A 57,187-nucleotide genomic window follows, 5' to 3' on the forward strand; every position below is an offset into this window, starting at 1 on the left:
GTCCACTTCGGACACCAGACCCGTCGCTGGAACCCGAAGATGAAGCGCTTCATCTTCACCGACCGCTCGGGCATCTACATCCTTGACCTTCAGCAGTCGCTTGTTTTCATTGACAAGGCCTATGACTTCGTCAAGGAAACCGTTTCGCACGGTGGCACCATCCTCTTTGTTGGCACCAAGAAGCAGGCTCAGGAAGCAATTTCTGAGCAGGCAACCCGTGTCAACCAGCCTTACGTGAACCAGCGTTGGCTCGGTGGTCTGCTCACGAACTTCCAGACCGTGCAGAAGCGACTCAACCGCCTGAAGGAACTTGACATGGTGGACTTCGAGGACACCTCGAAGGGCTACACCAAGAAGGAACTCCTCATTCAGCGTCGCGAGCGCGACAAGCTGGAGAAGACCCTTGGTGGTATCCGCAACATGACCCGTACGCCTTCGGCGCTGTGGATTGTTGACACCAACAAGGAGCACCTCGCTGTTGACGAGGCGAAGAAGCTGGGCATCCCGGTCGTCGCAATCCTCGACACCAACTGTGACCCCGACGACGTTGACTTCCCGATTCCGGGTAACGACGACGCGATTCGCTCGGTAGCACTGCTTACCCGCATCGTTGCTGACGCTGCTGCTGAGGGTCTCATGACCCGTCACCAGAAGCCCAGCGAAACCGAAGAAGCAGCAGAACCACTCGCTGAGTGGGAACTCGAACTGCTCAAGCAGGGCGAAAACAAGGAAGCTGCTGCGGAAGCAGAGACCCCGGCTGAGGCTCAGGCTGCCCAGGATGCACCTGCCGAAGCTGAAGCTACTCAGGAATCGGCAACCGAAACCGCCGAAACTGCAACTGAGGCCGCTGCGGCCGAAGAGACCAAGTAACCAAAGGGAGAGCTAATTACATGGCAAACTTCACCATTGCTGACGTGAAGGCGCTGCGCGAGCAGCTCGGTACCGGCATGACTGACACCAAGAAGGCACTCGACGAGGCCGATGGTGACATGGACAAGGCCATTGAACTGCTGCGTCTGAAGGGTGCGAAGGGTAACGCCAAGCGCGCAGACCGTTCCGCAGCCGAGGGCCTCGTCGTTGCAAAGGTCAACGACAACGGCACCGCAACTATCCTCGAGCTCAACTGCGAGACTGACTTCGTTGCCAAGGGTGACAAGTTCATCGCGCTTGCTAATGAGGTTCTCGACGCAGCTGCCGCTGCCGGCGCAAGCAACGCTCAAGAAGCGCTCGCTGCCGCCGCTGGCGACAAGACTGTTGCCGAACTCATCAGCGAGACCGCAGCGGTGCTCGGCGAAAAGTTTGAGCTCCGCAACGTGCGCGAGGTCAAGGGCGAGAAGTTCGACATCTACCTCCACCTCACCTCCAAGGACCTCCCGCCGCAGGTTGGCGTGGTTGTTGGCTACGAGGGCGACGACGAGGACACCGCTCACGGCATCGCGCAGCACATCGCATTCGCGAACCCGTCGGTACTCGACCGTGAAGATGTTTCGGAAGAGGACATTGCGCGTGAGCGCAAGGTTGTCGAAGACCTCACCCGTGCAGAAGGCAAGCCGGAAGCAGCGCTTCCGAAGATCGTTGAAGGCCGCCTCGGTGCATACTTCAAGCAGATCGTGCTGAACGAGCAGGAATACGCTCGTGACCCGAAGCACAACGTTGGCGAGATCGCCAAGAACGCAGGCATCAAGGTTGTCGACTTCGCTCGCCTCAAGGTGGGCGTCGGCGTAGAAGCGGCCTCGGACGAGTAGTCCACGCGCTTCCTTGAGCACCACAGCACCGGGGCGGTCAGCGACAAGCTGGCCGCCCCGGCGCATTTGCTGCCGTTTCACCGACACCGCCGAGTAGGCTTGCTAGCGCTCGTGCACACCAAAGATTCTAGGAGCGCAATTGTCACCTTCGGCCAATAAACCGCGTCGCGTAATGCTCAAACTTTCCGGCGAAGCGTTCGGCGGTGGACGGCTCGGCGTTGACCCACAAACACTGACTGAAATCTCGCGTGAGATTGCCCGTGCTGCTGAGCAGGTGCAGATCGCAATCGTGGTCGGCGGTGGAAACTTCTTCCGTGGTGCGCAGCTCGCCAATTCCGGGATGGACCGCGGCCGAGCCGACTACATGGGCATGCTCGGAACCGTCATGAACGCACTGGCCCTGCAAGACTTCCTTGAACAAGCAGGCGCAACGGCGCGCGTGCAGTCAGCCATCGAGATGCGCCAGGTCGCAGAGCCCTATATTCCGCTTCGTGCCGAACGGCACATGGAAAAGGGCCGCGTCGTGGTCTTTGGCGCCGGAGCCGGGCTTCCGTATTTCTCCACCGACACCGTTGCCGCACAGCGGGCGCTGGAAATTCGGGCCGACGCATTGCTCGTCGCAAAAAACGGTGTCGACGGCGTCTACACCTCGGATCCGCGATCGAACCCGGATGCCAAACTCATCACGCAAACTTCATATCAGGATGCGCTGCAAACCGGTCTCAAAGTCGTTGACTCGACCGCGTTCAGCCTTTGCATGGATAACAGCATGGACATGCGCGTATTCGGCATGCATCCGGAGGGCAATATCGAACGTGCCCTGCTGGGCGACACGATCGGCACGCTGGTATCCAATAGCGTGACCGGAACCGTCACTGCCCAGTAGATAAGTAGGATGGGGTGACCCAGCAGCGAAAGGATAGAACGTGATCTCTGAGGTACTTGCCGAGACAAAAGAAAAAATGGAGAAGGCGGTTGAACACGCCCACGAACAGTTTGGGAACATCCGCACCGGCCGTGCGAACCCAGCCCTGTTCGACAAGCTGCCGGTGGAGTACTACGGCACCCCGACCCCGATGGGCCAGCTCGCATCCTTCCAGCAGCCAGAGGCTCGGATGCTTGTGATCACGCCCTACGACAAGTCGGCACTGAAGGAAATCGAGAAGGCGATTGCCAACCAGCCGAACCTCGGTGTGAACCCAATGAATGACGGCACCATTGTCCGCGTGGTGATGCCGGAGCTCACCAAGGAACGCCGCCAGGAATACGTGAAGCTCGCACGCGACAAGGCTGAAGAGGCTCGCGTTGCGGTACGGAACATTCGCCGCAAGTCGAAGTCCGATCTGGATGCGCTTGAGGGCGAGGTCGGCGAGGACGAGATCACTCGTGCCGAAAAGGAACTTGAGCAGGTCACGAAGTCCTATGTCGATCGCGTCGACGAAGCATTCAAGGCAAAGGAAGCTGACCTCCTCGAGGTCTAATCGTGAGTGCGGCCGATCGCGAGCGGGCGAAGCGGGACGGCGATGGTATCGACGACCCGCCCCGCAGCGACGCCGCACGACCTCGAACCGATGGGGTGAACGCGTTCGAAGCTGAAGCGGTTCGCATCCGCAATCGCGTGCGATCGATCAACGCACAGGTTAACGAACGCAGCGGCCGCAACCTCGCTAGTGCCATCGCCATCGCGGTGGTACTTATCGTTGCGGTGGTCGCGAGCCTGCTCATTGATAAGCGCTGGTTCATTGTCCTCGGGATCGCCATGGTGGCGGTCGTGGTGGTTGAACTTTCCACCGCAATGCGCAAGGTTGGCCTGCGCGTTCCCCGACTACCGTCGGCGCTCGCGGTCTTCGCTGTGGTGCCCGCAGCGTTTTATCTCGGGCCAGCTTGGCAATGGGCCGCGCTGATCGTGAGCACCGGCTTCGTGCTCATCTGGCGGCTCGTGGAAGTCCTCTTCGAAAAGCCGAGACCGAGCCGCAGACAACTCGGCATTGACGCATCCTCGATTATCTTTGTCCAGCTTTACGCGACTTTCCTCGGATCCTTCTCCGCACTCTTGGTCGCACAGCCTCGCGGCGAATACTGGGCCCTCTCGTTCATCATTATTGTCGTGTGCGTCGACACCGGCGCCTACGCTACCGGGCTCAAATTCGGCCGCACCAAGATGGCACCAAAGATCAGTCCCGGTAAGACCTGGGAAGGGACTATCGGCGGGGCACTTACCGCCATCGCTGCCGCGATCCTCTTGTGTGTATTCCTGCTCGACGTGCCCTGGTGGTTTGGGCTGGTGATGGGACCGGCCTTGACGCTCACCGCAGCGGCGGGGGATCTCACCGAATCGATGGTGAAGCGCTCGCTCGGAATCAAGGACATGTCCAACTGGCTCCCCGGACACGGCGGTTTTTTCGACCGACTTGACTCTATGTTGCCCTCCGGTGCGATGGCCTTTGCCCTGTATTTCTGGGCCGCACCGCTCATGTAACACGACATCTTTCGGGTTTGGGCTCGCGTTCGGCCAGTCATGGGGCAGAATGGACGGGTGACACCTGCAGCCCCATTCCCCACAGCGCCCCGCGGCGAGTTCGGTTACGACCAAGACGAGGTCGAGCGCGCCCTCGCCGTTGCTCGAGAGCGTTACGAGAATTTTGACAATGCCTCCGGCGGCAAGCGCCTCACCGCGAAGAGCATCCGCCACACGGCGTTTACGATGCGTAAGCGCGGGTACTCCGCTCCGCACGTGGACGCCGCGCTCGAACGACTCGAGGATGCGGTCGCGGTACGGGAGCAGGAAGAGCGCGTGTCACAGATCGGCAAGGAAGAGTACCTTGCTGAGACCAAGGACGCCGCTCGGGCAATCCTGAAGCGACTTGAACGCGGCCCAGGCAAGCGGTTTGATCGAGTCTCAGCATTTCAGCGCGGCTATGCAGTTGGGGAAGTGGACGCGTTCGCGGAGCGTATCGATGATTTCTTGCGTGGTAAAGCACCGATGACGCTCCGGGAAGCACGCGGTGTGGCCTTCACCTCTCGTCGACGCGGCTACAGCGAAGGTCAGGTCGACCTGCTGATTGACGCCGTCGTGGACGTTATGCTCGCGATTCGCTAGACTCGAGCGTTGGTGCGCTGCCATAGCTGCACCACCGCTATGAACCTGAGAGTTCATAACAGCACCGTTGCCTGTTCGTGATCATTCCGTTATCGTTGGATCTGTTCTTGATTCAATGAGAGGCTTTTTCTGAATGACTGACACGATGCGCACGGGGTCGACTCGGGCACTCAAGCCAGCAGCGCTCGGTAACGGACGACGTAACCGAGCTTTCATCGCAATCGGTGCGACTTGCGCGATTGCGGGTATTGCGGCTGTCGGTATCTTCCAGCCGGGTGCCACTTCTTCGGTTGCCGACGCTTCGGTTGCGACCCCCTCACTCGAGGAGATCACGCAGGCGCAGGCACAGAACTACCAGGCCAGCCTGCTCGCCGGAACTGAGGAGAACGCTGGCGAGGGTGCTGGCTTCGACCGTGGTGAATCGGTACAGGCCGAGCTTGAACCGGAGCCAGAACCGGAGCCGGAGCCCGCTCCAGAGCCTTCCGAGACCACCGAGCCCACTGAAGACTCGGGCAACTCCGGTAGCGCCAACAACTCCGGCAGCTCTTCCAACGATTCTGAAGAGTCGAGCAGCTCGAATAGCTCGAGCAACTCCGGCGGCTCTGACTACCCAACCGGCGGTTCTTACTCCGGTGAGTCACCGCAGGCGATTGCCCAGCAGATGCTGAACGACCGCGGCATGGGCGGACAGTGGGGCTGCTTCGAAGCAATCATCGGTCAGGAGTCCGGATGGGACCCCTACGCCACGAACCCATCCTCGGGTGCATACGGCATCCCGCAGGCACTGCCCGGCAGCAGGATGTCGACGCACGGTTCGGACTGGCGGACGAACCCGGCAACGCAGATTGCCTGGGCGATTGACTACATGAACGATCGCTACGGTTCGCCCTGTGGCGCGTACGACTTCAAATTCACGCAGGGTAACGGCTGGTACTAAGCCTCCCAAGCCGCCTCTCGCGAGAATCAAGATGAACGACCCAGCACTCGGCTGGGTCGTTCGTCGTTTCCGGTGTGGAGCATCCGACTTGCGTGCTCCGATAAGGTTGATCTCGACATCGGACGCCCAGTGACCACGCTGGAACGCTGCACTGCTGGAGGGAGCATTGGATGCAATTCACGCTGCCAGGCGCCACAGGATGCTGTCAGACGCGCCAATCCGGCAACCTCCGCCATGCATCCGTCTTCGTCACTGCACAGGCGATGGGGGAACGCTAGCGATGGGTCGTTCCAATAAGCCCCGCAGACAACACCCGCGCGGAAGAAGCGGCAAGCGTGACGGCGAGTGGCAACCACTCGACCTGGATCGCATCCAGGGAGGGTTTCGCCGCACCGAGCACAAACGCGGTCGCGAATACACGGTGCAACCCATTCGTGCCGAGCGCGCGCTCAAAGCGTATCTGTGCCCGGGATGCGGCGTAGACATACCCCCGGGTACGGCTCACGTGGCCGTGTGGCAGGCGGATAGCATCATGGGCGATGATTCGGCACTTGCCGATCGACGCCATTGGCATTCTCACTGCTGGAAGATTGCCTAAGACAAGCGTCGTCCGCTATTTCGCATTCTGGTGCGGGATGATCACTTCGCGCACGATAATGATCAGGCTCGCTGCCACCGGAATCGCGATGAGCGCGCCGAGCAGCCCCAGCAGCGTACCCCCGGTCAGCGCGGCGATCACGACCACCGAGCCGGGCACTTTCACTGCGGAGGACATGATCCGCGGGCTAATGACGTAGGCCTCGACCTGCATGTACACGAGGTAGTAGATCGCAGCGATCCACCAGATTGGCGATGAGGGTTCCGCAAGCAGCAACTGCGCGAGCACAATAATGGTCGACGCGCTGATGGTCCCCACCATCGGGATGAGCGATCCCAAGAACGCGATCACGGCGAACACCATCGGCATGCTCGCGTTGATGATCGACAGGAAGATGAACGTCAGCACGCCGTTAATGAGTCCCAGAGCGATTTGGCCGACCACGTATTTGCCGACGGAACCGGTGATCTCCTCGGTGATCTCTTCGGTCCGCTCGCGGTTCGAAGCCGGAGTCAGCTGGTAGAAGACGCGCTTGATCGAGTTCATGCTGGTGACGAAATAGATCATCAGGATGAACACAATGAGCACGCCGAAGAGCCCGTTTACGATTCCGACACCGACCTGCAACACACCTCCGGTGATGGAGGCCGCGTTCTGCTGCAGCCATGACGTTGCCTGAGCAATGGCGGCTTGAACGTCGAGGGCGGGGAAATTAAGCGCAAGCCATTCCACGATATTCGAGTTGAGCAGGTCGCCAATGATCGCGCCGTATCGAATCGATAGCTCGTTCACTTGCGCCGTGATCGAGGGCACGATCGCCCATACCACGAGCACGATCAGCCCGAGCACCCCGAGAATCGTCACCAGCATAGCCACCGGCCGCGGCCAGCCCTTGCGCTCGAGCCACGCGATCATTGGTTCAAAGCCGAGCGCGAGGAAAAGCGCAGCGCCAATGTAGGTCAGCACCGTGGAAAGCGAGCCGATCATTCCCGCGAGTAGGATCGCGAGCAACGCCCCGAGGGCGCCGACAAATCCGACTCTAAACGGATTCTCGAACGTCAATGGAGTGACTCCTGTTAGGAGTTATTGGTGTTCTGGGACACCTGCTGTGCGGCGTCAGCGGCAGCGGGGTTCTCTTCGGGGCTGTCGTCAATCACGTCGTGGTCGGAAGTGCTGTCGGCCTCGATTATCTCCTCGACGGGGGCGGTGTCGGTGCCGGTGCTCTCCGGTGCGGAGCTCTGCGCGTCCGTGGCCTGAGCGGTGGCACCCTGGCTCATTGCCGGGATGGCTGGCAGGTTCAACTGCGCAAAGACTCCGCGCATTTGCTCGAGGTAATCGGCGATCTGATCGCGTTCGTCACGAATCTCCGCGAGTCGACGCTCCGCCTGCTCTTGCTCGCTGCGGGTGCGGTTTTCAAGTTCACGGGCGCGCTCGCGAGCCTGTCGGTTGGAGTTCTCGAGCAGGTTGGCTGCCTGGTTCTCGGCAGCCTGCACGGTCTCCTGTGCACGCTTGCGGGCATCGGCGGTAATCTTGCCCGCCTCGCGACGCACCATCTCGCTCCGCTGATTGAGATCAGCTAGCTGTTCCGTTGCGTCGTCAATGAGTTTCTTCGCGGCAGCCTCGGCATTGCGACCCGCGACCACGAGTTGCTGCTCAAACTCATTGCGCTTGGCGGCGAGCTCAACTTCCTGCTCACTGCGCAACTCGGTGAGCTCCCGCAGCGTATTCTCACGAATTTCAGCGAGCTCGGTGGTGACCCGGTGGCGCTCATCCTCGAGTTCGCGCGTCTGACGGCTGCGTAGCTCATTCACTTCGAGGTCGGTCTTCGCACGCAGATCGGCAAGGTCGGACTCAAGCAGTTCGCGTTCAGTGGCGACCTCGCGGTCGTGCTGATTGCGTCCGTTCGTGAGCTCGTGTTCCAGCTGGGCCCTGGCCTGTGCGATCTCGGCGTTCAACTGTTCGCGCTGTGCCGTCTGCTGGCTGGTGAACGTCGCCTGCGCTTCACTGAGCTCCTGCTCTTGGGTGCGACGAATTTCGGCAAGCGTTCGTTCCATCTCGGTGCGGCGCTCCACCATCTCGCGTTCGAACGCTTCGCGAGCCTGTTCGAGTTCGTGACGCGTGCTTGACTCATAGGCACTGAAATCACGCTGCTGCTTGGTCAGCGACGCAAGCGCATTCGCGATGTCATCCTCGTGCTGCTGGCGCTGACGGGCAATCTCTTCATTCGCGCTCGCCCGCGCGGCTTCATTGTCTCGATCCGTCGAGTGGCGCAATTCGCGAAGCTCGGCAGTGACCTGATCCTTCACAGAATCAATTTCGCGCTCTTGATTGAGCTTGGTGAGTTCGGCTTCCTGACGCGCGTTCTCCACGAGCTGATCTGCGGTTGACTGTGCTTCGCGAGCGACTCGTCGTGCCGACTGATCGGCGTCGCTGGTGACCCGCTCGGCGTAGTCATTGGCGTCCTCGTGGATCTTCACGGCCTCGCGCTGCGCAGCTTCGCGAATGCGGTCAGCATCTCGGTTGGCGTCAGAGACAAGTCGGGATGCTTGGTCCTCAGCGGTGGCGAGGGTGCCAGCGAGCTTGGTGCCCAGACCCGCATAACTGGGGGAGTCGGCCTCGCGGAGGTCTTCGCTGAGTTTGCCGACTTGATTCTGGAGCGAGGTAACTTCGTTCGCTGCGCGTTCCTGAGCGACCTGAGTTTCGTGAAGCTGACGCTGCAGTTCACCGATGACCTGGTCAACCTCCTCGCGGTTGTATCCGCGCATGGTGGTGGTGAAGTTGAAGCCGTCCACAGACCGTCCTTCCAGATGGAGCTATTGAAGTGCGAAATAGTGCACTAAGAGGGGTTGGTTGCAGTGTAGTTGGCCGTTGGTTTGGAATCCGCTCGAATGTCCTGCAACCTCGCAGTTGATCATCACGACTACGTCTCAATGAATATACGAACGGCAGCACAGCCACGGCTCAAACAGATCACGATAAGATCACAAAACCATCGGTACGGTAAGATTTAACGCTTGATGTAGTTCGTCCAAGCCTAAATATAAAGGAGAACGCGTGCGATTCATCCTGGCAGCCGTGGCGTTCGTGGCCAGTGTGGTACTGCTCGCTATCGGCGGAGTGCAGTACGCGCAAGCGTCAAACGTGAGTGAGGTTACTGCGATTGGCGAAAGCGAATCTGCCGCCCCGCTCACGGTCATCAGTCATGACACTCTCGCGTCCAGGGCTGGTACGCAGTCCGTTGAGATTTCCGGCGAAGGCGAGATTTTTGTCGCCGTGGGCCGCACCGACGATGTTCAGGCATGGGTCGGCGACACGCTACACAATACGGTCACTCTCAATGAAGCTGTAGAGACCGAGAACGAGCACACACTCGCACTTGATTTCGCCGAGGCAGGGACTGAACCGACTGCACCCTCCCCAGCGGGGAATGATCTCTGGTTTGAAGAACACACGGGTGAGGGCACGCTCTCACTCGACCTCGTCGTCTCGCCCGGATACTCCCTCCTGATCGCTTCGGATGGCACGCAGCCCGCCCCACAGAACATTGAGGTGAGCTGGCCATTCGGCGGCTACGCGCCAATGGTTGGGCCGATGCTGAGCGCCGGCGGACTGCTTCTCGCGATCGCAATTGGCTTGCTCGTGTGGGCAATCATCCACCGACGCAATCGAAAGCGTGCACAGGCACTCGCTGAGAAACGTGCCGCTGAGAAGAGTAAGAAGACGGCAGTTGCTGGTGGACAGGCAGCCGACGAAGAAACAGCTCACGAAGTAGTGGACTCAGATGCCGAATGGTCACCAGTGGCTTGGGACACTTCTGAAGCGGAAGAGCAGCAACCAACGGTGAAGATCACGACCGTACCGCCGCCCGTTGCAGGAGTCCAAGAAGACACCGTCCAAGAAGACACTGGGCGCGCCGACCTCGGGGAGCAAGCAGCAGCTGATGCACCCGCGCAAGATGAACCAATGCAGGCCGATCCTACGCCGGATGAACACTCTCCCTTTGCGCCGCAACCCGCATCCGTACCGGCCGAGCACACCCCCGCCGAACACGAAGCACAGCCTGAAGCCGCTGTACCAGTAGCCGCGCAGGCTGGGACCACAACGGATGCTGGCGAAGATGTCGACTCGGGCTCCATGCCTGTCGCGGATTCTGTATCCGACACCAATGCAGCATCCGATACCGCTGCCGAATCCGACACTGATGCTGACTCCGATCGCGGACCTGGCCCAAGCTCCGGCTCGACCACCGGCACTTCCGGTACCGGCGCATCCGCCGCCGACGAATCGAAGTGGCGGCGTCCGCGCGGGCGCGACCGGACGAATGCGCCCAAGCGACAGTTCTTCTTGGCGCCGTTAATGGCCGTGACCGTGCTCACGCTCGCCGGGTGTGCACCGCAGTACTGGCCGGCTGAATGGACCGACACGGAGATTGCTCCAACAGGTACGCCGACGTCCTCAGTCGAGGCCGCGCTGATCGAAGAAGGCGCAATGCCGCCCACAGTCAACGAAGCGCAGCTGACGGAGATCGTCACCAACGCCGGAGAACTCGCGGCGGAAGCCGACGCCGCCCAGGACGCGAGCATCTTGGAACCTCGTTTTACCGCAGACGCACTGCAGCATCGCACCGCAATCTATGAGGCGCAGCAACTGGACTCGGAGATTGCGGGCCCTGAACCTTTCCCGAGCGGTGACATTGCCTACGCGATTCCGGAAGCGACCGACAGCTGGCCACGCGTGGTGTTCGTCGTCGTAAGCCCCGCTGAAGACGCCCCCGAGGGCTCGACACCAGCCGCGCTCATGCTCGTGCAGGAATCAGCCCGCGATAACTTCAAGATCGGTTCGCTGACCGAACTCGCTGCCGGGGTAACGCTGCCAGAAGCCGCGCCGGTGAGTGTCGGCGCTCCGAGCCTGGCGAACCACGAGGAACCACTCGTGATGCCCGCGGAAGAGATCGCCGCGGCCTACGCGGATGTCATCGCCAACGGTGACAGTTCCGAATTTGCCGCGATGTTCAACCCCGAAAATGACACGCTTCGCTCGCAGGTGAATGACGCCTACCGTGAGAGCCTGGCGGAAGAACTTGATCCCGAGGTCGTCACGATCGACTTTGCGTATGCGGGTACGGACACCGCTCCCGTTGGGATTACGTCCATCGACGGTGGTGCGATCGTCTCGGTGTCGATTACCGAGACCGAGACGCTGGAAGCCGCGAATGACCGCGCACTCATCACCGTGTCAGGACGCACCGCGGTACTATCCGGAGTGGAGACCAGCGAGACTGGTTTTGTTCGCACCTACACCGACCAGCTGCTGTTCTACGTACCCAGCGAAGCAACGGGTGGTCCGATCCAGTTCCTCGGTGTTTCGCAGGCGATGACAGACGCACAAGAACTTACTGAAGAGGAGTCCTAACCACGATGACTGATCCGAACTTGCCAATGTCGGCCATGGGCGGCGGCGTCGACCTCAGCGGTCTTGCCCAAGCTCATCAGCAGGGACAGCAGCAGGGGCAGGCACCGCAGCCCGGTCAGCAGGCCCAATCCGGTGAGGCCTTCATGGCGCTGCCCGATGCCGTGGTGAACGGCGGCGCGGCAGAACTCGAGCAGTTTTCACAGCACTCAACTCAGCTGCCGGTGCTCGTGCAGGTCTACTCGACCAACGACCCCGATTCGGTCGCGCTCACTCCTGTGCTTGAAGAACTCGTACGTTCGGCCGACGGCCGGCTTGTATTGCTCCGTATCGATGCACAGGCTCACCCTGAGCTTGGCGGTCAACCTTCGGTACTTGCCTTGGTTGGTGGTCGGCCTATTCCACTGTTCCAGGGCAACCCGCCGCGGGAACAGATCGTGCAGGTCGTCAATGAGCTGATTCAGGTGGCAGCGCAGCAGGGGATCACCGGCAGCGTCAAGATCACGGGCGACCAGGATGCCGCGGCGAGTGAACCGGCTCCGAAACCGCTGCCGCCACTGCACCAAGAAGCGCAGGACGCACTGCAGCGCGGCGATGTCGACGCTGCCAAGGATGCGTATGAGCGGGCATTGCGGGAATCACCGGCTGACGAAGACGCCAAGATCGGGCTCGCCCAGGTGAGCTTGCTCGTGCGACTGCGCGGGAAGACGCTCGCCGAGATTCGTGAGCGTGCGGCCAATGATCCGTCGAGCATTGACGCGCAGTTTGATGTCGCTGATTTGGATATCTCGGGTGGTCACGTTGACGACGCCTTCAACCGGCTGTTGGACCTATTTGCCAAAACGGATGCGGACAACAAGACGCGAGTACGCGAACGCATCCTGGAGCTCTTCGATGTCGTCGGTAGCACCGACGCTCGTGTAAACCGCGCCCGGCAACAGCTCACCAATCTGCTGTTTTCCTAAGCGCTAGCTCACAGGACAAAGCCCGTGTCCGCATCCCCGTTCGGGAATTGCGGACACGGGCTTTTTCGTGCCTTGCCCGGCTCGAACTAGCGGCGGCGCAAGAACACGGCGCCGAGCGGCGGGATTCGCAGCGCAGCAGACTGGCCGTGGCCGTTCGCGGGCTCGCCACTGGCGATCACCGTGTCATTGACCACGCCGGCGCCACCGAACTCGAACGCATCCGAGTTGAGCACCTCGTCCCAGGCACCAGCCGACGGCAACCCGAGGCGGTAGCCCTCGAGGGCCTGGTTCGAGAAGTTGAAGACGCAGGCCAGCGCCCCTCCGGAGCGGTCGCGACGGACAAAGGCAAGCAGGCTGTTCTCGGAGTCGTCACCGGCAATCCATTGCAACCCCGCCGGGTCGTGATCGAGCTCCCACAGCGCGGGAGTCTCGCGGTAGAGCCGGTTGAGCGCGGCGACATAGCGCTGGATGCCGCTAAAGGTGTTGTTCTCGAGCAGCCACCAGTCGAGCCCCTTGTCCTCTGACCACTCGCTCGGCTGTCCAAATTCTTGCCCCATGAACAGCAGTTGCTTGCCGGGGTGACCCCACTGGTACGAGTAGAACAACCGCATATTCGCGGCCTTCTGCCAATCGTCGCCGGGCATCTTCGAGAACATTGAGCCCTTGCCGTGCACGACCTCGTCGTGCGAGATCGGCAGCACGTACTGCTCACTCCATGCGTAGACGAATGAGAAGGTGAGGTCCCCGTGGTGCCACTTGCGGTAGATCGGATCTTTCGCGATATAGCGCAGGTTGTCGTTCATCCACCCCATATTCCACTTGAGGCCGAAACCGAGGCCGCCCCAGTCGGTGGGACGCGTGACACCGGCGAAGCTCGTCGACTCCTCGGCGATCATCATGATGCCGGGGTGCAGCTTGTAGGAGGTCGCGTTGACTTCCTTGAGGAACTCAATCGCCTCGTAGTATTCGCGACCCCCGTCGGCATTGGGAATCCAATCCGTGCGCGAGTAGTCACGATAGATGATTGAGGCGACCGCATCCACCCGCAGCCCGTCAATGTGGAACTCTTCGAACCAATACAGCGCATTCGCCACGAGGAAGTTGCGCACCTGGGAGTGACCAAAGTTGAACACGAAGGTGCCCCAGTCGGATTGGTGACCGAGCCGCGGGTCCGGGTGCTCGTAGACGGCCTGGCCATCAAACTCCGCGAGCGCGAACGCATCCTTCGGAAAGTGGCCGGGGACCCAGTCCATGATCACGCCATAGCCAGCCTGGTGCAGTCGGTCAATGAGGTAGCGCAGGTCGTCGGGAGAGCCGAGCCGCGAGGTCGGTGCGTAATAGCCCGTGACCTGGTAGCCCCAGGACCCACCAAATGGGTGTTCGGCTAACGGCATGAACTCGACGTGGGTGAAGCCCATTTCATCGAGGTAGGGAATCAGCTCATCGGCAAGTTCGCGGTAGCCGAGCCCGGGCCGCCAAGACATGGCGTGCAGCTCGTATACGCTGAGCGGCTGGTTGTGCGGGTCATGGGATGCGCGGTTTGCCATCCAGTCGCCGTCGCCCCAGGTGTGCTGGGTCGGTTGCGAGATCACAGAAGCGGTGTGCGGCGGCTTTTCCGCGTGCAGTGCCATTGGGTCGGCCTTGTCGATCCAGTTACCGTTTTGCGCAAGGATCTGGAATTTATAGGTTTCGTGCGGACCAATACCCGGCACAAAGAGCTCCCAAATCCCGAGCTCGTTGAGGCGGCGCATCGCGTGCTGCGCACCGTCCCAGCTGTTGAACGAACCGACTACCCGCACGGCTTGCGCGTGCGGAGCCCAAACAGCGAACGAAGTGCCCGAGGTGAAGGTGTGCGTGCCGTAGTGCTCACGAGCGTGCGCACCGAGGACCTTCCACAACTGCTCGTGGCGCCCCTCGCCAAAGAGATACACATCCGTATCGCCAACGGTGGGCATGAACCGGTACGGGTCATCGGCAGTGTAGCTTTCGCCGCCCTCATATGTGGTTTCGATGGCATAGTCATCGAGCCCGTGCAGGTGCGTGCCGACCCAAATCCCGTGCGCTGCGTGCTCGAGTTCGACGCTCGCGCCACTGGTCGCGAGGTTGATGCGCACCGACTTTGCGAGGGGGCGACGGACACGAACCACAACGGAGCCATCCTCGCCGTGAGGATGCTGGCCGAGGACACCGTGGGGTCCCGAGTGACGTCCCTCGGCGAGCGCGAGCAGCTCGGCGTCGGGAATCTCAGGCGTATCGGGCTGGGTGGAGATCGTGGTGTTCATTGACCTAACCGTGTTTCTCTTAGTGATGCCGTACGTGGAGCACGTGTGCCTGGCCGGGAGCCAGTCGGACGTAGTTGTGAGTGGACCAGTCCCAAATTGATCCGGTGAGAAGATCCTCAACCTGGAAGCCGGAGCCGACGGGGATATCGAATTTCTCGCTGTCCACCGTGAGGGTGGCCTCGTGCGTGTTGAATGCATCGAGGTTCACCACGGTCAAGATCGTGTCGGCGATGCCATGATCCGTGTATTGCGCGGCCAGGTGCTTGGAGAACGAGAGTACCTGCGGATTGTTCGCATCCTGAATCTCGAAATTGCGCAGTTGCCAGAGCGCCGGGTGGGCACGACGAATGTGATTGAGCTTCGTAATGAGCGGTGCAAGCGAGCGTCCCGCGGCCTCTTCCGCTGCCCAGTTGCGGTTTTTGAACTCGTATTTCTCATTGTCGATGTTCTCTTCGGAACCCGGTCGCGCGACGTTCTCAATGAGTTCGAAGCCCGAGTACATGCCCCAGTTTGAGCCGCCCATTGCGGCGATCACCGCACGCGCCTCATAGGCTGGCCGACCGCCACGCTGAAGGTACTCGGTGAGAATATCCGGCGTGTTCACGAACAGGTTCGGGCGCATGAAATCACTTGTGTCGTGCGAAGTTTCGTAGAGGAACTCCTCGAGTTCCTCACGGGTGTTCCGCCACGTGAAATACGAGTAGGACTGCTGGAAACCGGCCTTCGCGAGTGACTGCATGACTGCCGGTCGAGTAAAGGCCTCGGCGAGGAACAACACCTCGGGATGCTCGGCGTTAACGTCGTGAATGAGCCACTCCCAAAACTGCAGCGGCTTCGTGTGTGGGTTATCGACCCGGAAGATCTTCACCCCGAGTGACACCCAGTGGCGCACGATATCGAGCACCTCAAGGTAAATCCCGGTTGGATCATTATCGAAGTTGATCGGGTAGATGTCCTGGTACTTCTTTGGCGGATTCTCGGCGTAGGCGATGCTGCCGTCATTGAGCGTGGTGAACCATTCGGGGTGCTCCTTGACCCACGGGTGGTCGGGCGTGGCCTGGAGCGCGAGGTCGAGCGCAATTTCCATACCGAGCGACTCGGCGCGCTCGCGGAAGGAAACAAAATCCGCCTCGGTCCCGAGCTCAGGATGCACATCCTTGTGGCCGCCGGTCTCGGCACCGATTGCCCACGGTGAGCCCGGGTCATTGGCACCGGCCACGAGGGAATTGTTGGGGCCCTTGCGGTTCGTCGAGCCAATCGGGTGGATCGGTGGGAGATACACCACGTCGAAGCCCATAGCGGCGACACCCTCGAGTCGCTCTTTCGCACTCTGGAAGGTACCGCTTTGCCAGGAACCGTCGGCCTTCGGCACGGCGCCCTCGGAGCGGGGGAAGAATTCGTACCACGCACCGAACCCGGCCCGCTGACGTTCCACGCGAATGATCCGCTCATCCGACTTCGTCACGAGGGAGCGCACCGGTGCTGCGGTCAGCTGCGCGATGACTTCATCGTCGAGCAGGGCGCGCAGTCGCTCCAGGGGGCCGGATGCGGTGTCCCGCGCGGCTGCGGCTGCGGCGGTCAGGGCGGGGCTGGGCTGGGCGCGATCGAGCACGCGGGCACCCTCTTCGAGCATGACCTCAACGTCAATGCCCGCGGGGACCTTGATCTCGGCATTGTGTCGCCAGGTCGCAAAGTCATCCCCAAATGACTCCATGTGCCAGCGCCACTCGCCTTCGCGGTCGAGCTGGGCCGTGGTGAGCCACTCGTCGAGCCCGGCGCGACCGCGGTCGAGTCGGATGCGCTGAGCGGCCCCGTCTGGTGCGGTCAGGACAAGGTCGACGCCGATCTTGTCATGTCCTTCACGGAAGGACACACAGGAGAACGGGACGACCTCACCGACGTAGGCCTTGGAAGAAAAGAGTGAATCTTCGATCTGCGGGCGAAGCTGCATGATCGGAATTCGTCCGTACACCGGTTCGTATCCCGAACCGGGGAAATTGGTTGATCGAGCGGAAGCCGAGTTATTCAATCCAGATGTCGTAGCCACGTCTGCGAACTTAGCAAGTTTGGTTGGCGGGGAACCTGGTCGAAACCGAAAGAACTAGTCGTCTTGATCAATCACTGCGTAGATACGCATCGATGGGCCGACCAAACGCATCCGCTGTTGCGGAATGGCAACCGACATCGCATCCGTATCAATTTCGGAAACGCGATAGGCAGCCGAGTCCCAGAGGAGCCGGTACCCCTTGATCCCATCGAGTTCGGGAAGCCGGAACGGTGCCGGATCCGTGACGCCGTGAATGATCACAAGCAACTGATCCGTCCGACCGTCCTCGAGGAGTGAGGAGGCGACGAACTGTACGGAACGACTCGCGGGGGTGGTCCACTGCCAATCAGCCATGTGCCGACCGAAGGCATCAAACCAGGTGAATCGCGTCGCATCCTCGAGTGTCTCGGTGGAGTGGTTGTAGCGGCCCGGGCGAAGTACTGGATGATCGCGCCGAATCTCGATGAGTCGTCGCGTGTGCAGGATGGTTTCTTCTTGGGACTCGTCGAGGTCCCAGTTGATCCAGCTGAACTCGTCGTTGTCCTGGTTATAGGGATTGTTATTGCCGTGCTGCGTCCGCGCGAGCTCGTCACCGGCGGTGAGCATCGGAATGCCTGCCGAAATGAGCAGCGTACCGATGAGGTTTCGGACCGTGAGGCGGCGGTCTTCCTGGATCTTGTCGTTATCGGTGGGGCCCTCGATACCGAAGTTATAGGAGTGATTGTTATCGGTTCCGTCGCGGCCGAGCTCATGATTCATGAGGTTGTGCTTGACGTTGTAGGAGACCAGGTCGCGGAGGGTGAAGCCGTCGTGCGCGGTGACAAAGTTCACCGTCGCCAGCGGCCCGCGATCATCGCTGAATCGATTCGATGATCCGGCGATTGCGGTGGCCAGCTTGCCAATTGCCTCGCGGTGCTGACCCGTTTGTCGGGCGTGGGAAAACGACTCGACCCAAAATCGACGCAGTCGATCGCGGTATTCGTCGTTCCATTCCGACCAGCCGCGCGGGAAGTGGCCCGTCTGCCAGCCGCCAACGCCCACATCCCAGGGCTCGGCGATGATCTTCTTGTCGGCAAATACCGGATCATTCACAATCGCGTGGAGCAGCGGATGGTCGGAGGTGAAGGCGTGGCCGTGGTCGCGACCGAGCGTCACTGCGAGGTCGAAGCGGTAGCCGTCGATGCCGAATTCGGTGGTCCAGTAGCGCAGCGAGTCGAGCACCAGCTGCTGAGCGATCGGGTGCGAGGTGTCGAGCGAATTGCCGCAACCGGTCACATCCACGAGGTTGCCCGCGGGATCGTGCCGGTAATAGACCGCGCTATCGAGACCCCGGAAGAGAATGTGGTCGCCGTGGTGGCCTTCGTCTGCCGTGTGGTTGTAGACCACATCGAGGAGGACTTCGATACCCGCTTCGTGCAGGGTTCGCACCGTCTGCTTGAATTCGCGCGCGATGGCTGCGGGCCCTTCGGCACGTGCGGCCTCGGTGGCGTAGGCGGCGTGGGGTGCGAAGAACCCGAGCGTGTTGTAGCCCCAGTAATTCGTGAGCTCATCGCGACGAAGGTGCTTTTCGCTCGTGAAAGCCTGGATGGGGAGCAGCTCAATCGCGGTGATACCGAGATTGGTGAGGTGCGCGACCACATTCGGATGCGCGAGACCCGCATAGGTGCCGCGCTGTTCCTCGGGGACAAAATGCGCGAGCTTTGTGAGTCCCTTGAGATGCGCCTCATAAATCACGGTGTCGCGCATGGGCGTTCCCAGGTGGTGGTACTCGCCCCAATCGAATTCCTCAGTCGCGACGACTTGGGCTACCCAATACTGGTCCTGTTCGTCGCCGAGGTTCTCGACGTGTTTCGCATAGGGGTCGAGCACGAGCTGCGTTGGATCAAAACGGTGGACATGCCCCTCGGGGCCGTCGAGCCGCAACGCGTATCGGGTGCCCGGGGCAAGGACGCTATTGGAGACTTCCCACACATTGCCCTTGCGGGTCAGCGGCAACTCTTGCAACACCATCCGCGACTGCGACAGGACCACCACGGACACTGCCGTCGCGTGCTCGGACCACACCCGTAGCCGGGGGAGTCCCTTGAACGTGGTGATTCCGAGAGCAGAAGTGTCTGAAGTATCCATGCTGTGTGTTCGATCGATCTTGCGTAAACGCGGTGGGAAGGAAGTTGCGATCCGACTTCTCGGTCAGCTTCCAGAGTCTACTGACTGTGCGCCGCCTTCGGTGGAACAATAGAGAACATGTCCGTTTACCTTGATCATGCTGCGACCACGCCACTGCACCCCGCGGCGCGTGAAGCGTGGCTTCGGGCCACTGAGGTGGTCGGCAATCCCGCATCCATCCACGGACATGGTCAGCGGTCTCGCGGCGAGCTTGAAGAGGCCCGCGAGCGGATTGCGCGCACCCTGGGTGCGCAGGCAATCGAAACGGTATTTACCTCGGGCGGTACCGAATCCAACAACCTCGCGATTAAAGGGCTCTGGTGGGCCCGCAATCGCGAAGCAACGCGACCGGTGATCGTCACCACCCGGACCGAACATCACGCGACCCTTGACGCGGTCGAGTGGCTCGTCAAAAACGAGGGCGCCGAAGTCGAATGGCTCGAGGTGGATGCGCGGGGGCTAATTGATCTCGCGGCAGCAGCCGAGGTGATTGCTCGCGTTGCGGACCGCGCGGCGGTCCTGACGATCTTGCACGGGAACAACGAGATCGGCACCGTACAGCCAGTGCGCGAGCTCGCCGAGCTGTGTAGAGCCGCGGGGATTCCCATGCATGTCGACGCCGTCGCATCCTATGGTCAGTTGCCGGTCTCACTGCGCGAGTGGGGCGTGGATGCGGTGAGCGTTTCCGCACACAAGATCGGCGGGCCGGTGGGCGTCGGAGCGCTCGCGGTCGCGCGCCACGCGAATCCGGAGGCGCTCGTGCACGGTGGCGGTCAACAGCGCGGGCTGCGTTCCGGTACTCAGGATGTTGGTGGGGTGCTCGCCTTTGCCGCGGTCGCCGACACCTTCGTGGATGGGGTGATGCCCGATACCGAAGCGCTTGCGCAGCTGCGCGACCGACTCATCCGCGAGATTCGAGTCGCAATTCCGGAGGCCGAACTCCGTGGCGCAGAACCCGGCGAGGGACGGCTGCCGCTCAACGCCCACTTCACTTTCCCCGGTTGTCAGGGTGACTCACTCCTCTTCCTTTTGGATATGGCGGGTATCTCGGTATCGACCGGTTCGGCTTGCCAAGCAGGTATCCCCGAACCGAGCCATGTCCTGCTCGGCTGCGGCTTCGATGAGGCGACGGCCCGCGGTGCCCTGCGCTTCACACTGGGTCACACGACCACCGCCGAGGATATTGATCAGCTCCTCGCGGCGCTTCCGGAAGCGGTTGCCCAAGCGCAGAAGGCTGGCCTGTCGAATAGAACGGCGCCGCGGCACTAATATTTCTCTTCGGGTGAGCGACTGCTTGCTGGCCAACGAAGGAGCGCAATGTTCAGCTGGAAACTGCACGGCAACGGTCGAACCGTCAAGCCGGGCGAAGTCGTCGCTCCGGGAGAGCGACTTTCGTGGCCGATCACGATCGGCATCGGCGCGCAGCACGTCATCGCGATGTTCGGTGCGACCTTTCTGGTGCCGCTGCTGACCGGTTTTCCGCCGTCCACCACGCTGCTGTTTTCGGGCATTGGGACGCTGCTGTTCCTCGTCATTACCCAAAATAAGGTTCCGAGCTACCTCGGTTCGAGCTTTGCGTTCATCGCACCCATCATTGCCTCGACCCAGGCACACGACATGGGTGTCGCGCTCGGTGGTGTCCTGATCACGGGGCTGCTGCTCGCACTGGTGGGCATTTTCGTGCAGTTCATCGGTACGCGCTGGATCTCGGTGCTCATGCCACCGGTAGTGATGGGCTCGATTGTTGCGCTCATCGGGTTCAATCTGGCGCCGACCGCATACGACAACTTTCAGCAGTCAACGCCAACTGCGCTGGTGACGCTCTTCGCGGTGGTGTTGTGTACCGCGCTCTTCCGCGGAATCCTCGGCCGAATCTCGGTGCTGCTCGGCGTCGCGGTTGGCTACGGCTTCGCAGCAATCCTCGGCGAAGTGGACCTCACCGCGTTCAATGAGGCGGCGTGGTTCGGGCTGCCTGAGTTCCACGCGCCGGAATTCAACCTCGCGGTGCTGCCGATGTTCCTGCCGGTGATTTTTGTACTCATCGCCGAGAACGTCGGTCACGTCACCTCGGTGGCACAGATGACCGGTAAGAACCTGGACCACATGGTCGGCCGCACTCTCGCATCCGATGGCCTCGCGACCGCGTTGTCGGCGACCTTTGGCGGATCTCCAACGACGACGTATGGCGAGAACATTGGCGTCATGAGTGCCACGCGGGTGTACTCGACTGCCGCGTATTGGATCGCCGGCATTGCGGCAATCGCCCTCGCAATGAGCCCCAAGATTGGCGCGCTCATTTTCTCGATCCCACCGGGTGTCCTCGGTGGCGTGACGTTCGTGCTGTACGGGCTCATCGGAATTGTCGGCATCCGAATGTGGGTAGAAACGAAGGTAGATTTTGCAAGTGCCAAGAACCAGATGACCGCAGGTGTTGCCCTCGTCGTTGGCATCGCGAATGTCACTTGGGACTTTGGCGGCATCATTTTCAATGGCATCGCACTCGGTACGGTCGCCGCGCTCGTGATCTATCACCTGATGAACCAACTCGGAAGGCTGACCGGCACTGAAAGGCGCGAGTTTCCGCCTGCTACCGCACCGATCGATCGCGTGGTCTGATTGTTGATGGGAAAGTTCGCAGGATTCTTTTGACAGTCTTGTCGGCGGCCCGGCACCGAACCTCGCGAGACGGCGACGGTTGCGGTGCCGGTGCAGAACAACCGAGACAGCGTTAGCGAGTAGCCGCGACGCCGAGGGCTGAGTCGAGTTCTTCGAAGGCCTCAAGCCAACCGTCGTATACGTTGTGTTCTTCTTCCCGATTGTCTTCGATACCGAGGACATGGAAGGTCATTTCGCAACGGTCGCCCTCGAGTTCGCGCAGGTCGATCGTGATGATGGGTGATTCCTCGACGGCTGAATCCGGCTCAGCCCAGGTGAATTTCAACCGGTCTGGCTCCCGAACTTCGAGATAAATGCCGGCGGTCGGCCACGACTGCCCAGTGTCCTCCAGGACCATGTTGTATTCATAAGTGCCGCCTTCTCGCAGGTCGATCTTCACCGATTCCGGTGGAGTGATAAGCCCGTGCGGGTGCCACCATTTGGCGGCCAGCGATGGGTCTACCCAGGCGCGCCAGATGGTCTCTCGCGGGGCGTCGAATTCTCGAACGATAGTGAATTGTTTGTCGGTCATGATTCCTCCTCATTTGTGCCGACATCGGTGTCGGGCATCTTGCTGCCAACTGGGGTGTTGGCATCGCCGGGCGACTTCGGTGCCCGGTCGTTGAGCTCGCGCAGGACGTCGTCGAGCTGGTCAAAGCGCGACTGCCAACGAGAGCGATGCTGTTCGATCCACTGTTCCGCATCCGTCAACCCTTCGGGCCGGAGCACACACGGGCGAAATTGTCCCGTTCTGGTGCGCTCGATGAGTCCAGCCTCTTCAAGGACGCGGAGGTGCTGGGAAATCGCGGGACGGCTCATTGCGAAGGGTTTCGCGATGTCATTGACCGAGGCGGGTCCCGTCGAGAGCTGGTCGAGGACCGCTCGTCGAGTTGGGTCGGCGAGCGCGAAGAAGATGCGGCTGAGTGGATCCGTTGCGATTGGCATTGCGCTTCTCCGTTCTCGGGACAATTCTCTGGTCGTGGACGTACAGAGCTTCCGGCGTCCGAGGCAGAACTGGGCGTCAAATCTCAATTAGATGCGTAAGTAACTACCTACATAATTTCACTCCAGTGGCGAGGCGTCAACCACAAGTCCTCTCCAGCTGGGCGATGGCTGGGTCTTTTGGGCTGCGGCACGATGTCCGTTAGCTTGCCCGCTCGATTCGTGCGGGCCAGTGGGTAGCGACGGTCAAGGTTTCGGCTCGTTGCCCGCGGCTTGCCGACGGACGGCGGCAACGTCGGTGGGTCGTTTTACGGTGATGACTGGGGTTGGAAGGTGTTTGAATCCGCCTCAGTATTCGATAAATATTTCGAATAATAATGCTGGACATATCGACCAGATGTTCGCTATACTTTTCAGTAGGAAATCGAACACGGGTTCGAATCCAAGAGCTTCTTTGCGAGGGGGTGGCGCCACATGTCCAACAGGTATGACACTGGCGATGCCGCCAGCCCGCGCAAGCCGCGAGCGAATCGGGGGCGCCGCACCGAGGCGGACTCGCTCCGCGCGGCCGAGCTAAAGTCGGCATTGGCGGACTATGGGGTCGCCTACACCGCCCGCAGCGCCGGGGATGCGCACATGATTCGCGCACTCAGTGCCGCGTACGCGATCGCGTCAGATCGCGCCCAGGCCGCCCTCGCCGCGCCCGGACAGGTGCGTGGGACTGAGGACCAGGTGTTCGCGTGGCACTTCACCACCGTGCTTGGTGAGTTCGCATTCGCCTCCCACGACTCGGACAAAGCGCTTCGCAACCGCGCATACGATGCACACCTCCTTGTCACGAAGTTTGCGTCCTGGGTGGAAGCACTCGAAGCTGGGCGAGTCGACATGCGCCACATTATGGCGCTGCTGAAATACGGTCGCATGCTCGAGGACCGCCACCTCGCCGACTACGGGGCGCAGGTGCTCGAATACGCCAAAGGTCACACCGCGAGCAAGACCGCGCCGTTCGCAGAACGCATTGCGAGCACTATCGCTGCCGATGACTTCGAAACCACGCATCAGCAAGCCCGCGTGCAGCGATACGTGCGGATCACCCACGACGGGTTTGGGATGGCCTACCTCAACGCTTATTTGCCGAGCGAGGTCGCTGCCCCGATCGGGCAGCTGCTCGACAAGCGGGCCCGCGAGCAACGTGTGCTCGAGGCGGCCGCAGCAGAAGACCACAAGGTTTCGGTCCGCGCAGCCCGCGCTGCGGGCACCGATGCGCCGGCCGAGTTCGTGGCGGACACCCGCACCACCGCGCAGGTTCGCGCGGACATTCTCGCGGAAACCCTGCTGTGCGCGACCCCGGGTGCCTCGAACGTGAAAGCGTCCGTCAGTATCGTCGTACCTGCACTGACCCTGCTCCAGGGACGTGTCGACGGTAGTGCGCCGGCAATGCTGGATGGTGTGACGCCAATGAGTTTCGCCGAGGCCCGCCAGTTTGCGGGCGAGGCCACCGCGTTCGACCGGGTCCTCACCGACCCGGTCACTGGCCACGTGCTCTGCGTAGACACGTACCTGCCGAACCGTGCCCTGCGTCGTTTCCTGCAGATCCGGGACCGTACCTGCAGGTTCCCGGGCTGCGCCCGCCCCGCCGCAGTGTCCGAGGTGGACCACACCACGCCGTACAGCGAGGGTGGCAAGACCAGCAGCGACAACCTCGCTTACTTGTGTCGCGGGCACCACGTGCAAAAGCACGAAAAGCCCTGGACCGTCACCAACCTCGGCGGTGGAACCCTGCTGTGGCAGTCACCACTCGGTCAAATCGTGGTCTCCGAACCTGAACCTGTTGGTCCGCGGTTCCGACCCAAGGGCGATGCCGGTGTTCGTCGCGCGTTCGCCCCAAGCCCGACGGATGAGGGTGCGACCGCGCAATTTGGCGTCAGAGAAAATTCTGCCAGTGTGTCTGCTGCCGGAAAATGGGCAGCTGAAAGCAGCATCCCACCACATTCCGACGATCCGCCGCCGTTCTGATGCGGAGCGCGGGGTAGGAGAGCGGACTCGATGGAGCGTGCAACGTAATCGGAGTCATTCGCTTCAATGTAAAGACGCTTGAGTTCGACATTGTCAAGGGTGATGACGATGGCACTCGTCGGATTTGCCACATCCTGAAAGACACGGTCACCGTCTTGCACATAGGCTCCATCGAGTCCGCGAAAACTGCAAGGGCTGTGGTTGCTCAGATATAGAAACCACTGCTGGGACCGTGCATCCAGGTTTGCTTCTGACCGAGTGCCCTAGAAATCCCAGTCGTCGTCGGTTGTGTCCTCTCCCATCCCAATGACATAGGAGGATCCGGAGCCGGAGAAGAAATCGTGGTTCTCATCACTCCCAGGGGAGAGCGCGGCGAGAATTTCTGGATTCACTTCGGTTTCTTCGGGTGTGAATCTCGCCGGATAGCCGAGGTTCATGAGCGCCTTGTTGGCGTTGTAGCGAACGAACACAGCGACATCGTCCATAAGACCGAGCGGTTCGTACAGTTCACCCGAATATGCGAGTTCGAGTTCGTAGAGCTCTTCGAGCAGTTCTAACGTGAAGTCACTCATGTGTTGCTGGTCGGCTGCGCTCTGGGTTTCGAGCCCGCGCTGGTACTTGTATCCCGAGTAGTATCCGTGCACTGCTTTGTCTCGCAGAATCAGGCGGATCATGTCTGCGGTATTCGTGAGTGTCGCACGGACCGAAAAATGCAGCGGCAGGTAGAAGCCGGCGTATAGCAAGAGTGAGGACAGCAGTGTCGACGACACTTTGCGTTTGAGTGGGTCATTCCCGTAATAGTGCTCGAGCACTTTCTTGCAGCGTGTTTGCAAGAGGTCATTGTTAACTGCCCACCGATACGCGTCGTCAATCTCTGGCGTCGATGAGAGCGTCGAAAACACCGAGGAGTACGACCTCGCATGCACTGCCTGCATGAACGCAATGTTCGTATAGACCGCCTCTTCGTGCTCGGTTCGGGCATCTTGGATCTGACAGATCTCGCCCACGGTGGCCTGCACGGTGTCAAGCATCGTGAGTCCCGTGAACACACGCATTGTGAGCGTGCGATCCTGCTGGGTCATGCCCTGCCATGACGCAAGGTCATTCGATAGCGGCACTTTTTCTGGGAGCCAAAAGTTTGCCGTCAAGCGGTTCCAGACTTCAAGGTCCTTGTCGTCGCTGACACGATTCCAATTGATTGGTCGCAGTCTCGCGTTCGGATCGTGCCGGTATCCGGGAGGGGTGACGGATGCGCTCAACAACGAGAGATTCGTTTCGGTGATAGAGGTCATAGGGGAGGTTCTCCTTCAGCGGGGTGAATAGTGGCGCTCTGTTTCCAGAACTGCTCGAGGCCGGATCGCACCCGGTCGACGTCGCGTGCGGTGCCAAGCAACTCGAATCGATAGAGTTCAGGCACGCGGCACTTGGCCGAAATGACCGGCCCTGCGATGCAATAGTGCTCGCCAAAATTTGTGTTCCCGGCGGTGATGACCCCGCGCAGCAGATCACGATTGACCGCGTCGTTCAGGAAGCCGATGACCTGCTTGGGCACGGCTCCGCGATGTGCACCGCCACCGTAGGTCGGGACGATGAGGACGAACGGTCGCGAAACCCGCAACAGTCCATCAACACGCGGGCGCAAAGGGATCCGTGCCGCGGGAAGTTCGAGTTTGTCGACGAACCGGCGCGTGTTCTCCGACACACTCGAGAAATACACCAGGTCGGGCGAATCCTGCCCTTCCAGCTCGTGCGCCGAAAGTGGCGCACTAGGCGCGCGGATTTCGTTCTCCTGCATTGGTTTGTTACCTCCTGTTCGGCGGGATTGGTGTTCGCGAACGCGAGTGACGCTCTTGAACGGTCGCGGGTGGCACTTCGCATCGTGATCCGGGACGATGCAAGAAAGATACAGTATGACAAAGATAAAAGTTTGGTGCACCAAACAAATGGGTTAGTCTCAAGAATCACGCAGATGTTGCGCGAGTCAGACCAGTCCCAGTGGTTGGAACGTGTGTGGGGAAGTGAAGGGAAAACGATGTTGGATCCAGTGTCCGATCCGGTTCGGAGCAAGATTCCGGTTGAGATCACGAATCAGTGGATACGTGAATTCATAGCCGAATGGGCGGATATTACCGAGCCCGATGACATTGAATTGGTGAGTGCCGAGGACGACGAGCGATTGGTACGAGAGGCGCTCGCTGCCAACGAGCTGTTTCCTGCCGGCCGGGGTCGCTACTATGCCCGATCCTTCGAAAAAGACACCGCGCGTTCGGAGGAACGGACCGTCGTTGCGACCGGTAACCCCGACGACCGCGGCGTGTATAACAATTGGCGACCTTCGAGCGAGGCAAAGGATGAGATCGTCGAGCGCATGCGGGGCGCCTCGCGCGGCAAGACGATGTATGTGATTCCATACCTCATGGTCCCGCCCGGAACTCCGCTCGCGAGCTTTGGTGCGGGGGTCGAACTCACCGACGATCGCGGTGTCGCGCTGCAGATGATCCGAATGGCGAGAGTCGGGATGCGGTATCTCACTGATCTCGAGGATCCGGAATTCTTCGTGCGAGGGGTGCACGTGACGGGGGACTTAGCGGCGCTCGGTCAGGGCACTCCGGACGACCAACGACTCTTCGCGACGATTCCAGACGAGCGAATAATTCTGCATTTCGGGTCCGCCTACGGCGGTAACGCGCTCTTAGGGAAGATCGCGCATGCGCTTAGATTGGCTTCCTTTGACGGATATCGCTCCGGTAAATTCCTCGCCGAACAATTCTTGCTCCTCGGAATCGTCGATCTTGAGACCGGGGAGCGACGACACATCTGCGGCGGCTTCCCGAGTGCATCCGGAAAAACGAATCTCGCGATGACACTTCCGCCCGACGCACTTGGAGAGCGGTATCGAGTCGAGTTCTACGGCGATGACATCGCGTGGCTCTGGGTTGACGACGCAGGACAATTGCGCGGTGTCAATCCGGAAAATGGTGCCTTCGGAGTTGCGAAGGATACCAATGAACGCACGAACCCGACCGCGATGGCAGCGATCGCCGAGGGGTCGGGCACGATTTTTACGAACGTGGCCTACAACGTACACACGGAAGAAGTGTGGTGGGAAGGGCTCACCGACGAGCCACCGGCCGATATCGCAGGGTGGCTGGATTGGCGAGGACAACCGATCGCCGATCGCGGTGTCGATGAGCGTAACGAGCCGTGGGCTCATCCGAACAGTCGCTTTACGGTGGCCCTCGACCGCATCCCAAACCTCGCTCCGGACGCGGCCGAACCCCACGGAGTCGTGATTGATGCTGTTATCTTCGGTGGGCGCACGCGTGACCGCGAGCCGTTGATTCGTGCGATCGACGACTATGCCGAGGGCGTTTACGACGGACTCACTCTTGGTGCGGAGGCGACGTTCGCTGCTGAAGGCGTCGACGGACAATTGCGCTACGACCCGATGTCGATGCGACCCTTTCTCTCCTACCCCGAGGGTGAATATGCGCAGCACTGGCTTGAGGTTTTCGATCAGCTCACAGCGCGTCCCGCCTTTGCACACGTGAACTGGTTCCTGCGCGATTCCGAAAACGGCCAGTACCTTTGGCCCGGCTACCGCGAGAATCTGCGTGCCCTGCTGTGGTTGCTTGACTATAAGGAGGGCAAGGTCACCGGGCAACGGACGCCAGTCGGAGTCGTGCCGCTGTTGGAAGAACTCGACCTGACGGGACTTGAGATACCCTCTGCGACTCTCACGAGCATCCTTGCCATCGATACCGATCGGTGGCGCGAGGAATTGCACTTTCGGGCCGCGCATCTCGCGCAATTTCCTCGGCTACCCGAACGGATCACTGCAGCTCACAATCGGATTACCGAATCGCTCGGTATGCCTGAAAGTGTTGCGCGTTTGCGGTAATAGGTTCGTGTCGTAGGGCCGCACTAGAGTCGACGTCATGAGCATGATGCCGCACGGCGGCGGAGGCGGCGGGCGCGGAAGATTCCTCACCGACGAGTCCGCACTCCGAGAAAAGAACACCGCTTCGCCCGAGGTCGAGCACCTCTGGCGCAAGATTGGTGCGCTCTTTTTCCCGTATCGCGGGATGCTCATCTTCGCCCTGGTGCTCGTGCTCATCACTGCCGCGCTCGGGGTTGTTCCGGCGCTACTCACACAACAGGCTTTTGACCGCGGGCTTTTCCCGGTCGACGAAGGCGGAGCTGAGGGCGGAGGAACGCCGAACTTCGTCGCGTTGTGGTGGATTCTTGGTGCGATGGTCGCGGTACTGCTGATCAACGCCGCGCTCGCGATCTGGCAGACCTGGCTGACCGTGATTATCGGCAACTCGGTGACCGCAGACCTGCGCATACGGCTATTCGATCGACTCCAGCAAATGGAACTTGCGTTCTTCGCACGCACGAAGACGGGTGAAATCCAGTCCCGACTGCAAAATGACGTGGGCGGCGTCGCAACCACGCTGCAGAACACCTTTACGTCGGTGGTGGGTAATATCGTGAGCACGATAGCGGCGGTGGCAGCCATGTTTGTGCTCAACTGGCAGCTTGCGATCCTGTCACTCATCATCATGCCGCCGCTGATCGTGATGCAGCGACGCGTCGGCCAACGGCGCGCTCGCATTGCCACGCAAACACAGCAGTCGCTCGCCAATATGACCGCGATGACGCAGGAATCACTCTCCGTATCCGGAATTTTGCTGACCAAAACGCTCGGACGCGAAGAAGCGTCGCTCGGACTGTACCGGGATGCGAATCTACAGCAAGTCATGTTGCAGCGGCGGCTCGCAATGATGGGGCAGTGGTTCTTCGGCGTCGTCCGAGTTGTGATGGGCATGGTTCCCGTGGTCATTTACCTTGTCGCGGGTTTCCTAATCGCTGGCGGTACCGGACTCACGGCGGGAACGATCGTCGCGTTCACGACAGTGAACAGCCAGCTCACCCGACCCCTGACCGGCCTCATGCGCACCGGCCTTGAAATTCAGACCTCAAAAGCCCTCTTCGCGAGAATCTTTGAGTATTTAGAACTGCAGCCCGCGATGCGAGAACCCGAGCATCCCCGTGCCCCCGACTCCACTCGTGCGGGTGAAATCGCCTTCGAACACGTGACCTTTCGATACCCCGATCAGACTGCGGATCAGCTTGCCACGCTCGATGATGTCAGCTTCCAAGTCCGGCCCGGCGAGGTCGCTGCCTTCGTTGGCCCGTCGGGGGCGGGAAAATCGACGATTGGCTATCTCATCGCACGACTCTATGACGCGACCTCGGGCACCGTTCGGTTCGCCGGTGTGGACGTCCGGGAACTCAGCCGAGCAGGCATCATGCAACACATGGGGCTCGTGAGCCAAGAGTCCTATCTCGTGCACGCAACCATTGCCGAGAATCTACGGTTGGCGAAATCCGATTCAAGTGATGAAGAGCTGGAAGCAGCATGTCAAAAAGCGAGCATCCACGAACAAATCATGACCTTCCCGCTTGGCTACGACACAGTCGTGGGCGAACGTGGCTATCGACTCTCTGGCGGAGAGAAACAGCGAATCGCGATTGCGCGAGTGCTGCTGAAGAACCCACCGGTGCTCGTGCTCGATGAGGCGACGAGCGCGCTGGACAATGTAAGTGAACGGCACGTGCAAGCAGCCATTGATGAAGCGAGTCGTGGCCGGACGGTGGTCTCAATCGCGCACCGCCTGTCGACGATCCGCGGCGCGGATGTGATCCACGTCCTCAATCGTGGACGGATTGTTGAACGGGGCAGCCACGCCGAACTCATCTCACTCAACGGCATCTACGCGGAGCTCTACCGCGAACAGGATTCGCTGCCGGCGGAACCTGAATCAAACGGCGACCCCCTGACAGGGAAGTAGGCGCCCGAGTAGAATCGCCGCATGAAAGTTTTGGCAGCAATGAGCGGCGGAGTCGATTCTTCCGTCGCGGCGGCGCGAGCGGTGGATGCCGGCCACGAGGTGGTCGGTGTCCATTTGGCGCTCTCGCGCGCCGGAGGCACGCTGCGTACCGGTGCTCGCGGGTGCTGCACGATCGAAGACGCGATGGATGCGCGTCGCGTGTCAGATGAACTCGGGATTCCGTTTTACGTGTGGGACTTTTCGGAACGCTTCCGACTCGACGTCGTGGATGATTTCATCGCCGAGTACGAGCAGGGACGTACCCCGAATCCGTGTCTCCGATGCAATGAGAAGATCAAATTTGCGGCGCTGCTTGATAAGGCAATTGACCTCGGTTTTGACCAGGTGGTCACTGGGCACTACGCCCACATCGTGGATCGTCCCGATGGCGTTCGAGAACTGCACCGCGCAAGTGAAGAGGCGAAGGACCAGTCTTATGTCCTCGGCGTCCTCACTGAGGAGCAGTTGTCGTACTGCTCTTTCCCACTCGGGGACACCCCCTCCAAGGTACTCGTCCGCGAAGAAGCAGAACAGCGCGGCTTCGTGACAGCCAACAAACCAGACAGCTACGACATCTGCTTTATCCCGGACGGTGACACACGAACCTGGCTGGGCGGGCACATCCCCATGCGCCCGGGCGCCATTGTCGATCGCGAAGGCGAGGTGCTCGGTGAGCACGATGGCGCGGTTGGTTTCACGATCGGGCAGCGCAAGGGCCTCAAGCTCGGTCGGCCCGCAGCCGACGGGAAGCCGCGGTTTGTGCTGGGCACTGACCCCGTAGACAACACCGTGGTGGTCGGCCCCAAGGAAGCCCTCGCGATCGGCGAGATTGCTGGCCAGCGATGGACGTGGGCGGGGCCGAAACCCGCGCAGGAGCAGTTCCGTTGCGGGGTACAGATCCGCGCGCACGGCGACACGATGCCCGGAACCTGCAGCATCCGTGCCGCCGCAAATTCCACGCGCCCGGATGCGACCGAGCAGGGGTTCGAGGTTGCCGTGCGTACCGACGAGCCACTCATCGGTGTCGCCCTGGGACAGACTGCCGTGATTTATGAGGGAACGCGAGTTGTCGGGCAATTCACCATTGACCGCGCGACTTCTGAACTCGACCTCGAGCCCGTTCTCGTGGGTGCCGCAGCTGGCACCGCAAAGGAGCAGCATTGAGTAACCCCGGTGCAGCCGCACCTCCGCTGAAGGATGGCGAAGCGCTCGACCGACTTAGCGACCGAGCTGAGCGGTGGGCAAAGAAATACGCGCAGCCGAATGATGAGGATGCGTTCCGCGCCGACTACGACAAGAAGTTTCGGTCCGAGGCGGAGGACCTCGCCACCAAGAGCACTCAGGGGGCGCGACCCTTCGGTCTCAAAGAGTGGATCCTCGCCGTGCCACTGTGGCTGATCCTCGCGGGCGGCGCCTTCGTGCTCTCAATTCTGTTGATGCAGCCGGATACCTTGTGGTTCTGGATTTACGCGGCCATCGCGGTACTGATCTTCCTGGCTGGCATTGGCGCGGTGTACTTCGACACAACTTCGGAAAAGCGTGCCCAAAAGCGCCACGCCGACAAGGTGGAGTGGCTACTGAACGCCTCACGCCGAAACGCCATGGACGTATTGCGCGGACGTCAAACCAGCACAACTAAGGGGTAGCCCGTGGCCAATGAGTCCGAGCAGGAATTCGACGCGGCCCGTACCGAAGTTGATCGCCTGCGCGAACAGCTCACGGCATGGGCCGATAGCTACTACACAAGCGACGTCCAAACGGTCACCGATGCCGAGTACGACGAAGCAATGGCCCGACTTCGGGAACTCGAAACCGAGTTCCCCGAACTCGAATCTCAGGACTCACCGACGCGCACCGTTGGTGGCCGAGCATCCACCTTGTTCGACCCGGTCGAGCACCGTGAACGGATGCTTTCGCTCGACAACGTGTTTTCGATCGAGGAACTCGACGCGTGGCTGCAACGGGCGAACCAGGCCGCCGGCGGCAAAGTGGACTGGCTCACCGAACTCAAGATAGACGGACTCGCGATCAGCCTCACCTACGAGCGCGGCCGACTCACCAAGGCAGCCACCCGCGGTGACGGTCGTACCGGTGAGGACGTCACTGAAAACGTCGAATACATTGCCGCGATTCCGCAGCAACTCGCCGGGGAAAAGCAGGCCTTCCCTGAGGTAGTCGAGGTGCGCGGCGAAGTGTTCTTCCGCCTGGACGACTTCACGGCGCTCAATGCACGGCAAACCGAATCTGGTGAGAGTGCCTTCGCGAACCCACGCAATGCCGCATCTGGTTCACTGCGGCAAAAGGCCGAGGGCAAGAACGAAGAGCGTCTGCAGCTCATGCGCGATCGCCTCGGCCGACTCAGCATGTACGTGCACGGCATCGGTGCGTGGGAAAATCCGCCGGTCGCAAATCAGTCAGAGGTCTACGAGCTACTCGCCAAGTGGGGACTGCCCACGAGTCCGCACGCACGGGTTTGCAAGAGCATCGAAGAAGTGCTCGGCTTCGTCGAAGAATTCGGTGAGCGACGGGCAAGTATCGAACACCAGCTGGACGGCATTGTCGTAAAAATCGACAACCTCGACCTTCACGAGGAACTCGGCGCCACCTCCCGCGCACCCCGCTGGGCGATTGCCTATAAGTATCCACCGGAGGAGGTCCACACCGAGCTGCTCGGCATTCGAGTCGGTGTCGGACGCACCGGCCGAGTCACCCCCTATGCGGTAATGCGGCCCGTCGAGGTGGCCGGGTCCACCGTAACCTTTGCGACTCTCCACAATCAGGATGTTGTGCGCCAAAAGGGTGTGCTGATTGGTGACACCGTGGTGCTGCGCAAAGCGGGGGACGTGATCCCGGAAGTCTTGGGGCCGGTACTCGACAAGCGGCCCGAGGATGCGACCGAGTTTGTCATGCCCACGAAGTGCCCCGAATGCGGGGCAACTCTGCGGCCAATGAAGGAAGGTGACGTCGACCTACGCTGCCCGAATGCGCGCAGTTGTCCCGCCCAGGTTCGCGGTCGCGTCGAACACATCGGTTCGCGAAACGGGCTCGACATCGAGGCGCTCGGGGAAGTCACTGCCGCAGCACTCACACAGCCGGACGTTCCAGAAACACCGCCTCTCACCACCGAAGCAGGCCTTTTCGAGCTACAGCTTGAGCAACTCGTGCCAATCGTGGTGACGGTGCGTGACGCCGATACCGGCGAACCGCGCATCGATGACGACGGCACACCCCGGCAGCGCACGCCGTTTCGGGTAGGAAAGAAAACCTATCCGCCCGGGACCGAAGACATGACCGCCGCCGAGCGTCGGGCAGCGAAGGTGCGGAAAGACCACGTGGTCTATAGCCCCAGCAAACAGGCGGAAAAGCTCCTCGAGGAACTCGAAAAAGCGAAAACCAAAGAACTGTGGCGTCAACTCGTGGCGCTCAACATCCGCCATGTTGGCCCCGTCGCCGCACGGGCACTCGCAGACTGGTTCGGCTCGCTGGCCGCGGTGCGTGCAGCCTCCGTGGAAGAACTCTCCGCAGTCGAGGGAGTGGGCCCGATCATCGCGGAGTCGATCGCGCAGTGGCTCACAGAAGACTGGCATGTCGAGATTATTGACCGGTGGACCGCCGCGGGCGTCAGGTTCGCGACCCCCGAGCATCCTGGCCCCGGAAAAATCGAAGACGTTGAAGGACCCCTCACGGGACTCACAGTGGTCGCCACCGGCAGCCTCGAGGGCTTCACCCGAGAGGGAGCTAAAGAAGCAATCATTGCCGCTGGCGGCAAGGCTGCGGGCAGCGTGTCGAAGAAGACGGACTTCGTTGCCGCCGGTCCCGGGGCCGGGTCCAAGCTCACGAAGGCGGAAGAACTCGGCATACCGGTGCTCGACGCCGACGGCTTCAGACTGCTGTTGGAGGGCGGACCAGCCGCGGTCGCGGATCTCGCGATAGGTTGATCGCCAAGCTGAGAAATTTATATCGTTTCGCATACAAAACCGTTATCGAGCACACTCCGCGAAATCTGGTCGGCTACGCTTGCCCACGGATTCACCCCCGGAATCTCAGTTGTCAGGAGCCCCATGGTCAGTAAACAGTTGCGCGATCTCGCCGCAATGTCACTGTTTACGCACGTTCATGCTGAAGCAGAATTGAATGACTCTACGCTGGATTCGCAGTGGCAGGTCGATCTTCCGCAAGCCTCGATTACCTTTAACGGTCACGAAGGAACCCGAACGTACCCGGTGCAATTGCTCGGCTCGATCGCGCACGCTGCTGGCACCTGGATGTGGGGTTGGCAGGAAGCGAACGAATCGAGATTCCCAGCGAAGGCACTGAGCGTTGCGCGACGCGTTCGGGAAGCCGGCCTGCAACGGGGTATTCCGGAGTTGACCGAGCCGGTCGTAGTGCTTTCGGACACTCCCTCACTTATTTTGCGGCTCGCGGCCGAGACAATTGGCGATCTGCTCCACACCATCACGGTGGATGCGGGACGGGGCCTGAGCCTTGTGCTCGCGATCGATGCGGGGCCGCTTCGCCCGCTTGATTCTCAGTCACTGCTCTCAGCCACGATGCACGGCGCGGATCTCGGGATCACCGACGACCACCGCAGCGCGCTCGAGACCTATGCCAAGCGACTCGGACTGGACTGCAGCACCACCGCGGCCGAAGGCTCCAGGCTGCGACTGGGCTGCGAGATCGGGGCGATTGAGTTTGAGACCGATGAATCCGGTCGCCTGACGAAGTTGCAAGAGGCCAGCCTGTCGTATCGACACGCGGGCTAACGCTGCAGCTGCGCTTCATGGGAAGCGAGCACTCAACAGGCAACTAGACTGGCGGGCGTCGTATTCGCATTCGAAGACGGAGCATTATGTCCGACATCACCGCCGCAGACGTTGCGCACCTCGCCAACCTCGCGCGCATTGACCTCACCGATGACGAGGTCGACCTCATGACCGAGCAACTCGGGTCCATCCAATTCCTCATCGAGAAGGTGAGCGAGGTGGCAACCCCTGAGATTCCACCGGCAAGCCACCCTCACGTGATGAACAACGTTTTCCGACCCGACGAGATCGGCGAGGTACTTGATCGCGCCGATGCGTTGGCCGGAGCACCCGATCAGGACGGGGAGCAATTCCGTGTTCCCGCGATCCTCGGTGACGAGCAGTAGGAGCCACGAATGACGAATCTCACAACCCTCACTGCTGCCGAGCTTGCCGAAGCGATTTCTGCGGGCGATACCACCTCGGTTGCGGTAACGCAGGCGCACCTCGAGCGGATCTCGAGCGTTGACGGTGACGTCCACGCCTTCCTCAAGGTGGACACCGAAGGCGCTCTTGCCCAGGCAGAAGTCGCTGACCAGGAGCGTGCCGCGGGCAACGCATCCTCACCGCTGGCCGGTGTCCCGGTCGCGGTGAAAGACAATATCGTCACCAAGAACCTCGAAACGACCGCGGCCAGCCGCGCGCTTGAAGGCTGGGTGCCGCCATACGACGCCCACGTGGTCGAGAAGCTGCGTGCCGCGGGCCTACCCATCCTCGGGAAGACCAACCTCGACGAATTCGCGATGGGCGCATCCACCGAAATGTCGGCCTACGGCCCGACCCACAACCCGTGGGATCTTGACCGGGTTCCCGGCGGTTCCGGTGGTGGTTCGGCCGCTGCGGTAGCTGCCTATGAGGCACCGATCGCACTCGGTACCGATACGGGTGGCTCGATTCGTCAGCCCGCATCCTTCACCGGCACAGTCGGGATGAAGCCCACCTACGGCGCCGTGAGCCGTTACGGTGCGATCGCGATGGGCTCTTCGCTGGACCAGATCGGCCCCGCAAGCCGCACAGTGCTTGACTCGGCGCTCTTACAGGACGTCATCGGTGGCTTCGACGCCCGCGACCAGACCTCCATCCCGCAGGAGTGGACCTCCTTTGCTGACGCGGCACGTGCGGGCAAGCAGGAAGGCTCCATCAAGGGGCTGCGGATTGGCATTCCGCGGCAGATCGCCGAGGACGATGCCTACGATGCGGAAGTCGCCACGCTCTTCCAGAACAATATCGACCAGCTCAAGGCACTCGGTGCCGAAGTCACCTGGATCGACACCAAGACCTTTGACTATGCGGTTGCCGCCTACTATCTGCTGATGCCCGCCGAGGTGTCAAGCAACCTCGCCCGCTACGACTCGGTGCGCTACGGCGTGCGCGTGCTGCCCGAGACCAGCCAGGCCAATGTCGAACGAGTCATGGCCGCAACGCGCGCGAAGACGCTCGGTGCGGAAGTGAAGCGCCGCATCGTGCTCGGTACCTACGCCCTTTCTTCGGGGTACTACGACGCGTACTACGGTTCCGCGCAGAAGGTTCGCACGCTCGTGCAGCAAGACTTTGCGGATGCCTTCAACCAGGTCGATGTGCTGTTCACCCCGACCGCGCTTACGGGCGCGAAGAAGTTTGGTGAGCTGACCGAGCCGAAGGACATGTATACGAGTGACCTGACCTCGATTCCTGCGAACCTCGCCGGTGTGCCCGCAATCTCCCTTCCGGGAGGGCTTGCGGCAGGGCTGCCGATTGGCATGCAGTTCATGGCGCCCGCTCGTGAAGACGCGCGTCTTTATCAGGTGAGTGCCGCGCTTGAGGCCGCACTCGAAGCAGAATGGGGCGGCCCGTTCTGTGCAAACGCACCCGAATTGAAGGAGTCGAACCGCTAATGGCTAAGCCAGAACTCATGGACTTTGAGCAGGCGCTTGAGATTTACGAGCCGGTGATCGGCCTCGAGGTGCACGTGGAGCTTGCCACCGAGACTAAAATGTTTGCGCCCACGCCCAACCCGGCCTTCGCAAACAACGACAAGGAAGCGAATACCTGGGTGGGGCCGGTTGATCTCGGTCTTCCCGGGACGCTTCCGGTCGTGAACGAGCAGGCGGTTCGCTACTCGATCTCGCTCGGGCTGGCGCTCGGCTGCAGCATTGCCGAAGTGTCGGGTTTTGCCCGGAAGAACTACTTCTACCCGGACAACCCGAAGAACTACCAGATCTCGCAGTACGACGACCCGATCGCCTACGAGGGGAGCGTGGAAGTCGAGCTTGTGGACGGCAAGGTCTTCCACGTCGAGATCGAGCGTGCACACATGGAAGAGGATGCGGGAAAGCTCACCCACGTGGGTGGCAACGCGAGCCGCATTCACGGTGCGAGCTCTTCGCTGGTGGACTACAACCGCGCCGGCGTGCCGCTGGTGGAGATCGTCACGAAGCCGATCTTTGGTGGCGAAGAGCGCACCCCGGAACTTGCCGCGCAGTATGTTTCGACGATTCGGGACATTGTTCGTTCGCTCGGGATTTCGCGCGCCCAGATGGAGCGCGGCAACCTCCGCTGCGACGCCAACGTGTCTCTGCGCCCGCGTGGCCAGGAAGCGCTCGGCACCCGCACCGAAACGAAGAACGTCAATTCCTTCCGCTCCATCGAGCGCGCGGTGCGCTACGAGATCCAGCGACAGGCGGCACTGCTTGCCGCCGGTGGCACGATCCAGCAGGAAACTCGTCACTGGCACGAAGACACCGGCCGCACCTCCTCGGGCCGACCGAAGTCGGACGCCGACGACTACCGCTACTTCCCGGAACCCGATCTCATGCCAATCCGCCCTTCGGCAGAGCTGGTCCAAGAGCTTCGGGATGCGCTGCCCGAGTCGCCGGTGCTCCGTCGCCGCCGCTTCAAGCAGGACTGGGGCTTGGCCGATCAGGAGTTCCAGGACATTGTCAATGGTGGGCTGCTCGAAGCAGTGGCCGCCACCGTCGAAGCGGGCGCAACTCCGAGCGGAGCGCGCAAATGGTGGCTTGGGGAACTGAGCCGCATCGCAAACGAGCGTGGCGTGCATCCAGATACGCTTGCGACACCAGCTCAGGTTGCCGAGATTGAGGCGTTGATCGCCGAAGGAACCGTGAACGACAAGCTCGCTCGCCAGGTCCTCGAAGGCGTGCTCGCCGGTGAAGGCTCACCACGCGAAGTTGTGGCAGCTCGGGGACTGGCTGTGGTGTCCGACGACGGCGCGTTGATTGCGGCCATTGATGAGGCACTCACCGCGCAGCCCGATGTGCTCGCGAAGATCAAGGACGGTAAGGTGCAGGCCGCCGGCGCCATCATCGGCGCCGTCATGAAAGCAATGGGTGGTCAGGCGGACGCGAAGCGCGTGCGCGAACTCATCCTTGAGCGCGCTGCAGAAAACTAAGCTGCGCTTCGATTGAGAGCCTCGCGGCCTTGACCACGAACTCGGGGGCGTCAGCGTACACGGCGGCAAGAATGTCGTCCACGCTGGCGTCCTCGCCGGTTTCCTGAGCGTGTGTAGCCAGTATGTGCTGAATCTGCTGCAAGCGTTCCTGGCGGTGCGCTCGGAGCCGCCGCGCTTCCGTCGCAGCGCTCTCGATCGGGTCGCCGTGCGCGGGAAAGATCCGAGCATCCCCGAGTGCCTCGATCTTGTCGAGCGTCTCGAAATAGTCCGCGAGTGAGCCATCCGGATGATCGATCATGGTGGTGGAACCGCCGAGAATCGTGTCTCCGGTCAGGATCGCACCGTGCTCGCCATACGCGGGCAGCACCACACTGATCGAATCCGAGCTGTGACCCGGGGTCGCGAGCACGCGAATTCTGATGCCGCCAAGCTCGATCACTTCACCATCAACGAGTGGACCTGCTCCGCGCGTGTACTGCGTTTTAGCCGCACGGGAAGGGGCGTTCGTCATCTCGCTAAACCGCTCAAAGGCTCCCGTGTGATCGGAGTGCCAGTGCGTGTACAAGACCAACGCGATGGGGCCCGCAGCCGCAACCAGCGCATCCAAATGCCCCTGATCATCTGGGCCAGGGTCAACAACTACTGCAGCTCCGGAACCCGCACCAATGATGTAGGAATTTGTACCATTCAGAGTCATCGAGTTTGGATTTGGCGCGAGGATGCACTGAACTAGATTATTAGGGTCAGCAGAATTGGTCATGATCACAGGCTACTCGTGCGTTCGAGGTTGACCGAGTAGTCTGCGATGCACGCAGTGACGCTAGTGGAGCAACGTAGGGAGGGCATGTTCGACATGCAAGAAGCGGATCGAACAGGTAGCAGGCTTGCGGCCACCGTCATCCTTGTGCGTGACGGCGATGACGGACTCGAGACGCTGATGATGCAGCGACCCGCTCGCGGATCTTTCCCAGATGCCTGGGTGTGGCCGGGCGGCGCTGTTGAACAGGCCGACCAGCACGCATTGGCGGCACCAAACGAAGCCGAAAGCATTGCTGCCCGAGCCGCTGCCGTTCGTGAAACCCACGAAGAGACGGGGCTCGTGTTGGAGCCGGAGACGCTCATTCCGCATGCGATCTGGAGCCCACCGAACGGTGTCAAACCGCGCTTCCGGACTTGGTTTTTCATGGCTCCCGACCCTGGTGGGACCCCTGTGGCCTTTGAACCGGAAGCGGTCTCACTCGAGTGGGTCAATCCGAATGCGATGCTGGATGCTCACGCCCGTGACGAAATTACCCTGGTCGTTCCCACCTGGGTCACGCTGCACCAGATCAGCGCGTCATCGACGATGACAGAGGCCCTCGATCGGTGTGTCGGGGAACCGTTCGAGCACTTCGAGACGAAGGTGCTCGAGGACGGTAACTTGTTTTGCTGGTTCGGTGATGCGGCCTTCGAAGACGGGGAGGGTACCGCTAATGGCCTGCACCGCCTTGAGGCCGCCACCCGTCCCTGGCGCTACATCACCGAGCCGGGCCGCTAACGCTCTGGCTTGATGCGAATCATCGCTTCTTGGGAGACACTCGCGATGAGCCGACCTTCCCGATCGAAGAACCGTCCGTTGGTGAGGCCGCGCCCACCTTGGGCACTCGGCGAATCGAGCACGAACAGCAGCCACTGATCGGCACGCGCAAACCGATGGAAACGGATGCCGTGATCGAGACTCGCAACGCGCAGACGCGGATTGATCCACGCGAGTCCGTGTCGACGCAAGACAGGGTCGAGCATGATGTAGTCGCTGACATAGCAGAGCGCGGCACGGTGAATGACCGGATCATCCGGCAGCTCGCCGCCCTGCGCCTTCACCCACACCGCTTCGGACGCAATCCGCGGCTCCGCCGGACGCAAATAGAGCGGCCCATCAACATGTCGCATCGCGAACGGCCGACGGTGCACCCAATAGTTTGCGAGCGAGTCACCCGCGACGGCCACGTGCGCGGCCTCGCTCTCGAGCGTTTCGGGTCCGGGGATTCCACTCGGCATCGAGGCTGCGTGCTCGAGTCCCGGCTCTTCGATCTGAAAGCTCGCGTTCATCGACCAGATCTGTTTGCCGTGCTGATACGCCTGCACGAGTCTGGTGCTGAAGGAATTACCGTCATGAATCAACTCGACGGCGAAGGTGATCGGGTAATTCACATCCCCCGGGCGGAGAAAATAACCGTGCATCGAGTGGATTGGCCGGTCCTCGGGGACGGTTTTGCTGGCCGCAATAATCGACTGCGCAGATACCTGACCACCAAAGACTCTGCCGTGCGGCATCCACTGGCTTTTGCCGGTGTAGATGAACTCGCCGGTGCGGGCCCCGGTGTCGTCAAGGTCGAGCGTGGCGAGGAAGGAATCCAGCGGCGCAAGTTCTTCCAGCTCACCTCGGTCCGGAGCCCCGTCTTGGCCGAGCAGTCTAACCATTTACGATCTTGTCCTTTACCTGGCGACGAAGCACCTTGCCGAGCAGCGACTTTGGCAGTTCCTCCCACACGAGGTAGTTGCGAGGTACCTTGTGCTCCGCGAGACGCTCTCGAGCGTGCGCGCGAACCGATTCCTCATCGAATTCTGCGCCCTCTTCGAGCACGACTACTGCCGTGATGATCTCTGCGCCACTCGAGCCGCGCTGGACGCCGACCACGGCGCTCTCCGCGATGTCTTCGTGGAAGTTGAGCACCTGCTCCACCTCGGTCGGGGCGACATTGAACCCACCGGTAATAATGAGTTCCTTCTTGCGGTCGACAATCGTGACGAACCCATCCTCATCCTGGGTCACCAGATCGCCGGTGCGTAGCCAACCGTCTTCGAGGAGCACCTTGTCGGTTTCTTCCTGGTTATTCCAGTAGCCCTGGAAAACCTGCGGTCCTTTGACGAGCAGCTCGCCCGTCTCGCCGAGTTCGACTTCGCGATCGAGATTTTCCTGGTCCACAACTTTCATGTGGGTGGATGGGCAGGGGAGCCCAATCGTGCCGATCTTGCGCTTGTCGGAGAACGGGTTGGCGAAGAGGAAGGGCGAGGCTTCGGTGAGGCCGTATCCCTCATTGAGCTTGCCCTTCGCCACCGATTCCCATCGATCAACGACCGGGTCGGACAGCGTCATGGCACCCGACATTGCGTAGATCGCCTGCGAGAGATCGAGGTCGGAGTTCTGCTTCGCGACCCGTGCGAGTCGGTCGTACATCGGCGGTACGCCGGGGATGAACGTGGCCGGGTGCTTTTTCGACGCGTCGGTAATGAGTTCCGGGTCGAAGGTGGGAAAGAGCGTGACGCGGGATGCGGAGACGACTCCGTAGGTGAGTCCGAGGAGGAGCCCGAAGGAGTGGAAGAGCGGCAGGAAAGAGTAGATCGTCTCCTTGCCGGGCGTGAAGTTCGGCATCCAAGCAGCACCCTGACGGCCATTGGAGAGCAGGTTGGCGTGGGTGAGGATCGCGCCCTTGGGCGTACCGGTGGTGCCCGAGGTGTAGGACAGGCAGGCAACATCCTCCGCACTCGGACCGGCGAGTGCCTCGGGGACGGGCTTCTGCCCCAGGAGCTTCTCGAAAGGCACGGTACCAGGTGCCTTTGCCGTGAGCTTGGCGCGAGACTCTTTGGCCTTCGCGACCGGCAGGGAGAGCATGGCGCGGAGCTTGACCGGCATCATCTTCGTCATGTTCACCGCAATCACATGCTGCACATCCACTTCGCCAGCGAGGGACTGCACCGTGGGCGCGACCTTGTCCCAGGCGATGGTGATGGATGCACCGTGGTCCTTGTATTGTGTGAGTAGCTCACTGCGCGTATAGAGCGGATTGTGCTCGACCACAACCGCACCGAGACGAACGATCGCAAAGTAGCTGATCACATGCTGCGGGCAGTTCGGCATGACGAGTGCGATGCGGTCACCGCGCTTCACCCCGATGCGGCGAAGACCGTTTGCGAAGCGCACCACGTGATCGTGGAGTTGCGCAAAGTTGAGCTCGTAGCCAAAGAACTCCAGGGCAGGGGAGTCCGGATAGTTGCGGGCACGCTCAGCCAGCACGTCATAGAGCGACTCGGTAACGGGTTCGATGTCGGTGGGCACATTGTCGGCGTAGTTCTTGGTCCACGCCCGCGTGGCGTTCATCTGCTTCGCATCCATGTCGAAAGTCTATGCGGCTGCGTTTGTATGTCGGTAGGACAGGCGACAATAGGGGTATGTCGAAGAAGGATTTTGGTGGTCGAATCGTTGGCGAAGTCGCCGACGACACCACTGCAACGATCCTGCACGTCGATATGGATGCGTTTTTTGTGGAAGTTGAGCTGTTGGATCGGCCTGATCTGCGCGGTAAACCCGTCGTGGTCGGAGGTGTCGGCGGCCGCGGCGTGGTGTCTTCTGCGAGCTATGAGGCGCGCGCTTTCGGAGTGCGCTCCGCAATGCCGATTGGACAGGCACTGCGGCTGTGTCCGCACCTCGAGATGCTGCCGGGGCACATGCATAAATACCGCGATGCGAGCCGCGTGGTGATGGATATCTTTCGAGAAATCACACCGCTGGTTGAGCCACTGTCAATCGATGAGGCGTTTCTAGATGTCTCCGGTGCCACGCGACTATTCGGCTCGCCCACTGAGATCGCGAAGATGATCCGCAAACGCGTGCTCGAACGCACCGGCTTGCCGTGTTCCGTGGGCGTTGCTGCGACGAAATTTGTTGCCAAGCTCGCGAGCGGCAAGTCCAAGCCCAACGGACTGCTCGTGATTCCGGAGCAAGACACCGTCGGCTTTCTGCACCGCCTGCCCATCGGTGCGATGTGGGGAGTCGGGGACGTGACCGAGAAGCGGCTCCACGATCGTGGCATCCACACCGTCTTTGACCTGGCTCACACCCCGGTGCCGGTGCTCGAACGCGTCGTGGGGAAGTCAAATGCGGGGCGACTTTCGGCGCTCGCGTGGGGAAGGGACCCGCGATCGGTGCAAGTCGAGCGTGCGGAGAAATCCGTCTCGCATGAGCAGACCTTCGAGGTCGACGTCACCTCGCACGCCGAACTCGAACGCGAGATTCGGGCCCAGGCGGATGCGGTGGGCGCGCGGCTGCGCAAAGCCGGTTTGGTGGCAGGCACGGTTGCGATCAAGCTGCGCTGGTCGAGCTTCGAGACACTGACCCGGCAAATGCGGCTCAGCCGCGCGAGCAATACCGGCTTGACATTGTTCAAAGCAGCGAAGGAACTCTTCGACGAGGCACATCGCGAGGGCCAAGCAGTGCGCCTGATCGGGGTGCGTGCCGACCAGCTTGCCGAGGGCGGCGATGGCATGGCGCTCACGCTGTGGGACGAGCACCACACCGATGAATGGGATGCCGCCGAACGAACCATTGACGAGGCCACCGATAAATTTGGTCGGGACGCGCTGCGTCCGGCGTCACTGCTCGGTCGCCGTGAACGTCGGGATCGTCGCACCGGGCTCAGCGAGCGTCCCAATCGCCCCTCGCAGGGGTTGGAATAGCGCTCGCTGGCGGACTACTCCGGAGTCGGGCCAAACACCGCGGCGCTGTGCCCGGGCATCCGCACGCGCTCACCATCCAGCGTGATCTCGTCATCGGTGGCGAAGAGAATCTGCGGAAGTTCGCGGTACTGCGTCCAACGGACGTCGACGTCGAGATCGATGGACTGCGGTTGATCCGAGAAATTCAGCACAATCTCCAGGTCGCCGCGCCAGAAGGCGAACACCTGCTCGGAGACGAAGTACTCCACCGACACATCGCGAAGCCAGGGTGCCGTGAGCTCGGGATGCTCACGCCGCAGCGCAATCAGCTGGCGGTAGATATTGAGCAGCTCCGAGCGCTCGGGGTGGTCCAGCTCCATCCAATCGAGCTTCGAGCGTCGGAAGGTATCCGGGTCTTGCGGGTCCGGAATCTCAGATTCATCCCAACCCATCCGCGAGAACTCGCGGATGCGTCCCTCGGTCACCGACTTTGCGAGGTCCTCTTCGGGGTGGGAAGCGAAGAACTGGAAGGGGGTGGTTGAACCCCACTCCTCGCCCATGAACAGCATCGGGGTGAATGGCGAACACATGAGCAGCGTCGCGCCGACCGCGAGTTGCCGTGTGGACAGCGACTCGGAGAGCCGGTCGCCACGCGCACGGTTCCCGATTTGGTCATGATTCTGTGTGGATGCGACCAGTCGCCAGGCGTTCGTGCCAGGCGCGAGGGGGCGGCCATGACGGCGGCGACGGAAGGTGGACATCGCGCCATCGTGGAAGAAACCATTGGTGAGCACCTTTTTCAAGGAGCCCATCCCGCCACCGCGCGTGGATGCAAAGTCTTCGTAGTAGCCCTCGGCCTCACCGGTGAGGCAAACGTGTGCGGCGTGATGGAAATCATCGGACCACTGGGCAGTGATCGCATACCCACCTGCCACGCGCGGTTGGATGACGCGCGGAGCATTCATATCTGACTCTGCGATGAGCGTGAGCGGCCGACCGACGTGCGCCGAGTATGCCTCGACTTCCATTGAAATGTCTTCCAGGATGTGCGTTGCGCGCGTGTCCACAAGGGCGTGAACGGCATCGAGCCGCAATCCATCAACGTGGAAATCGCGCACCCACATGAGGACGTTGTCGATGATGTAGCGGCGCACCTGATCGGAGTCGAAACCGTCGAGATTGACCGCATCGCCCCAGGAGGTCTGGTGCTGGTTCGCGAGGTAGGGTCCAAACTTACCCAGGTAGTTGCCGGAGGGCCCCAGGTGGTTGTAGACCACATCCTGAATCACCCCGATACCGCGCTGGTGGCAGGCATCGACGAATCGCTGATAGGCGAGCGGGCCGCCGTAGGGTTCGTGGACGGCGTACCAGTAGGTGCCGTCGTAGCCCCAGCCGGTGTCGCCGTTGAATGCGTTGACGGGCAGCGGCTCGACGAAGTCCACGCCGAGGTCGACGAGGTGGTCGAGCCGTTCGATCGCGGCATCGAGCGTACCGTCCGGCGTAAACGTGCCAATGTGCAGCTCATAGATCACTGCTCCGGCGAGTTGACGGCCGCGCCAGTCGTGGTCTTCCCACTCGTACCACTGCGCGTCAAAGGTTCGCGAGAGCCCGTGCACGCCTCCCGGTTGTCGACGTGAACGCGGATCAGGGTACGGAGTGGGGTCATCATCGATGAGATAGCCGTAGTCGGCCTCGGCGTGTGGCCCCTCATCGGGAAGCTCCGGCACACCAATGGGGCGCCACCAGGATTCGTCACTGCGGCGCATGTCGTAGATTTCGCCGTCAACCTGCACGCGAAGGCGCTTCGCGAACGGCGCCCAAACATCGAAACGGGGGTCACGCATGGGTGAGAACTCCAGTTCTTCGGTACTTAGTTGCGGAGCAAAATGACAACGGGAAGCTCTTCGAGCAGCGCCGCGACGGCAACCCTGCCGGTGAACTTACGACCGGTGAGCTGGTCTACCCAGGTTCCCTCTGGGAGTTCGAGTTTCGTGTCATGCCAACCGCCACCGCGTTCAAGTCCGACCGGTCGGCGGACGCCCACAAAGGCAACGCCGCCGCGATCGAACGCGATCACGTGCTCGGCTGCGGGGCCGGTGGCGGTCCACGGCAGATACTGCATGAATCGCTTCGGGAAGTGCTTTCTTAAGCGAAGTGCCGCAGTGGTGAGCATGAGCTTGACCGCTCCGGTGTCATCAATGTCGGGGCGGGCACCGCCGATCACTGCATCCAGCGCCGTTTCGCGGGTGAGCCAGCGCACGGGCCGGCGATTGTCGGGGTCGACCAGGGTGTGGCTCCACAGCTCGGTGCCCTGATAGACATCGGGGACGCCCGGGGCGAGCAACTGCATCCCCTTAATCACCAGCGAATTCGACCAACCGGGCTGCTTGACGCGATCGAGGAAATTGTTGAGCACCGCCACCGCCGCGGGGTGATCAAATGCGGTGTCGACCGCGGCCAACAGCTCCGCCTCGTACTCTTCGTCGATCTCGGTCCAGGTAGTGATGTCGCCAGCTTCGCGCGCAGCTTTCAGCGCGTAGTCGTGCAGTCGTTCTCGACGAGCGGGCCACGCACCCACAATCGCCTGCCAGAGGAGATTCGCAAAGGAACGATTGCGGATCGGCGAAATGTGGAGGAGCTCCTCGAGCGTGTCGTGCCACTCTTCGGGTAGCTCACTCAGCACATCAATGCGCGCGCGGACATCCTCACTGCGCTTCGTGTCGTGGGTGGTGAGGGCGGTCTGCGCGGCCGGCCACCACTCGAGACGCCGTTGCTGTAGTTCGTGGAACTTGTCGTGGCTGATCGCAAACAACGATGGGTCGCCACCGACCTCATTGAGGGAAGTCAACCGAGAATAGCGATAGAAGGACCGGTCCTCGACGGCCTTGGCCATCACCATCCCGGTGATCTGCTGAAAGCGAATCGAAGCGGGATGCTCGCGGTTAGCGAGTACGGCATGCACCTGCTCGATCGCATCGGCAAGATCTCCCCGCCAGTCGACCGCGTTGCGTGCCGCGCGGTCGAGCTGCTCCTGTCCGGTGGGCAGATACGTCCGATACACGCCAAAATTGGCGGCAATCTCGGATAGGGCATCTGCTGCCTGGTCGATTTCGGTGCCCGAGCGCGCAATCTCGCGCGCGACCCACTGAATTTCGGCGTGCAGCGGACCGTCCGTGACGAATCGCTTCATGCTGTGCACGAGTGTGGGCCAGTCATCAACATCGGTGTGGGACAGCGCTGAGGTGGTGTCGTCGAGCACTTGCTCCGCGGCGGGGTCGATCATGATTCGCTCGTATTCCCCGAGCGCGTCGTAGCCGGTGGTGCCTTCGGTCGACCAGTCGGGCAGATCCTCACCGAAGTGCAGAATCTTCTCGACCGTGACATAGGCCCCGTCGGTTTTCTCTCGCAAGCGAGCAAGATAGCCCTCAGGATCCCGCAGACCATCCGGGTGGTCGATCCGCAAGCCATCCACGAGCCCGTCGCGGACCCAGGAGAGAATCTCCGCGTGCGCGTCATCCCACACCTGCTCGTCTTCTACGCGAATACCAGCGAGGGTCGTGATCGTGAAGAAGCGGCGATAATTCAATGCCCAGTCGCCGAGGCGCCAGTGCACGAGTCGATAGTGCTGGCGGTCGTGGATGCTGCGGGCATCATCGGCTTCGTTATCAGCCGAGCCGGGGGCGAGGGGATACTCATTATCGTGATAGCGCAGAACCCCGACACCGCGATCGATCCACATCCCACCAATCGGATCACCCGGGTGCGCGGGCATGTCATCGTCGCCAATTACCGGGATGAGGAGCTTTCCATCGCCGGCCTGCCAATCGATATCGAAGTACTTCTCGTACGTTGACTCCTGACCGTGCTCGAGCACATCCCACCACCACGGGTTTTCACGCGGAATCTCGATCCCCATGTGGTTCGGCACGATGTCGACGAGCACGCCGAGTCCCGCGTCATGCGCGGCACGGGAGAGCCGCTCGAGCCCCTCGCGACCGCCGCGTGACTCGTCCACCTTCGTGGGGTCGACGACGTCATATCCGTGGGTCGAGCCGCTTCGCGCCTGCAGGATGGGGGACAGGTACACCCAGTCCGCACCGAGCTTGGCGAGATACGGCACGCGGGCCGCGGCATCGTCGAGCGTGAACTCCGAGTTGAGCTGGAGTCGGTAGGTGCTTGTGGGAGTGCGCATGGTGACCCTTCCTTAGTGATCGAAGACAGTGGTGATCGAGGAGGCTGACAACTTGCTAGGAGGTGGGCGTCTGATCGTTCGGGGGAGTGATGATCGGAATCGGCGTCGTCCAACCCGCAACCGAGGCGGCCACGGAATGGTCCGGTTCATTTTCGGGTTCCGCGTATTCGCGCAAGAGGATGACGGTCCGCTGCGGCAGCAGCATGTTGGCGCCCGCTTCAATCACGCCGATATCGGAGTTGATACCCGCGGTGTCGATCACCGCTTCCCAGCGGTACTGGAACTCACCCGAGGGAATCGTGACATTCACATCCTGGTCGGAGGCGTTGAAATACATCAGAAAGCTGGAGTCAATAATGTGCTGGCCGCGGGCATCCCGGCCGGCGATCGCGTCGCCGTTGAGGAAGTAGCCCATGGCCTTCACAAACGCCTCATTCCAGTCTTCATCCTCCATCGGCGTGCCGTCGGTTGACACCCACATCACATCGGGAAGCCCCTCACCCTCACCGCGCTTGGCAACCTTGCCGTTCAAGAAGTGACGCCGGCGGAAGGTCGGGTGCTCGCGTCGTAGGTGGGTGACGGCCTTGGTGAACTCAATGAGCGGTTGATCGGCTTGCTCCCAGTGAATCCACGACAGCTCGCTGTCTTGCGCATAGGTGTTGTTGTTGCCGTGTTGGGTGCGGCCGAGTTCGTCACCGTGCGAGAGCATCGGCACACCCTGAGAAAGGATGAGCGTGGCGATGAAGTTGCGTTGCTGGCGGGCGCGGAGAGCATTAATTTCGGGGTCATCAGTTGGCCCCTCAACGCCCATATTCCACGACCGGTTGTGGCTTTCGCCATCGCGACCGTCTTCACCGTTGGCGTCATTGTGCTTCTCGTTATAGCTCACGAGGTCACGCAGCGTGAACCCGTCGTGGGCGGTGACGAAGTTAATCGACGCCACCGGGCGTCGACCGGAACGCTCGTAGAGATCGGAAGAGCCCACCAGGCGGGTCGCAAACTCCCCCAGGGTAGCGGGCTCACCACGCCAGAAGTCGCGAACCGTGTCGCGGTACTTCCCGTTCCATTCGGTCCACAGCGGTGGGAAGTTCCCGACCTGGTAGCCGCCGGGGCCAACATCCCACGGCTCAGCGATGAGCTTTGCCTGCGAAACAATGGGGTCCTGCTGGACGAGGTCGAAGAACGCCGAGAGCTTGTCGACATCGTGCAGTTCGCGCGCGAGCGTGGATGCGAGGTCGAAGCGGAAGCCGTCCACGTGCATTTCGGTGACCCAGTAGCGCAGCGAGTCCATGATCAGCTGCAGGGTGTGCGGACTACGCATATTGAGCGAGTTACCGGTGCCCGTGTAGTCAGTGTAGTAACGACGGTCCTCTTCGAGACGGTAGTAGGACTCATTGTCGATGCCGCGGAAACTCAGCGTTGGCCCGAGGTGATTGCCCTCCGCGGTGTGGTTGTACACCACGTCGAGGATCACTTCGATGTCGTTCGCGTGCAGGGTCTTCACCATGCTCTTGAACTCCTGCACCTGCTGACCGTAGTCGCCGGTGTGGGCATAGTCGCCGTGCGGGGAGAAGAAGTTAAGGGTGTTGTAGCCCCAGTAGTTACGCAGGCCCTTTTCCTCGAGTACCGAGTCGTGCACAAATTCGTGCACGGGCATGAGCTCGATCGCGGTGACGCCAATCTTCTTGAGGTGCGCGATTACCGCAGGATGCGCGACCGCGGCATAGCTTCCGCGCATCTCTTCCGGAATCTCCGGATGCATTTGCGTCAGTCCCTTGACGTGGGCCTCATAGATCAGCGAGTCAGCGTACGGGGTGCGGGGGTGACGATCGCCGGTCCAGTCGAAGTACGGATTAATCACCACGCCCTTGGGCATGAACGGTGCCGAGTCTTCTTCATTGTGGGAATCTGGATCGCCGAAGTTATAGCTGAATACGGCCTGATCCCATTCAATATCGCCGCTAATTGCCTTGGCGTAGGGGTCGAGCACGAGTTTGCTCGGATTGAAACGCTGGCCCGAGTGCGGGTCATAGGGACCGTGGATGCGGTAGCCGTAGCGCTGACCGGGTTGGACAGAAGGCAGGTAGCAGTGCCACACGAAGGCATCTTGTTCGAACAGCCGAACACGACGCTCATTGCCATCTTCATCAAAGAGGCAGAGCTCAACACGCTCGGCTCCCTGCGAGTAAATTGCAAAGTTCGTACCAGAACCGTCATACGTGGCACCGAGCGGGTAAGCCGTGCCCGGCCATGACTCGGGGATCTGGAGCGCGGACTCTTTGGATTCAGTGGCGGCCTGTGGCTGCGCCTCAGGCACAGAAATTGACTCGTTCATCAGACTGCCACTCTAAGCCGGGATTCTTACCGAACTGCTGAGACACCGCGTCTTCACGCTGATCGCCTGCGACAGGGAGCGCTCGCACGGCACGGATGGCGCTTCCAGGCTGCATGCATCCACAAACCGTAGCGTTGCTTCTATGAGTGAACGACTTAATTCCGCAGGTGATGCAGTATCGAAAATTGGCGCCCGACTTGCCTACGGCGAGCGCGTCGACTTGGGACACGAACAGATCATTCCGGTCGCGTTTTGGGCCGGTGGCTCTGCTGAGGGCGAGGGTGGCGTAGACGCCGATCGCCACGCTGAGGGCGGCACCGTCGGTGGCGTCGCGATTCCACTCGGAGCATACGTCGGCGACGACTACGGCACTCGCTTCCGTCCGAACATCATTGCGCTGCTCGCCGTCGTAACCCCGCTCGTGATGGTCGGTGGCTGGGCACTTCCTCGCCTGGTCAAAGCGCTTAAAAAGTAGCGCGCGAAATAGCCGCACTTATGATCATCGCCATCGACGGGCGATCCGGCTCAGGGAAGTCGACGCTCGCGGGCGAGGTCATTGACCGCATCGGTGGACAGCTCATCCATGTCGAGGATTTCTATCCCGGCTGGGGTGGACTTGAATCCGGTGCGGTCTATTTGGCGTCGCAAGTCCTGAAGCCACTGCGGCAGGGCGAGCGCGTTGCCACCCCGCGTTGGGACTGGCACAGTGACGTCTTTCGCGATGGCGATGTTATTGAACCGCGCGGCCTGATTGTCGTTGAAGGCTGCGGGGCACTGTCTCGTGCCTCGCGGCCACTGCTGGATTTCGCGGTGTGGCTCGAGGCCGCCCCCGAGTTCCGGCGCGCTCGAGCAACGGAACGCGACGGTGACGACAGGTGGTGGGCGGGTTGGGCTGCGCAAGAGGATGCGTTCTACGAGCGTGAGCGCTCGCCGCAACTCGCTGACCTGCAACTGAGCGCCGATGGCGATGCGGAGGAACTAATTGCTCGCCTTAGGACCTTGGCGTGCTAGTAGTTATAGCTCGTCGAATTCACCATTGATGAGAACCACAGCCCACCGGTAATGCTCGCGATGATGACGATCACGATCGCAACGACAATCATGATGAGCGACCACAACAGTGTCGCTCGGGCGTAGTTTTTCTTCGCGATCGACTCGGTACCGCCAAAGGCCAGAACGAGCAAATAAATGAATCCCACGATGGGGATCATCATCAGGAACACCGCAAGCATCCAGCTTCCGAGCGTGTCAGTTTCGCTGGCCGGACGCTCATATGACTGCGTTGGGTACGGGTTCTGCGTGTACGGCTGCTGGTAAGGCTGATACTGCGACAAGTCGAGTCCTTTTCTTTGCTTCGTATTCAGTCGGAATACGGGCTGGCTGCGGTGATGACCTGGTTCAGTATGCAGCCTGATTCCTACGCCCAACCCAACTCGTGCAGATGTTCGTCGTCAATACCGTAATAGTGGGCAATTTCGTGCACGAGCGTCACGTGAATCTCGTGGCGCAATTGCTCTTCGGTGTCGCAAATGGTGAGTAACGGTTCGCGAAAAAGTACGATCCGATCGGGCAATTGTCCGTAACCGTAGTTAGCGCGATCGAAGAGGTCGTAGCCCTCATAGACCCCCAGAAGGTCGAGTGAGCCATCTTCTGGACGATCTTCGATGACGAACACGAGGTTCTCGAGCCCGTCGACGACTTCATCGGGCAGCAGATCCAGTTCGGCCACGACCAATTTTTCAAACTCGTCCATTGCCAAGTCCATGTCTTGTCTCCCTGTGCATCCATGCTGCCAACACGCGCCAACCTTGCTAAAGTACCCGGTGAAGCTCGGCACTCGAGCTTGCGGACGAGGGAGCAGTACCCGCCTACGACAAGACTGACTCGAAAGGGTTGATTTTATGTCGTGGGCGATTTTGATTTTAAGCGGGATGCTCGAGGCGGTGTGGGCGAGCGCGCTCGGCGCCTCGGAAGGGTTCCGAAAATGGCGTCCCACACTGTTGTTCTTCGTGTCGATGGTGATCAGCATGGCTGGGCTCGCGTATGCGATGCGTGAACTGCCGACTGGGACCGCCTATGCCGTCTGGGTTGGTATTGGGGCAACGCTCACTGTGGTGTGGGCGATGGTGACGAAAGCGGAGCGCGTATCGATTATGCGCGTTGCCCTGCTCGTACTGCTCATTGGTTCAGTTGCGGGTCTCAAGGTGGTGAGCTGAGGATGCCGTGGATCATTTTGATCGCGAGTGCGGTGCTCGAAGCGGTGTGGGCGACTGCACTGGGATTGTCTAATGGCTTCACCGAGCCGGTTGCGACCGTGGTGTTTCTTATTGCCGTGACGCTCAGCATGCTCGGTCTCGGCTGGGCGGCGAAGTCAATTCCCATGGGAACCGCCTATGCGGTTTGGACCGGGGTCGGTGCCGCACTGACGGTGATTTATGCAATGCTGACCGGCGCGGAAGCGGTTTCCTTTTGGAAGGTTGTCTTCCTCGTCGGAATCATTGGCGCGGTAATTGGGCTCAAACTCGTGCCGAGTTCACCGGTGCGGGACAGCGTGCTGGCCAATGGTTCTGCGCCAGCCGATGGTTCGGACGCCGAGACGGTGACCCGAGCGCGGCAAACGGATTAACCCTGGGCCTCGGTTGCGGCATGGGTCGTGCAGCGGATGTGACTGCCGCTGCACGACTCGCAGGTCACGAGCCGCTCGCGGCAGGACGGATCGCCGCAATTCTGGAGTCGCGGGGTGGGGTTGGCGCAACGGTGGCATTGCCCGAGCACTTTCGGGTTTGGCGCGAAGTCGATGTGCTCGCGCGCATCGAAGACGGTGAGCGAACCTTCCCACAGCCCGTCATTGCCGAAGCGTTCGCCATAGCGGACGATGCCACCGTCGAGCTGGTAGACCTCCTGAAACCCTCGTTCAATCATGAGGGCGGACAGAACTTCGCAGCGGACGCCACCCGTGCAGTAGGTGACTACGGGCTTGTCCTTGAGGTCGTCGTACTTGCCGGACTCGATCTCCGAAATGAAGTCGTGTGTGGTGTCGGTTTTGGGCACGATCGCATCCCGGAACCGGCCCACCTCGGCTTCGATGGCGTTCCGGCCATCGAAAAACACCGCATCCGGTTTTTCTTCGAGCAGCGTGTGGAGCTCATCCGGTGCGAGGTGCTGTCCGCCGCCCACGACGCCGTGTTCATCCACCTGTAATTGCTCGGGGGCACCGAAGGAAACGATCTCATCGCGTGCCTTCACGCTGAGCTTCGGGAAGTCGAGCGAGAAGCCATCTTCGTCGAGACCGGTGCCGTCCGACCACTTCATGTCGACGTTGTGGAATGCCGGATATTCGCGCAGTCGACGGACATACTGCTTGCACGCATCGATATCGCCGCCGACGGTGCCGTTGATCCCGTGCGGAGAGACGATGATGCGGCCGCGCAGTCCGAGCCGTTCGCACAGGTCACGCTGCCACAGCCGGATCGCTTCGGGATCGGACAGCGGCGTAAACACGTAGTAGAGGAGGATTTTCGGAACGGCCATCCGACAATTCTACGGTTGCCACACGCGTTGAGTGTTAGCCGCCCTCACCAGAGAGGAACTGCGAGAGCTTTCGAACCACGTCATCCGAGATGACCTGGTCGTCTTGTCGATCACGTTCGCGGAAGTCTCGCGGTCCGTGCACCGAATCGTGGAGTGCTTCCATATCCCGATCCATTTGTGCCGCGGTTTCAGCGCTTTCCTCGAGTTTGAGCACCACCTCGGGCGGAACATCCCCGTCGTACTTATAGAAAATCTTGTGCTCGAGTGTGGCCCAAAAATCCATGGCCACGGTGCGGAACTGCACTTCGACGGGAACATTCACCGTTCGCGAGGAAAGGAACACCGGTACTTCGACGATGGCGTGCAAGGAACGGTAGCCATTCGGTTTCGGGTGGGCGATGTAATCCTTGACCTCAAGGACCCGCACATCGGGTTGGCCCGTGAGGGCTTCAAATACTCGATAGGTGTCTGCCGTGAAGGAGCACGTCACCCGTACTCCCGCAATATCGGTGATCTTGCGGAAGCTCGACAGTGAAGGCTCCAAGCCCTTGCGCGTGACTTTGTCGACGACGCTTTCGGCGCTCTTGAGTCGCGTGGTTACCTGCTCGATTGGGTTGTAGCTGTGTAACTTGTCGAATTCCTCACGCAGGATTCGAATTTTAGTGGTGATCTCATCCATGCCGAACTGATAGGACAGCATCAGCCGCGTGAAGTCTTCCCGCACCCCACGAAATGTCTCAATGATGTCGGGCGCATGTTCGGGGGCGGTTGCGGTCATAGAGAAATAACCTACTCGCGGAGGTTGGTGATTTCCTGGCTATGTCAATGAAACTGTTGGTGAAATCCGGCGGTTTTGGTGCGAGGGCTAATGTGTTGGCGCGCTCAGCAGGTTCGCTGCCGCTTCGTCGACCAGTACCGACACCTTGGGGTGGTGGTGGAGGAGCGTGATCGGCCAGTCAGTGGTCACTTGACCGTCAACAAGCTCGTGTACTGCCGCGGCCTTTACTTCACCGAGCGCAATGAGGAAGATCCGTCGAGCCTCGAGGATGGTTCCGAGGCCCTGGGTGACGCAGCGAGTGGGAACCGCATCCACGTTGCCTTCGAAGAAGCGGGAGTTGTCGCGACGAGTCTGCTCCGTGAGTTCGAGGACTCGAGTGCGGGAGTCAGCAGCCGAGCCCGGCTCATTGAAGGCGATGTGGCCATTGGAACCGACACCGAGGATCTGCAAGTCGATGCCGCCTGCCGCGATGATGGCGCGGTCGTATTCTGCGGCGGCTGCTTCCGGGTCTTCAGCGTTGCCATCCGGGCCGCTTACGGCTCCGGGAGCAAAATCAACTTTGCTGAGGAAGTCTCGAACGATCACGTTGAAGTAGCGTTCCGGGTGGTCGGTTGATAGTCCGACATATTCATCGAGCATGAATCCTCGTGCCTGCGCGAAACTGATGCGTCCCTCGCGGTGCCGCCGAGCGAGCTCGTCGTATACGGCAAGTGGACTCGATCCGGTGGCGAGCCCGAGCACTGCCGTAGGTTTTTCGCGAAGCAGTTGCTCGATCTCATCGGCAACGGTTCGAGCAATCTCACTGATGTCGCGGGTGATGACTACGTCCACCGGCACTCTCCAACGTACTGGCCCGGAGCATCCGGGCGGGAATTTCAACAATCGTCGAATAGTACTCGCATCTTGTGAGGACGCAAGATCGGGATGATTGAACGCCCCCCCCTGGAGCTCCCCGCTTTGAGCTCCCCACCTCCGCAGAGTGGTCGATCGTTGTTGTTATCCGGGAGTTTGACCCCAAGTATTGACCACTTTGTGGAGGGGCGTTTCACGACAGCTTTCGAAAAAGTAAAGCTCCCGACTTCAGCATGATTGCAATGAAGTCGGGAGCTAAATCGTGGGGTCCCTTCGTAGCCAGTTCTCAAACCCCAGCCCGGGGCTAAAATTGTTGATTTCTCGCTGGAAACGAGGCGTATACCGTGTATCGCGGCGGGTCGGTAGCACCCCGATACAAGACGTGCGAGGGCCCTGCGTCAGGAGGATTGGGAAACCTCAAACCTTTCTCACCCCCGCTGAAGTAGACCGCTTGGTCGACGACTACCTCGCTGGCCTCAGTGTCGGATACCTAGCTCAAATGTATGGTGTGCACCGCGCGACGGTCTCGAAGCACCTCACCCGAAACAACGTTGTGCGCAGACAGAGCGGACTCACCGTTGACGAAGCCGCCGAGGCAGTGAAGCTTCATCACAGTGGCATCTCAATGCGCGAGATTGCTAGATCGCTTGGAGTAGACCGCAAGCAGGTACGCCGCTCACTCGTTACTGCTGGCGCGCTTGCCTACAGCAGAGCATAAACGCCCCGCTTGAACAGTCGCCCGATCGGGGTGCGCAGCCACCGCGGCGGCCTATTCGAGATAATCGCGAAGCTGGTCTGACCGCGACGGATGGCGGAGCTTCGCCATCGTCTTCGACTCAATTTGTCGGATCCGCTCTCTGAACAGACCATACGTGTCGCCAATTTGTTCAAGGGTCTTGGGCACAACGCCTCCGAAGCCATAGCGCAGTTGAATGACACCGGCGTCGCGCTCCGACAACGAGTCAAGGAGTTGCTCAATTTGCTGTTTCAGCATAGTCGACCTCACCACGTCTTCGGGATCCACCGCGTTGACTCATAAGAAACCTCCGCGTAGCTCGATACGTTGCCTCATTTGAAT

At 60.9% G+C, this 57,187-nt stretch carries 49 protein-coding genes, 1 pseudogene and 1 riboswitch; of the genes and pseudogenes, 28 read left to right on the forward strand and 22 right to left on the reverse strand.

Annotation, left to right across the window (positions count from 1 at the left end):
* The 7 genes from rpsB to ACTHXA_RS12825 form a co-directional block, all read left to right on the forward strand.
* Window positions 1-870 (forward strand): 30S ribosomal protein S2 (gene rpsB / locus ACTHXA_RS12795; RefSeq protein ID WP_441672968.1); only part of this gene is annotated, 870 nt, incomplete at its 5' end.
* A gap of 20 nt (window positions 871-890) precedes the next feature.
* Complete coding sequence (gene tsf, locus ACTHXA_RS12800) at window positions 891-1,745, forward strand: translation elongation factor Ts (RefSeq protein ID WP_441672970.1); 855 nt, start codon at window positions 891-893, stop codon at window positions 1,743-1,745.
* A gap of 172 nt (window positions 1,746-1,917) precedes the next feature.
* Window positions 1,918-2,631, forward strand: a complete 714-nt coding sequence (pyrH, locus tag ACTHXA_RS12805; protein WP_441673064.1) for a UMP kinase — start codon at window positions 1,918-1,920, stop codon at window positions 2,629-2,631.
* Window positions 2,632-2,671: 40 nt separating this feature from the next.
* Window positions 2,672-3,226: a ribosome recycling factor gene (gene frr, locus ACTHXA_RS12810; protein WP_441672972.1), complete on the forward strand. Its 555-nt coding sequence runs from the start codon at window positions 2,672-2,674 to the stop codon at window positions 3,224-3,226.
* A gap of 2 nt (window positions 3,227-3,228) precedes the next feature.
* Window positions 3,229-4,224 carry a phosphatidate cytidylyltransferase gene (locus ACTHXA_RS12815; RefSeq protein WP_441672974.1) on the forward strand — a complete coding sequence of 332 codons (996 nt, stop codon included), beginning with the start codon at window positions 3,229-3,231 and terminating at the stop codon, window positions 4,222-4,224.
* A 57-nt stretch (window positions 4,225-4,281) separates the two neighbouring features.
* Entirely contained in the window at window positions 4,282-4,845 is a 564-nt protein-coding gene (locus tag ACTHXA_RS12820) for a DivIVA domain-containing protein (RefSeq protein WP_441672976.1), read from the forward strand.
* 133 nt (window positions 4,846-4,978) lie between these two features.
* Entirely contained in the window at window positions 4,979-5,782 is an 804-nt protein-coding gene (locus ACTHXA_RS12825) for a transglycosylase SLT domain-containing protein (protein WP_441672978.1), read from the forward strand.
* Window positions 5,783-6,056: 274 nt separating this feature from the next.
* Here the strand turns inward: ACTHXA_RS12825 and ACTHXA_RS12830 are convergent, their stop codons facing one another.
* Genes ACTHXA_RS12830 through ACTHXA_RS12840 form a run of 3 tightly spaced genes read right to left on the reverse strand, consistent with a single transcriptional unit; the run spans window position 6,057 to window position 9,172 of the window.
* The gene (locus tag ACTHXA_RS12830; protein ID WP_441672980.1) at window positions 6,057-6,362 is read right to left on the reverse strand and encodes a hypothetical protein; all 306 of its coding nucleotides are present in this window, start codon (window positions 6,360-6,362) and stop codon (window positions 6,057-6,059) included.
* 33 nt (window positions 6,363-6,395) lie between these two features.
* Window positions 6,396-7,442: an AI-2E family transporter gene (locus tag ACTHXA_RS12835; RefSeq protein WP_441672982.1), complete on the reverse strand. Its 1,047-nt coding sequence runs from the start codon at window positions 7,440-7,442 to the stop codon at window positions 6,396-6,398.
* A gap of 14 nt (window positions 7,443-7,456) precedes the next feature.
* Window positions 7,457-9,172 carry a DivIVA domain-containing protein gene (locus tag ACTHXA_RS12840; RefSeq protein ID WP_441672984.1) on the reverse strand — a complete coding sequence of 572 codons (1,716 nt, stop codon included), beginning with the start codon at window positions 9,170-9,172 and terminating at the stop codon, window positions 7,457-7,459.
* A 262-nt stretch (window positions 9,173-9,434) separates the two neighbouring features.
* On the opposite strand from ACTHXA_RS12840, the gene ACTHXA_RS12845 reads away from it, so the two are divergent.
* Together ACTHXA_RS12845 and ACTHXA_RS12850 are read left to right on the forward strand one after the other, a co-directional pair.
* Window positions 9,435-11,792, forward strand: coding sequence for a hypothetical protein (locus ACTHXA_RS12845; protein WP_441672986.1), 2,358 nt, complete (start codon window positions 9,435-9,437; stop codon window positions 11,790-11,792).
* Window positions 11,793-11,797: 5 nt separating this feature from the next.
* Window positions 11,798-12,754, forward strand: a complete 957-nt coding sequence (locus tag ACTHXA_RS12850) for a tetratricopeptide repeat protein (RefSeq protein ID WP_441672988.1) — start codon at window positions 11,798-11,800, stop codon at window positions 12,752-12,754.
* An 86-nt stretch (window positions 12,755-12,840) separates the two neighbouring features.
* Here the strand turns inward: ACTHXA_RS12850 and glgB are convergent, their stop codons facing one another.
* From glgB to glgX (ACTHXA_RS12865), 3 genes are read right to left on the reverse strand one after another with little or no spacing between them, the layout of a single operon-like run.
* The gene (gene glgB / locus ACTHXA_RS12855; protein WP_441672990.1) at window positions 12,841-15,036 is read right to left on the reverse strand and encodes a 1,4-alpha-glucan branching protein GlgB; all 2,196 of its coding nucleotides are present in this window, start codon (window positions 15,034-15,036) and stop codon (window positions 12,841-12,843) included.
* Between the two features lie 19 nt (window positions 15,037-15,055).
* Window positions 15,056-17,083: a maltotransferase domain-containing protein gene (locus tag ACTHXA_RS12860; RefSeq protein WP_441672992.1), complete on the reverse strand. Its 2,028-nt coding sequence runs from the start codon at window positions 17,081-17,083 to the stop codon at window positions 15,056-15,058.
* 54 nt (window positions 17,084-17,137) lie between these two features.
* Window positions 17,138-19,210: a glycogen debranching protein GlgX gene (gene glgX, locus ACTHXA_RS12865; protein ID WP_441672994.1), complete on the reverse strand. Its 2,073-nt coding sequence runs from the start codon at window positions 19,208-19,210 to the stop codon at window positions 17,138-17,140.
* 117 nt (window positions 19,211-19,327) lie between these two features.
* Between glgX (ACTHXA_RS12865) and ACTHXA_RS12870 the strand changes: the two genes are divergently transcribed.
* Entirely contained in the window at window positions 19,328-20,518 is a 1,191-nt protein-coding gene (locus ACTHXA_RS12870) for a cysteine desulfurase family protein (protein WP_441672996.1), read from the forward strand.
* A 48-nt stretch (window positions 20,519-20,566) separates the two neighbouring features.
* Window positions 20,567-21,865 carry a uracil-xanthine permease family protein gene (locus ACTHXA_RS12875; RefSeq protein ID WP_441672998.1) on the forward strand — a complete coding sequence of 433 codons (1,299 nt, stop codon included), beginning with the start codon at window positions 20,567-20,569 and terminating at the stop codon, window positions 21,863-21,865.
* A gap of 112 nt (window positions 21,866-21,977) precedes the next feature.
* On the opposite strand, the gene ACTHXA_RS12880 is transcribed toward ACTHXA_RS12875, so the two are convergent.
* Together ACTHXA_RS12880 and ACTHXA_RS12885 are read right to left on the reverse strand one after the other, a co-directional pair.
* Window positions 21,978-22,436 (reverse strand): SRPBCC family protein, encoded by a 459-nt coding sequence (locus tag ACTHXA_RS12880; protein ID WP_441673000.1) that lies wholly within the window; start codon window positions 22,434-22,436, stop codon window positions 21,978-21,980.
* Complete coding sequence (locus ACTHXA_RS12885) at window positions 22,433-22,849, reverse strand: ArsR/SmtB family transcription factor (RefSeq protein ID WP_441673002.1); 417 nt, start codon at window positions 22,847-22,849, stop codon at window positions 22,433-22,435. The genes ACTHXA_RS12880 and ACTHXA_RS12885 overlap by 4 nt, the downstream gene beginning before the upstream one ends.
* A gap of 471 nt (window positions 22,850-23,320) precedes the next feature.
* Between ACTHXA_RS12885 and ACTHXA_RS12890 the strand changes: the two genes are divergently transcribed.
* A complete protein-coding gene (locus ACTHXA_RS12890; protein ID WP_441673004.1) occupies window positions 23,321-24,862 on the forward strand; it encodes an HNH endonuclease in 1,542 nt (513 codons plus the stop codon).
* Between the two features lie 263 nt (window positions 24,863-25,125).
* On the opposite strand, the gene nrdF is transcribed toward ACTHXA_RS12890, so the two are convergent.
* Entirely contained in the window at window positions 25,126-26,154 is a 1,029-nt protein-coding gene (gene nrdF, locus ACTHXA_RS12895; RefSeq protein WP_441673006.1) for a class 1b ribonucleoside-diphosphate reductase subunit beta, read from the reverse strand.
* The gene (gene nrdI / locus ACTHXA_RS12900) at window positions 26,151-26,657 is read right to left on the reverse strand and encodes a class Ib ribonucleoside-diphosphate reductase assembly flavoprotein NrdI (protein WP_441673008.1); all 507 of its coding nucleotides are present in this window, start codon (window positions 26,655-26,657) and stop codon (window positions 26,151-26,153) included. Before nrdI ends, nrdF begins: the two co-directional genes overlap by 4 nt.
* A gap of 237 nt (window positions 26,658-26,894) precedes the next feature.
* Here nrdI and ACTHXA_RS12905 point away from each other — a divergent pair, with 237 nt between their 5' ends.
* From ACTHXA_RS12905 to gatB, 9 genes are all read left to right on the forward strand, one after another.
* Entirely contained in the window at window positions 26,895-28,763 is a 1,869-nt protein-coding gene (locus ACTHXA_RS12905; RefSeq protein ID WP_441673010.1) for a phosphoenolpyruvate carboxykinase (GTP), read from the forward strand.
* Window positions 28,764-28,800: 37 nt separating this feature from the next.
* Window positions 28,801-30,720: an ABC transporter ATP-binding protein gene (locus ACTHXA_RS12910; protein WP_441673012.1), complete on the forward strand. Its 1,920-nt coding sequence runs from the start codon at window positions 28,801-28,803 to the stop codon at window positions 30,718-30,720.
* Window positions 30,721-30,741: 21 nt separating this feature from the next.
* The gene (gene mnmA / locus ACTHXA_RS12915; RefSeq protein ID WP_441673014.1) at window positions 30,742-31,923 is read left to right on the forward strand and encodes a tRNA 2-thiouridine(34) synthase MnmA; all 1,182 of its coding nucleotides are present in this window, start codon (window positions 30,742-30,744) and stop codon (window positions 31,921-31,923) included.
* Window positions 31,920-32,405: a hypothetical protein gene (locus tag ACTHXA_RS12920; RefSeq protein ID WP_441673016.1), complete on the forward strand. Its 486-nt coding sequence runs from the start codon at window positions 31,920-31,922 to the stop codon at window positions 32,403-32,405. The genes mnmA and ACTHXA_RS12920 overlap by 4 nt, the downstream gene beginning before the upstream one ends.
* Before the next feature lie 3 nt (window positions 32,406-32,408).
* The gene (ligA, locus tag ACTHXA_RS12925; protein WP_441673018.1) at window positions 32,409-34,697 is read left to right on the forward strand and encodes an NAD-dependent DNA ligase LigA; all 2,289 of its coding nucleotides are present in this window, start codon (window positions 32,409-32,411) and stop codon (window positions 34,695-34,697) included.
* Window positions 34,698-34,820: 123 nt separating this feature from the next.
* The gene (locus ACTHXA_RS12930) at window positions 34,821-35,522 is read left to right on the forward strand and encodes a DUF6882 domain-containing protein (protein WP_441673020.1); all 702 of its coding nucleotides are present in this window, start codon (window positions 34,821-34,823) and stop codon (window positions 35,520-35,522) included.
* A gap of 86 nt (window positions 35,523-35,608) precedes the next feature.
* On the forward strand, window positions 35,609-35,908 hold the full coding sequence (gene gatC / locus ACTHXA_RS12935) for an Asp-tRNA(Asn)/Glu-tRNA(Gln) amidotransferase subunit GatC (protein WP_441673022.1): 300 nt from the start codon (window positions 35,609-35,611) through the stop codon (window positions 35,906-35,908).
* Window positions 35,909-35,917: 9 nt separating this feature from the next.
* Window positions 35,918-37,435 carry an Asp-tRNA(Asn)/Glu-tRNA(Gln) amidotransferase subunit GatA gene (gene gatA / locus ACTHXA_RS12940; RefSeq protein ID WP_441673024.1) on the forward strand — a complete coding sequence of 506 codons (1,518 nt, stop codon included), beginning with the start codon at window positions 35,918-35,920 and terminating at the stop codon, window positions 37,433-37,435.
* Entirely contained in the window at window positions 37,435-38,949 is a 1,515-nt protein-coding gene (gene gatB, locus ACTHXA_RS12945; RefSeq protein WP_441673026.1) for an Asp-tRNA(Asn)/Glu-tRNA(Gln) amidotransferase subunit GatB, read from the forward strand. Before gatA ends, gatB begins: the two co-directional genes overlap by 1 nt.
* On the opposite strand, the gene ACTHXA_RS12950 is transcribed toward gatB, so the two are convergent.
* The gene (locus ACTHXA_RS12950; protein WP_441673028.1) at window positions 38,921-39,646 is read right to left on the reverse strand and encodes an MBL fold metallo-hydrolase; all 726 of its coding nucleotides are present in this window, start codon (window positions 39,644-39,646) and stop codon (window positions 38,921-38,923) included. The two genes, gatB and ACTHXA_RS12950, sit on opposite strands and share 29 nt — an antisense overlap.
* A gap of 147 nt (window positions 39,647-39,793) precedes the next feature.
* On the opposite strand from ACTHXA_RS12950, the gene ACTHXA_RS12955 reads away from it, so the two are divergent.
* On the forward strand, window positions 39,794-40,486 hold the full coding sequence (locus ACTHXA_RS12955; RefSeq protein ID WP_441673030.1) for an NUDIX hydrolase: 693 nt from the start codon (window positions 39,794-39,796) through the stop codon (window positions 40,484-40,486).
* Here the strand turns inward: ACTHXA_RS12955 and ACTHXA_RS12960 are convergent.
* Both ACTHXA_RS12960 and ACTHXA_RS12965 read right to left on the reverse strand, forming a co-directional pair.
* Window positions 40,483-41,409: an acyl-CoA thioesterase gene (locus tag ACTHXA_RS12960; RefSeq protein WP_441673032.1), complete on the reverse strand. Its 927-nt coding sequence runs from the start codon at window positions 41,407-41,409 to the stop codon at window positions 40,483-40,485. The two genes, ACTHXA_RS12955 and ACTHXA_RS12960, sit on opposite strands and share 4 nt — an antisense overlap.
* Window positions 41,402-43,102, reverse strand: a complete 1,701-nt coding sequence (locus ACTHXA_RS12965) for an AMP-binding protein (protein WP_441673034.1) — start codon at window positions 43,100-43,102, stop codon at window positions 41,402-41,404. Before ACTHXA_RS12965 ends, ACTHXA_RS12960 begins: the two co-directional genes overlap by 8 nt.
* Window positions 43,103-43,158: 56 nt before the next feature.
* Between ACTHXA_RS12965 and dinB the strand changes: the two genes are divergently transcribed.
* Window positions 43,159-44,442 carry a DNA polymerase IV gene (gene dinB, locus ACTHXA_RS12970; RefSeq protein ID WP_441673036.1) on the forward strand — a complete coding sequence of 428 codons (1,284 nt, stop codon included), beginning with the start codon at window positions 43,159-43,161 and terminating at the stop codon, window positions 44,440-44,442.
* 14 nt (window positions 44,443-44,456) lie between these two features.
* Here the strand turns inward: dinB and treZ are convergent, their stop codons facing one another.
* Genes treZ through glgX (ACTHXA_RS12985) form a run of 3 tightly spaced genes read right to left on the reverse strand, consistent with a single transcriptional unit; the run spans window position 44,457 to window position 50,948 of the window.
* Window positions 44,457-46,265, reverse strand: coding sequence for a malto-oligosyltrehalose trehalohydrolase (gene treZ / locus ACTHXA_RS12975; protein ID WP_441673038.1), 1,809 nt, complete (start codon window positions 46,263-46,265; stop codon window positions 44,457-44,459).
* A gap of 26 nt (window positions 46,266-46,291) precedes the next feature.
* A complete protein-coding gene (treY, locus tag ACTHXA_RS12980; RefSeq protein ID WP_441673040.1) occupies window positions 46,292-48,613 on the reverse strand; it encodes a malto-oligosyltrehalose synthase in 2,322 nt (773 codons plus the stop codon).
* A 55-nt stretch (window positions 48,614-48,668) separates the two neighbouring features.
* A complete protein-coding gene (gene glgX / locus ACTHXA_RS12985; RefSeq protein ID WP_441673042.1) occupies window positions 48,669-50,948 on the reverse strand; it encodes a glycogen debranching protein GlgX in 2,280 nt (759 codons plus the stop codon).
* Window positions 50,949-51,090: 142 nt separating this feature from the next.
* Here glgX (ACTHXA_RS12985) and ACTHXA_RS12990 point away from each other — a divergent pair, with 142 nt between their 5' ends.
* Both ACTHXA_RS12990 and ACTHXA_RS12995 read left to right on the forward strand, forming a co-directional pair.
* The gene (locus ACTHXA_RS12990) at window positions 51,091-51,423 is read left to right on the forward strand and encodes a hypothetical protein (RefSeq protein WP_441673044.1); all 333 of its coding nucleotides are present in this window, start codon (window positions 51,091-51,093) and stop codon (window positions 51,421-51,423) included.
* A 20-nt stretch (window positions 51,424-51,443) separates the two neighbouring features.
* Window positions 51,444-51,959, forward strand: coding sequence for a hypothetical protein (locus ACTHXA_RS12995; RefSeq protein ID WP_441673046.1), 516 nt, complete (start codon window positions 51,444-51,446; stop codon window positions 51,957-51,959).
* Here ACTHXA_RS12995 and ACTHXA_RS13000 read toward each other — a convergent pair.
* Window positions 51,956-52,282, reverse strand: a complete 327-nt coding sequence (locus ACTHXA_RS13000) for a hypothetical protein (protein WP_441673048.1) — start codon at window positions 52,280-52,282, stop codon at window positions 51,956-51,958. The two genes, ACTHXA_RS12995 and ACTHXA_RS13000, sit on opposite strands and share 4 nt — an antisense overlap.
* Window positions 52,283-52,365: 83 nt before the next feature.
* Window positions 52,366-52,713, reverse strand: coding sequence for a metallopeptidase family protein (locus tag ACTHXA_RS13005; protein ID WP_441673050.1), 348 nt, complete (start codon window positions 52,711-52,713; stop codon window positions 52,366-52,368).
* 58 nt (window positions 52,714-52,771) lie between these two features.
* Window positions 52,772-52,837: riboswitch (guanidine-III (ykkC-III) riboswitch) on the forward strand.
* Window positions 52,838-52,849: 12 nt separating this feature from the next.
* Here ACTHXA_RS13005 and ACTHXA_RS13010 point away from each other — a divergent pair.
* Together ACTHXA_RS13010 and ACTHXA_RS13015 are read left to right on the forward strand one after the other, a co-directional pair.
* Window positions 52,850-53,164, forward strand: a complete 315-nt coding sequence (locus tag ACTHXA_RS13010) for a DMT family transporter (protein ID WP_441673052.1) — start codon at window positions 52,850-52,852, stop codon at window positions 53,162-53,164.
* A gap of 2 nt (window positions 53,165-53,166) precedes the next feature.
* Window positions 53,167-53,574, forward strand: coding sequence for a DMT family transporter (locus ACTHXA_RS13015; RefSeq protein ID WP_441673054.1), 408 nt, complete (start codon window positions 53,167-53,169; stop codon window positions 53,572-53,574).
* Here ACTHXA_RS13015 and trhO read toward each other — a convergent pair.
* The 3 genes from trhO to nagB all read right to left on the reverse strand — a co-directional run bounded on the left by trhO (window position 53,571) and on the right by nagB (window position 56,088).
* Window positions 53,571-54,479: an oxygen-dependent tRNA uridine(34) hydroxylase TrhO gene (gene trhO / locus ACTHXA_RS13020; protein ID WP_441673056.1), complete on the reverse strand. Its 909-nt coding sequence runs from the start codon at window positions 54,477-54,479 to the stop codon at window positions 53,571-53,573. The genes ACTHXA_RS13015 and trhO overlap by 4 nt on opposite strands.
* Before the next feature lie 34 nt (window positions 54,480-54,513).
* Window positions 54,514-55,257 (reverse strand): GTP pyrophosphokinase, encoded by a 744-nt coding sequence (locus ACTHXA_RS13025; protein ID WP_441673058.1) that lies wholly within the window; start codon window positions 55,255-55,257, stop codon window positions 54,514-54,516.
* Window positions 55,258-55,344: 87 nt separating this feature from the next.
* On the reverse strand, window positions 55,345-56,088 hold the full coding sequence (gene nagB, locus ACTHXA_RS13030; RefSeq protein ID WP_441673060.1) for a glucosamine-6-phosphate deaminase: 744 nt from the start codon (window positions 56,086-56,088) through the stop codon (window positions 55,345-55,347).
* A 472-nt stretch (window positions 56,089-56,560) separates the two neighbouring features.
* On the opposite strand from nagB, the gene ACTHXA_RS13035 reads away from it, so the two are divergent.
* Window positions 56,561-56,827 (forward strand): hypothetical protein, encoded by a 267-nt coding sequence (locus tag ACTHXA_RS13035; RefSeq protein ID WP_441673062.1) that lies wholly within the window; start codon window positions 56,561-56,563, stop codon window positions 56,825-56,827.
* Between the two features lie 51 nt (window positions 56,828-56,878).
* Here the strand turns inward: ACTHXA_RS13035 and ACTHXA_RS13040 are convergent.
* Window positions 56,879-57,136, reverse strand: a pseudogene (locus ACTHXA_RS13040) (sigma-70 family RNA polymerase sigma factor); the annotation flags it as partial.
* Window positions 57,137-57,187: the final 51 nt, after the last annotated feature.

It is taken from the genome of Gulosibacter sp. (genome assembly GCF_052090685.1).
Taxonomy (GTDB): Bacteria; Actinomycetota; Actinomycetes; order Actinomycetales; family Microbacteriaceae; genus Gulosibacter.

Excerpts from the sequence above, each read along its gene's own strand:
- ACTHXA_RS12885 (WP_441673002.1), bottom strand. The coding sequence starts at position 22,849 with ATGCCAATCGCAACGGATCCACTCAGCCGCATCTTCTTCGCGCTCGCC.
- ACTHXA_RS12850 (WP_441672988.1), top strand. The coding sequence starts at position 11,798 with ATGACTGATCCGAACTTGCCAATGTCGGCCATGGGCGGCGGCGTCGAC.
- ACTHXA_RS12930 (WP_441673020.1), top strand. The coding sequence starts at position 34,821 with ATGGTCAGTAAACAGTTGCGCGATCTCGCCGCAATGTCACTGTTTACG.
- gatB (WP_441673026.1), top strand. The coding sequence starts at position 37,435 with ATGGCTAAGCCAGAACTCATGGACTTTGAGCAGGCGCTTGAGATTTAC.
- ACTHXA_RS12990 (WP_441673044.1), top strand. The coding sequence starts at position 51,091 with ATGAGTGAACGACTTAATTCCGCAGGTGATGCAGTATCGAAAATTGGC.
- ACTHXA_RS13010 (WP_441673052.1), top strand. The coding sequence starts at position 52,850 with ATGTCGTGGGCGATTTTGATTTTAAGCGGGATGCTCGAGGCGGTGTGG.
- gatA (WP_441673024.1), top strand. The coding sequence starts at position 35,918 with ATGACGAATCTCACAACCCTCACTGCTGCCGAGCTTGCCGAAGCGATT.
- glgX (WP_441673042.1), bottom strand. The coding sequence starts at position 50,948 with ATGAACGAGTCAATTTCTGTGCCTGAGGCGCAGCCACAGGCCGCCACT.
- ACTHXA_RS13015 (WP_441673054.1), top strand. The coding sequence starts at position 53,167 with ATGCCGTGGATCATTTTGATCGCGAGTGCGGTGCTCGAAGCGGTGTGG.
- ACTHXA_RS12825 (WP_441672978.1), top strand. The coding sequence starts at position 4,979 with ATGACTGACACGATGCGCACGGGGTCGACTCGGGCACTCAAGCCAGCA.
- tsf (WP_441672970.1), top strand. The coding sequence starts at position 891 with ATGGCAAACTTCACCATTGCTGACGTGAAGGCGCTGCGCGAGCAGCTC.
- ACTHXA_RS12950 (WP_441673028.1), bottom strand. The coding sequence starts at position 39,646 with ATGACTCTGAATGGTACAAATTCCTACATCATTGGTGCGGGTTCCGGA.
- nrdI (WP_441673008.1), bottom strand. The coding sequence starts at position 26,657 with ATGCAGGAGAACGAAATCCGCGCGCCTAGTGCGCCACTTTCGGCGCAC.
- ACTHXA_RS12905 (WP_441673010.1), top strand. The coding sequence starts at position 26,895 with ATGTTGGATCCAGTGTCCGATCCGGTTCGGAGCAAGATTCCGGTTGAG.
- ACTHXA_RS12960 (WP_441673032.1), bottom strand. The coding sequence starts at position 41,409 with ATGGTTAGACTGCTCGGCCAAGACGGGGCTCCGGACCGAGGTGAGCTG.
- treZ (WP_441673038.1), bottom strand. The coding sequence starts at position 46,265 with ATGCGTGACCCCCGTTTCGATGTTTGGGCGCCGTTCGCGAAGCGCCTT.
- ACTHXA_RS12955 (WP_441673030.1), top strand. The coding sequence starts at position 39,794 with ATGTTCGACATGCAAGAAGCGGATCGAACAGGTAGCAGGCTTGCGGCC.
- trhO (WP_441673056.1), bottom strand. The coding sequence starts at position 54,479 with ATGGCCGTTCCGAAAATCCTCCTCTACTACGTGTTTACGCCGCTGTCC.
- ACTHXA_RS12875 (WP_441672998.1), top strand. The coding sequence starts at position 20,567 with ATGTTCAGCTGGAAACTGCACGGCAACGGTCGAACCGTCAAGCCGGGC.
- treY (WP_441673040.1), bottom strand. The coding sequence starts at position 48,613 with ATGCGCACTCCCACAAGCACCTACCGACTCCAGCTCAACTCGGAGTTC.
- glgX (WP_441672994.1), bottom strand. The coding sequence starts at position 19,210 with ATGGATACTTCAGACACTTCTGCTCTCGGAATCACCACGTTCAAGGGA.
- nrdF (WP_441673006.1), bottom strand. The coding sequence starts at position 26,154 with ATGACCTCTATCACCGAAACGAATCTCTCGTTGTTGAGCGCATCCGTC.
- glgB (WP_441672990.1), bottom strand. The coding sequence starts at position 15,036 with ATGAACACCACGATCTCCACCCAGCCCGATACGCCTGAGATTCCCGAC.
- ACTHXA_RS12910 (WP_441673012.1), top strand. The coding sequence starts at position 28,801 with ATGAGCATGATGCCGCACGGCGGCGGAGGCGGCGGGCGCGGAAGATTC.
- ACTHXA_RS12890 (WP_441673004.1), top strand. The coding sequence starts at position 23,321 with ATGTCCAACAGGTATGACACTGGCGATGCCGCCAGCCCGCGCAAGCCG.
- dinB (WP_441673036.1), top strand. The coding sequence starts at position 43,159 with ATGTCGAAGAAGGATTTTGGTGGTCGAATCGTTGGCGAAGTCGCCGAC.
- ACTHXA_RS13005 (WP_441673050.1), bottom strand. The coding sequence starts at position 52,713 with ATGGACTTGGCAATGGACGAGTTTGAAAAATTGGTCGTGGCCGAACTG.
- mnmA (WP_441673014.1), top strand. The coding sequence starts at position 30,742 with ATGAAAGTTTTGGCAGCAATGAGCGGCGGAGTCGATTCTTCCGTCGCG.
- gatC (WP_441673022.1), top strand. The coding sequence starts at position 35,609 with ATGTCCGACATCACCGCCGCAGACGTTGCGCACCTCGCCAACCTCGCG.
- ACTHXA_RS12870 (WP_441672996.1), top strand. The coding sequence starts at position 19,328 with ATGTCCGTTTACCTTGATCATGCTGCGACCACGCCACTGCACCCCGCG.
- ACTHXA_RS13025 (WP_441673058.1), bottom strand. The coding sequence starts at position 55,257 with ATGACCGCAACCGCCCCCGAACATGCGCCCGACATCATTGAGACATTT.
- pyrH (WP_441673064.1), top strand. The coding sequence starts at position 1,918 with ATGCTCAAACTTTCCGGCGAAGCGTTCGGCGGTGGACGGCTCGGCGTT.
- ACTHXA_RS12965 (WP_441673034.1), bottom strand. The coding sequence starts at position 43,102 with ATGGATGCGAAGCAGATGAACGCCACGCGGGCGTGGACCAAGAACTAC.
- ACTHXA_RS12880 (WP_441673000.1), bottom strand. The coding sequence starts at position 22,436 with ATGACCGACAAACAATTCACTATCGTTCGAGAATTCGACGCCCCGCGA.
- ACTHXA_RS12995 (WP_441673046.1), top strand. The coding sequence starts at position 51,444 with ATGATCATCGCCATCGACGGGCGATCCGGCTCAGGGAAGTCGACGCTC.